Source organism: Maribacter stanieri (assembly GCF_900112245.1).
Lineage (GTDB): Bacteria > Bacteroidota > Bacteroidia > Flavobacteriales > Flavobacteriaceae > Maribacter > Maribacter stanieri.
Genome location: NZ_FOYX01000001.1, coordinates 359,856 through 417,526 on the forward strand (window position 1 = coordinate 359,856; position 57,671 = coordinate 417,526).

General features: G+C 35.0%; 44 protein-coding genes (1 of these 44 only partly in view). 13 read left to right on the forward strand and 31 right to left on the reverse strand.

Annotated features, from left to right (window positions below; genetic code table 11):
* Positions 1 to 206: 206 nt before the first annotated feature.
* From BM296_RS01550 to BM296_RS01565, 4 genes are all read right to left on the reverse strand, one after another.
* Positions 207 to 539, reverse strand: a complete 333-nt coding sequence (locus BM296_RS01550; RefSeq protein ID WP_027065921.1) for a 2Fe-2S iron-sulfur cluster-binding family protein — start codon at positions 537 to 539, stop codon at positions 207 to 209.
* Between the two features lie 260 nt (positions 540 to 799).
* Positions 800 to 1,858, reverse strand: coding sequence for an NAD(P)/FAD-dependent oxidoreductase (locus BM296_RS01555; RefSeq protein ID WP_027065919.1), 1,059 nt, complete (start codon positions 1,856 to 1,858; stop codon positions 800 to 802).
* A gap of 72 nt (positions 1,859 to 1,930) precedes the next feature.
* A complete protein-coding gene (locus BM296_RS01560) occupies positions 1,931 to 2,173 on the reverse strand; it encodes a NifU family protein (protein WP_027065918.1) in 243 nt (80 codons plus the stop codon).
* Positions 2,174 to 2,175: 2 nt separating this feature from the next.
* The gene (locus BM296_RS01565; protein WP_091900957.1) at positions 2,176 to 3,318 is read right to left on the reverse strand and encodes an Mrp/NBP35 family ATP-binding protein; all 1,143 of its coding nucleotides are present in this window, start codon (positions 3,316 to 3,318) and stop codon (positions 2,176 to 2,178) included.
* A gap of 193 nt (positions 3,319 to 3,511) precedes the next feature.
* Here BM296_RS01565 and BM296_RS01570 point away from each other — a divergent pair, with 193 nt between their 5' ends.
* On the forward strand, positions 3,512 to 5,185 hold the full coding sequence (locus BM296_RS01570) for an amidase (protein ID WP_091900962.1): 1,674 nt from the start codon (positions 3,512 to 3,514) through the stop codon (positions 5,183 to 5,185).
* 211 nt (positions 5,186 to 5,396) lie between these two features.
* On the opposite strand, the gene BM296_RS01575 is transcribed toward BM296_RS01570, so the two are convergent.
* The 14 genes from BM296_RS01575 to BM296_RS01640 all read right to left on the reverse strand — a co-directional run bounded on the left by BM296_RS01575 (position 5,397) and on the right by BM296_RS01640 (position 34,186).
* On the reverse strand, positions 5,397 to 6,062 hold the full coding sequence (locus BM296_RS01575) for an ABC transporter ATP-binding protein (RefSeq protein ID WP_027065915.1): 666 nt from the start codon (positions 6,060 to 6,062) through the stop codon (positions 5,397 to 5,399).
* A 69-nt stretch (positions 6,063 to 6,131) separates the two neighbouring features.
* Positions 6,132 to 8,585, reverse strand: coding sequence for an ABC transporter permease (locus BM296_RS01580; protein WP_091900965.1), 2,454 nt, complete (start codon positions 8,583 to 8,585; stop codon positions 6,132 to 6,134).
* A gap of 12 nt (positions 8,586 to 8,597) precedes the next feature.
* The gene (locus BM296_RS01585; RefSeq protein WP_091900967.1) at positions 8,598 to 10,982 is read right to left on the reverse strand and encodes an ABC transporter permease; all 2,385 of its coding nucleotides are present in this window, start codon (positions 10,980 to 10,982) and stop codon (positions 8,598 to 8,600) included.
* Positions 10,983 to 10,992: 10 nt separating this feature from the next.
* Positions 10,993 to 13,401, reverse strand: a complete 2,409-nt coding sequence (locus BM296_RS01590; protein WP_091900969.1) for an ABC transporter permease — start codon at positions 13,399 to 13,401, stop codon at positions 10,993 to 10,995.
* 33 nt (positions 13,402 to 13,434) lie between these two features.
* Entirely contained in the window at positions 13,435 to 15,816 is a 2,382-nt protein-coding gene (locus BM296_RS01595; protein WP_091900971.1) for an ABC transporter permease, read from the reverse strand.
* A gap of 26 nt (positions 15,817 to 15,842) precedes the next feature.
* Complete coding sequence (locus BM296_RS01600) at positions 15,843 to 18,242, reverse strand: ABC transporter permease (protein WP_091900973.1); 2,400 nt, start codon at positions 18,240 to 18,242, stop codon at positions 15,843 to 15,845.
* Between the two features lie 70 nt (positions 18,243 to 18,312).
* Complete coding sequence (locus BM296_RS01605) at positions 18,313 to 20,745, reverse strand: ABC transporter permease (protein WP_091900975.1); 2,433 nt, start codon at positions 20,743 to 20,745, stop codon at positions 18,313 to 18,315.
* A gap of 193 nt (positions 20,746 to 20,938) precedes the next feature.
* A complete protein-coding gene (locus tag BM296_RS01610) occupies positions 20,939 to 23,368 on the reverse strand; it encodes an ABC transporter permease (RefSeq protein ID WP_091900977.1) in 2,430 nt (809 codons plus the stop codon).
* A gap of 37 nt (positions 23,369 to 23,405) precedes the next feature.
* Entirely contained in the window at positions 23,406 to 25,805 is a 2,400-nt protein-coding gene (locus BM296_RS01615; RefSeq protein WP_091900979.1) for an ABC transporter permease, read from the reverse strand.
* 80 nt (positions 25,806 to 25,885) lie between these two features.
* Positions 25,886 to 28,303: an ABC transporter permease gene (locus BM296_RS01620; RefSeq protein WP_091900981.1), complete on the reverse strand. Its 2,418-nt coding sequence runs from the start codon at positions 28,301 to 28,303 to the stop codon at positions 25,886 to 25,888.
* 56 nt (positions 28,304 to 28,359) lie between these two features.
* Entirely contained in the window at positions 28,360 to 30,708 is a 2,349-nt protein-coding gene (locus tag BM296_RS01625) for an ABC transporter permease (RefSeq protein ID WP_091900983.1), read from the reverse strand.
* 103 nt (positions 30,709 to 30,811) lie between these two features.
* Positions 30,812 to 31,507 carry an ABC transporter ATP-binding protein gene (locus tag BM296_RS01630; protein WP_027065904.1) on the reverse strand — a complete coding sequence of 232 codons (696 nt, stop codon included), beginning with the start codon at positions 31,505 to 31,507 and terminating at the stop codon, positions 30,812 to 30,814.
* A gap of 64 nt (positions 31,508 to 31,571) precedes the next feature.
* Complete coding sequence (locus BM296_RS01635; RefSeq protein WP_027065903.1) at positions 31,572 to 32,822, reverse strand: efflux RND transporter periplasmic adaptor subunit; 1,251 nt, start codon at positions 32,820 to 32,822, stop codon at positions 31,572 to 31,574.
* Between the two features lie 17 nt (positions 32,823 to 32,839).
* Complete coding sequence (locus BM296_RS01640) at positions 32,840 to 34,186, reverse strand: TolC family protein (RefSeq protein WP_091900985.1); 1,347 nt, start codon at positions 34,184 to 34,186, stop codon at positions 32,840 to 32,842.
* A 201-nt stretch (positions 34,187 to 34,387) separates the two neighbouring features.
* On the opposite strand from BM296_RS01640, the gene BM296_RS01645 reads away from it, so the two are divergent.
* Positions 34,388 to 35,752: a sigma-54-dependent transcriptional regulator gene (locus tag BM296_RS01645; RefSeq protein WP_073240719.1), complete on the forward strand. Its 1,365-nt coding sequence runs from the start codon at positions 34,388 to 34,390 to the stop codon at positions 35,750 to 35,752.
* Positions 35,749 to 37,098, forward strand: a complete 1,350-nt coding sequence (locus tag BM296_RS01650) for a sensor histidine kinase (protein WP_245786953.1) — start codon at positions 35,749 to 35,751, stop codon at positions 37,096 to 37,098. The genes BM296_RS01645 and BM296_RS01650 overlap by 4 nt, the downstream gene beginning before the upstream one ends.
* A 2-nt stretch (positions 37,099 to 37,100) precedes the next feature.
* Here BM296_RS01650 and BM296_RS01655 read toward each other — a convergent pair whose 3' ends face one another.
* From BM296_RS01655 to BM296_RS01675, 5 genes are read right to left on the reverse strand one after another with little or no spacing between them, the layout of a single operon-like run.
* Positions 37,101 to 37,445, reverse strand: a complete 345-nt coding sequence (locus BM296_RS01655; protein ID WP_091900987.1) for an MGMT family protein — start codon at positions 37,443 to 37,445, stop codon at positions 37,101 to 37,103.
* Positions 37,446 to 37,457: 12 nt separating this feature from the next.
* Complete coding sequence (locus BM296_RS01660) at positions 37,458 to 38,084, reverse strand: LysE family transporter (protein WP_091900990.1); 627 nt, start codon at positions 38,082 to 38,084, stop codon at positions 37,458 to 37,460.
* A gap of 4 nt (positions 38,085 to 38,088) precedes the next feature.
* Entirely contained in the window at positions 38,089 to 38,757 is a 669-nt protein-coding gene (gene trmB / locus BM296_RS01665; protein WP_091900992.1) for a tRNA (guanosine(46)-N7)-methyltransferase TrmB, read from the reverse strand.
* Positions 38,758 to 38,809: 52 nt separating this feature from the next.
* A complete protein-coding gene (locus BM296_RS01670) occupies positions 38,810 to 39,880 on the reverse strand; it encodes a sensor histidine kinase (RefSeq protein WP_027065896.1) in 1,071 nt (356 codons plus the stop codon).
* Entirely contained in the window at positions 39,881 to 40,567 is a 687-nt protein-coding gene (locus BM296_RS01675) for a response regulator transcription factor (protein ID WP_027065895.1), read from the reverse strand.
* 230 nt (positions 40,568 to 40,797) lie between these two features.
* On the opposite strand from BM296_RS01675, the gene BM296_RS01680 reads away from it, so the two are divergent.
* The 6 genes from BM296_RS01680 to BM296_RS01705 all read left to right on the forward strand — a co-directional run bounded on the left by BM296_RS01680 (position 40,798) and on the right by BM296_RS01705 (position 47,787).
* A complete protein-coding gene (locus BM296_RS01680; RefSeq protein WP_091900994.1) occupies positions 40,798 to 42,090 on the forward strand; it encodes a beta-helix domain-containing protein in 1,293 nt (430 codons plus the stop codon).
* 99 nt (positions 42,091 to 42,189) lie between these two features.
* The gene (locus BM296_RS01685; RefSeq protein WP_091900996.1) at positions 42,190 to 45,027 is read left to right on the forward strand and encodes a TonB-dependent receptor; all 2,838 of its coding nucleotides are present in this window, start codon (positions 42,190 to 42,192) and stop codon (positions 45,025 to 45,027) included.
* A gap of 172 nt (positions 45,028 to 45,199) precedes the next feature.
* Complete coding sequence (locus BM296_RS01690) at positions 45,200 to 45,682, forward strand: hypothetical protein (RefSeq protein ID WP_143099032.1); 483 nt, start codon at positions 45,200 to 45,202, stop codon at positions 45,680 to 45,682.
* Between the two features lie 243 nt (positions 45,683 to 45,925).
* The gene (locus BM296_RS01695) at positions 45,926 to 46,234 is read left to right on the forward strand and encodes a T9SS type A sorting domain-containing protein (RefSeq protein ID WP_091901000.1); all 309 of its coding nucleotides are present in this window, start codon (positions 45,926 to 45,928) and stop codon (positions 46,232 to 46,234) included.
* A 176-nt stretch (positions 46,235 to 46,410) separates the two neighbouring features.
* Entirely contained in the window at positions 46,411 to 46,734 is a 324-nt protein-coding gene (locus tag BM296_RS01700; RefSeq protein WP_091901002.1) for a T9SS type A sorting domain-containing protein, read from the forward strand.
* Between the two features lie 75 nt (positions 46,735 to 46,809).
* The gene (locus tag BM296_RS01705) at positions 46,810 to 47,787 is read left to right on the forward strand and encodes a LuxE/PaaK family acyltransferase (RefSeq protein WP_091901004.1); all 978 of its coding nucleotides are present in this window, start codon (positions 46,810 to 46,812) and stop codon (positions 47,785 to 47,787) included.
* On the opposite strand, the gene BM296_RS01710 is transcribed toward BM296_RS01705, so the two are convergent.
* The 4 genes from BM296_RS01710 to tyrS form a co-directional block, all read right to left on the reverse strand.
* The gene (locus BM296_RS01710; RefSeq protein ID WP_091901006.1) at positions 47,784 to 48,233 is read right to left on the reverse strand and encodes a hypothetical protein; all 450 of its coding nucleotides are present in this window, start codon (positions 48,231 to 48,233) and stop codon (positions 47,784 to 47,786) included. The two genes, BM296_RS01705 and BM296_RS01710, sit on opposite strands and share 4 nt — an antisense overlap.
* A 68-nt stretch (positions 48,234 to 48,301) precedes the next feature.
* Complete coding sequence (locus BM296_RS01715) at positions 48,302 to 48,835, reverse strand: hypothetical protein (RefSeq protein WP_091901009.1); 534 nt, start codon at positions 48,833 to 48,835, stop codon at positions 48,302 to 48,304.
* A gap of 80 nt (positions 48,836 to 48,915) precedes the next feature.
* Complete coding sequence (locus BM296_RS01720; RefSeq protein ID WP_091901011.1) at positions 48,916 to 49,302, reverse strand: hypothetical protein; 387 nt, start codon at positions 49,300 to 49,302, stop codon at positions 48,916 to 48,918.
* Between the two features lie 48 nt (positions 49,303 to 49,350).
* A complete protein-coding gene (gene tyrS / locus BM296_RS01725) occupies positions 49,351 to 50,643 on the reverse strand; it encodes a tyrosine--tRNA ligase (RefSeq protein ID WP_027065885.1) in 1,293 nt (430 codons plus the stop codon).
* Positions 50,644 to 50,744: 101 nt separating this feature from the next.
* Here tyrS and BM296_RS01730 point away from each other — a divergent pair, with 101 nt between their 5' ends.
* The gene (locus tag BM296_RS01730) at positions 50,745 to 51,752 is read left to right on the forward strand and encodes an NAD-dependent epimerase/dehydratase family protein (protein WP_091901013.1); all 1,008 of its coding nucleotides are present in this window, start codon (positions 50,745 to 50,747) and stop codon (positions 51,750 to 51,752) included.
* Here BM296_RS01730 and BM296_RS01735 read toward each other — a convergent pair.
* The 3 genes from BM296_RS01735 to BM296_RS01745 are packed head-to-tail and all read right to left on the reverse strand — an operon-like array spanning position 51,733 to position 54,232.
* Positions 51,733 to 52,167 (reverse strand): DUF4296 domain-containing protein, encoded by a 435-nt coding sequence (locus BM296_RS01735; protein ID WP_091901015.1) that lies wholly within the window; start codon positions 52,165 to 52,167, stop codon positions 51,733 to 51,735. The two genes, BM296_RS01730 and BM296_RS01735, sit on opposite strands and share 20 nt — an antisense overlap.
* Positions 52,164 to 53,501 (reverse strand): dihydroorotase, encoded by a 1,338-nt coding sequence (locus tag BM296_RS01740; RefSeq protein WP_091901017.1) that lies wholly within the window; start codon positions 53,499 to 53,501, stop codon positions 52,164 to 52,166. Before BM296_RS01740 ends, BM296_RS01735 begins: the two co-directional genes overlap by 4 nt.
* Positions 53,502 to 53,503: 2 nt before the next feature.
* Positions 53,504 to 54,232, reverse strand: coding sequence for a polyprenol monophosphomannose synthase (locus tag BM296_RS01745; protein ID WP_027065881.1), 729 nt, complete (start codon positions 54,230 to 54,232; stop codon positions 53,504 to 53,506).
* A gap of 135 nt (positions 54,233 to 54,367) precedes the next feature.
* Here BM296_RS01745 and BM296_RS01750 point away from each other — a divergent pair, with 135 nt between their 5' ends.
* The 3 genes from BM296_RS01750 to BM296_RS01760 are packed head-to-tail and all read left to right on the forward strand — an operon-like array spanning position 54,368 to position 57,446.
* The gene (locus BM296_RS01750; RefSeq protein ID WP_091902925.1) at positions 54,368 to 56,041 is read left to right on the forward strand and encodes an ArnT family glycosyltransferase; all 1,674 of its coding nucleotides are present in this window, start codon (positions 54,368 to 54,370) and stop codon (positions 56,039 to 56,041) included.
* A gap of 53 nt (positions 56,042 to 56,094) precedes the next feature.
* Positions 56,095 to 56,694: a DUF4271 domain-containing protein gene (locus BM296_RS01755; protein WP_231500534.1), complete on the forward strand. Its 600-nt coding sequence runs from the start codon at positions 56,095 to 56,097 to the stop codon at positions 56,692 to 56,694.
* 8 nt (positions 56,695 to 56,702) lie between these two features.
* Positions 56,703 to 57,446 (forward strand): uroporphyrinogen-III synthase, encoded by a 744-nt coding sequence (locus tag BM296_RS01760; protein WP_027065878.1) that lies wholly within the window; start codon positions 56,703 to 56,705, stop codon positions 57,444 to 57,446.
* A gap of 57 nt (positions 57,447 to 57,503) precedes the next feature.
* Here the strand turns inward: BM296_RS01760 and pckA are convergent, their stop codons facing one another.
* A protein-coding gene (gene pckA, locus BM296_RS01765; RefSeq protein ID WP_091901020.1) for a phosphoenolpyruvate carboxykinase (ATP) crosses the window boundary here: on the reverse strand, positions 57,504 to 57,671 show its 3' portion. The gene runs 1,449 nt beyond the window's last position; only the last 168 of its 1,617 coding nucleotides appear in the window; its start codon lies beyond the right edge, outside the window; the stop codon is at positions 57,504 to 57,506.

A 57,671-nucleotide genomic window follows, 5' to 3' on the forward strand; every position in this document is an offset into this window, starting at 1 on the left:
TTGGCTGTTGGCTGTTGGCTGTTGGCTGTTGGCTGTTGGCTGTTGGCTGTTGGCTGTTGGCTGTTGGCTGTTGGCTGTTGGCTGTTGGCTGTTGGAAAATAAAAATTTATTTTCCAACTACAAGGCTATCAAGAGCTCTAAAAACAATCAAACAGATTGCTTCATCAATTTCGATTATATCTCGTTTCCTCGTAATGACAAGACACTTATAATTCTTCGGGAGCAAGTTCTACTTCTAGTCCGTCCATATCTTCAGTGATATGTAATTGACAGCCTAAACGTGAATTATCTTTTACGTTGAAAGCTTCAGATAACATAGCTTCTTCATCATCACCCATTTCAGGAAGTTCAGTATCTGACAATACATAACATTGACATGAAGCACACATAGCCATACCTCCACAAATACCAATTGTACCTTCTGGCGCTAATTCGTATGAACGAACTACTTCCATTAAATTCATGTTCATATCCGTTGGGGCATCTATCTCGTGCAACACTCCATCGCGGTCAGTTATTTTTATTTTGATATCAGTCATTTATAGAATTTAGTAGTTAGGGTTTAGTGAACTAGTTTATATCATGGATTGAATTAGTCCGTAAAGCATTCTAGAAATTTCATTTGACTTATCAATTAATTCAACTGTTTTTCTTATAAATAATTCACGCTTCAAGTTTAAAGATTTTTTAAAAACTAAAACTCCTAAATCTTGTGATTTTTACCACACCTTTAAATCTTCTAAAAGCTGATTCGTCATCACACTAAATAACAATTTTACTAAAAAACTTATTCACTAAACTATTCAATCGCTTTCACTACGGCTTTTGGCGCTTCTTTTTTAGTTCCGTCAAAACCGCTTACACCACCTACGGTTGTGTATTTCATCACATATTTTTTATCTGGATGAATTTTTTGAAAAGCACTTTGGCACATTAGCGTTGCTTCGTGGAAACCACAAAGAATCAACTTTAATTTACCGGGATAGGTATTTACATCGCCAATGGCATAAATTCCAGGAATGTTTGTTTGATAATCGAATGTATCTACTTTGATTGCATTTTTTTCAATTTCTAATCCCCAATCTCCAATCGGTCCAAGTTTTGGTGAGAGTCCGAATAAAGGAATAAAATCATCTACCTCTAAAACAAGTTCTTCGTTATCATCAGAAATCTTTCTGATTAGAACAGATTCCAATTGCGTATCACCATTAAGACCAATAATCTCTGCAGGTGTAATTAAATTTAATTTTCCTTTATCCTTTAGTTCTTGAACTTTTTCAACAGAGTCCAAGGCTCCTCTAAATTCATTTCTTCTATGTACCAAAGTCACTTGCGATGCTACATCTGCCAAGAAAATACTCCAATCTAAAGCAGAATCACCACCACCTGCAATAATCACTTTTTTATCGCGATATACCTCAGGATCTTTAATCATATAGGCAACACCGTTGTCTTCAAATTTTGACAAATTTTCTAACAATGGTTTTCTAGGCTCAAAACTTCCCAAACCTCCAGCAATAGCAACTACTGGCGCATGGTGTTCCGTTCCTTTATTAGTGGTCACCACAAATGTACCGTCTTCTAATTTTTTGATGGTCTCAGCGCGTTCACCCAGAGTAAAGCCTGGTTGAAAAGATTTAATCTGTTCCATTAAATTATCTACCAAATCACCCGCCAATACCTCTGGAAAACCAGGAATATCATAAATAGGTTTTTTAGGATAGATTTCTGAACATTGACCACCTGCCTGTGGCAAGGCATCAATTAAATGGCATTTTAGTTTTAGGAGTCCTGCTTCAAAAACGGCAAAAAGACCCGTAGGTCCTGCGCCAATTATCAATATATCGGTCTTAATCATTACTTCAATTCTTTGTAATACCTTTCAAAATTATCAATCTATAGTTTTATAAATCATGACAATTATCAGAATTTAAGCTTCTATATTAATTACTTCTTGTATCTGGGGAGCATATTTTTTTATAGTCATTTCAACACCACTTTTCAGTGTCATTTGATTTACACTACAACCAACACAAGCCCCTTCTAATCTAACTTTAACAGAAGATTCATCATCAATAGATATCAACGTAATGTCACCACCATCGCTTTGTAAAAAAGGTCTGATTTCTTCTAGTGCTTTTTCAACATTCAATTTTAGTTCAGCTGATGTCATATCTATTTTTTATTAACTGGCGAGCAACCCGCCATTGTTGTAATCTTTATAGCTTCTGTAGGTGGCATTGTCTTATTTCTAGCAACAACCTCACTAACAACCTTTTTAGTCAATTCTTCAAAAGCTTTCTCTATTGGAGTTCCTTCTTGTAAGGCTGCCGGTCTACCAACATCACCAGCTTCTCGTATACTTTGTACCAATGGCATTTCACCAAGGAAAGGTACCTGCAAATCTTCTGCAAGATGCTTGGCTCCTTCTTTACCGAAAATATAGTATTTATTCTCTGGTAACTCTGCTGGTGTAAAGTAGGCCATATTCTCTACAATTCCCAATACTGGTACGTTTATAGAGTCTTGCTGAAACATCGCTACCCCTTTTCTAGCATCTGCCAAAGCAACTTCTTGAGGTGTACTTACTACAACCGCTCCCGTAATTGGTAAAGATTGCATAATACTTAAATGAATATCTCCAGTGCCCGGTGGTAAATCAATTAGCATAAAATCTAAATCTCCCCAGTGTGCATCAAAAATCATTTGGTTCAATGCTTTAGATGCCATAGGTCCTCTCCATATTACCGCTTGGTCTCTTTGTGTAAAAAAACCAATTGATAATAATTTAACGCCATAACTTTCTACCGGCTTCATTTTAGATTTTCCATCTATGTTCACCGCAAGTGGTTTGTCATTTGCCACATCGAACATTATTGGCATTGACGGTCCATAAATATCAGCATCTAAAAGTCCAACTTTAAAGCCCATTTTAGCCAAAGTCACAGCAAGGTTTGCGGTAACGGTAGATTTGCCTACCCCTCCTTTACCAGAAGCAACGGCAATAATATTGGTAATACCAGGAATTGGTTTCCCCTTTATCTCGTTCGTCTTTGGTTTTGCAGCTGGTGCATCAACCTTAACGTTTATTTTAATTTTTGCCTTTTCGTAAACCTCTTTGTGTATGATTTTTAAAATCTCCACTTCGGTCTTTTTACGTGCCTGTAAACTTGGATTTGTAATGGTAATATCAACTTCAACCTCATCACCAAAAATCTGAATATTGGTAACAGCTCCGCTTTCTACCATGTTCTGACCTTCCCCAGGAACCGTAATGTGTTCCAAAGCTTTTAAGATGTCCTTTTTATCTATCTTCATTATATAAATTCATTCTAAACAACAAAGATAATCCTTAGTTATTAGATTAGGAAGCTAGCGTATTGAAAATGAATATGCCATTATAAATAGAACCTCTTATTAGTAAATATTCATTTATTGATTATTTATGATTTTGAGGTCAAAAGAAACTATCTAAAAACTGTAAATTAGAATCTTCTTTAAAATTCAACCAATGTACCAGCCTGTAAAAAGAACTCCGCTTCTATTAACTTTCGTATTTATTATTCTAATAGCTACTGCTTGCTCTAGCTCAAAAAATGAATTTTCTAAAAAGGATGTAAAACGATCTCAAAAACTAGCGGGATTAGATTTTGATAAGAAATATATAGATACACTTTATCCATATTTAAAAAGAAATAAAGAAGGATATGATACTTTAAGAAAATACACTTTAGATAACAATGTAATACCTGCTGTTCGGTTTAACCCATTACCTTTAAACTTCACCCCGAAAGAACAAGCTGGGTTTCCTGAATGGGAGATTCCGAATGATGTGCAATTACCTGCTAAAGAGGCAGACCTTGCATTTTACTCCATACCTCAGCTCGCCTCCCTCATCAAAAACAAAAAAATTAGCTCTTATGAACTGACGCAGTTTTTTATTGAGCGATTAAAAAAATATAATCCCCTACTCCAATGCACTATAACTATTACCGAAGAAATGGCGCTGGAACAAGCCAAAGTATTGGATGCCGAACTTGCTGCCGGAAACTATCGCGGAATTTTGCATGGCATACCTTACGGTGTAAAAGATTTAATGGCCGTAGAAGGGTACAAAACCACATGGGGAGCAGAACCTTACCGTAATCAACAAATTGAAATGACAGCAACTGTAGTAGAGAAATTACAGGCTGCCGGTGGCGTTTTAGTCGCTAAACTTGTTTCTGGCTCTTTAGCTCGTGGTGATGTGTGGTTTGATGGAAAAACCAAAAATCCGTGGGATACCGAGCAAGGTGCTACAGGATCTTCTGCAGGATCGGGCTCGGCAACCTCCGCAGGATTAGTTCCTTTTGCCTTGGGTACAGAAACACTTGGCTCTATTACATCACCAAGTAACCGAAATGGAATAACAGGTTTACGACCAACATATGGTAGAGTAAGTAGACACGGAGTGATGAGTTTAAGCTGGTCTATGGACAAAGTTGGTCCTATGGCAAGAAGTGCCAAAGACTGCGCTATTGTATATAGTGTAATTACCGGTAAAGATTCAAAGGATGGTATGACTACCGATTTCCCAGACGGATTTGAACCCAAAAAAAATTACAAAACACTTCGCGTTGCATATCTAAAAAAGGATATTGACAAAGACACCTCGCTTAGTAAAGACAACTTAGAAAAGGCATTGAAGACTTTTAAAGAAATGGGAATTACGCTAGACGAAGTAGAATTACCAAAGGATATTCCCTACAATAGTTTTGATGTGATATTACGAGCTGAGGCAGGAGCTTTTTTCGACGATTTGGTACGTTCTGAAAATGTTGATAAAATGGTGGAGCAAGATCAACGCTCTAGAGCAAATTCTTTGCGTCAAGCGCGTTTTATTCCTGCAGTGGAATATTTACAAGCTAACCGTCACCGACAAGTGCTTATTGAAAAAATGCAGGCTATCATGAAAGATTATGATGTGCTGATCTCTCCTACATTTGGCAACAAACAATTAATTATCACCAATCTTACCGGACACCCGGTTATTGCAATTCCAACAGGATTGGATAAAGAAAAACACCCTACCAGTATCACCTTAGTTGGTAATTTATATGACGAAGCCAGTATACTTTTATTAGCCAAGGCTTTTCAAGACCAAACTGAGTTTGACGAAATGCATCCTGAAGGGTATGCGGATTAGTGGTTGTTGGTTGTTGGTTGTTAGAATACCGCATTTTTTTTCAGGTGGGAACTATTTGTTTTCAAAAGGTTCGCGACAGTTCTCCTGAGCTTAGCCGAAGTACACCCATTATTCAATAAAAAATTGAATAATGGGAACACGAACTGACATTCGGAAATAAATTCTAACCTATAAGTTTTCAACTACGCTCGAAATAACATTCCGTAGAAATTTAAATCTTTCTACCATCTAAAAGGTTGATAATTCTTGAACCGTACTCCGCATTTTTCTCCGAATGCGTTACTTGAATAATCGTAACTCCGTCCTCTTCATTTAGCTTCTTAAAAAGCTCCATAATTTCTTCGCTTTGCTGTGAGTTAAGATTTCCGGTCGGCTCATCTGCCAATATCAATTTTGGCTTACCAATCAATGCACGGGCTACGCCCACTAATTGCTGTTGACCACCACTTAACTGTGTTGGGAATAAATCTTTTTTACCGACAATATTGAATCTATCTAGCATATCAGCTACCAAAGCCTTGCGTTCAGAGCTTTTTATCTTTTTGTACAACAATGGCATTTCTAGATTTTCTTCCACCGTTAAATCATCTAACAAATGATATGATTGAAATACAAAGCCGATATACTCTTTATACAAATTAGAGCGATATTTTTCTTTTAGGGTATGAACAGATTCGCTCAAGAAACCATATTCTCCTTCATCAAAAGTATCTAACATTCCTATAACATTTAGCAATGTAGACTTCCCTGAACCAGACGGTCCCATAATGGATATAAATTCCCCTTCTTCTACTTCTAGATTAATATCTTTCAACAAAAATACGCGCTGACCGCCTTGTTGTACCCACTTGAAAATATTTTTTAATTGTAATAACATGTTTTATATAGTGTATTAGTTTGTTAGTGAAATAGTGTGTTAGTTGGTTGTTGATTAATGTCTTGATTATTACTCTGTTCGTAAACTTTTTACAGGGTTGGCCATCGCCGATTTTATAGTTTTAATAGTCATAATTAATAATGAGACGACTACCATTGCTATACCGCTCAGAGCAAAAATCCACCAGCTTAAATCTGTTTTAGTTGCAAATTCTTCTAACCAATTATGTAGTCCGTACCATGCAATCGGTGCTGCAATTACAAAAGCGATGAAAACCAGTTTTAAAAAATCTTTTGACAATAAATAATTTAATTGGAATAGATTGGCCCCGAGTATTTTTCGGATTCCTATTTCTTTTCTTCTGCGTTCGGTTGTGTGTATAACCAAACCTAATAAACCTAAACAACTAATAAGAATTGCCAACCCAGTTGCCCATTGTAAGAGTATCGATGTTTTTTGCTCACTTTCATAAAACTGCTTAACAGTATCATCCATAAAAGCATATTCAAAATCAGATTCTGGATATATATCCTTCCAAATATTTTCTATTCCATAGATAGTTTTAGACCAATCAGCTGTTTCATTACTATTTAATTTAAAATGAATGGTTTTGTATTGTGTCCATTTACCACTGTAAGAACTGCCTGTTAATGCCATCGGTGCTACACCGTATTTTAAAGAGTGTTGATTAAAATCTTCCATGACTCCAACTATAGGCAAATTATCACCATCAACTATTAAATTTTTTCCGACTATATCTACAGCATTTTCTAAACCTACAGCTTTCAAATATGATTTATTCACCACGTACTCACTTATAGAATCATTCAAAGGCATTCTACCGGCTAGTAGCTTTAAATTATATAAATCAAAATAGTTGGCAGTACCATACATTAGGTGTAGATATGAATTTACTTCTGTACTATCTTTTATGTATTTCACATCCATGGTCATAGTAGAAAATGAAGCGGGAGGATTACCTGCGAGTACCACATTTGATATGCCTGCCAAATCCTGTATTCTATTTACAAATCTTGTTCGTTTTACAGCCGATGTATCTTGCCATGGAGTTTTAAAATATGCAATTGCCTCTGTCTTAAAGCCCATGTCCTTTTTCATAATATAGTTCAACTGCTTACCTACCATCAGCGTAGCTATAATAAACACTTGCGCAATTACAAATTGAAATACCGTCAAATACTTTCTTAAAGAGCCTTTATCAGAATTAGGTATGATTTGCTGTTTAAATACTGAAACAGGTTTGTATTTAGACATAACTAAAGCAGGATAAAAACCAGATAAAACCGTTACTAAAAAAAGTAACAGAAAAACACCTGACAATAACCATGGGTTTAAAAAAATATCGAAACTTAATCCGGCAGGAATAAAATCTAAAAATAAAATTAATAGCCATTTTGAGATAAATATTGAAAGTACTGCTGCCGATAATGTCAATAAAAATGTTTCCCCTAAATATTGATAAACCAATTGCAATCTAGAACTCCCTAAGGTTTTCCTAATCCCAATTTCTTTCGCTCTTTTTATTGCTTGAGCCGTATTTAAATTAATGAAGTTAATACATCCTAATATCAATAAAATAAATGCTAATAATAGAAGACTTTTTAACGCCGCCTTTGTTCTTCTACTATCATTAAAATCGAAGGTTCCATAATTAGGGTTTAGATGAATATCGCTTAAAGGCTGTAACATGAACCTTCTTTTACTAGCACCCGAATGCGAATTTTCTGGTTCATCATGTTCTTTTGCAATTCGTGTTAGTGTTTTTTGAACATTATTTGTAATAGCATTTTCTGAAAGTTTAAGAAATAATTGAGATGCTGAATTTGTATTGTCCCATCCTGATTCATTTATCGCATTGGTCATATCTTGTCTAGCCGCTGTTTTCAAAGAAATAAATTCTTCAAAAACTATGTCTGTACGACCATCAAAACCATCAACAATACCTGAAACAGTAGCATGGATACTATCATTATAAACAAGCGACTTCCCTACAACGTTACTTGGTTCTTGATTTGGAAAATATTTTATGGCTCGTTCTTTAGTCAACACCACCATATTTGGCTCTTCCAAAGCACTATTTGAATCGCCCGCCAACCAATCATAGTCAAATGTTTTAAAATATGAAGGTTCTGTATAAATCACAAAATCGGGGTCTTTGAATTTATTCCCAGTTTCTTGATTTGCAACATGTAAGGGATACGTAGTAAAGAATGGAGCGACCGTTTCAATCTCATCAGTTCTCAAATCTTTTAGCTCTTGTGCCAAAGGAACCGTTACTCCCGCATTATAAAACACACCCAACGCACCTTCAAACGAAGATGTGACCCTATAAATTCTATCACCATCAGTATGAAATTTATCAAAAGTAAGGTCGTAAAAAACCATAGCACCAATTACGAATGAAGCACTTAAACCAATAGAAAGACCCAATATATTAATCAGGGAAAATGTCTTATTTTTCCAAATATTACGAAAAGCTATTTTTAAATAATTACGTAGCATATTAGTTTAGTTTTACTCTGTTCGTAAACTTTTTACAGGGTTGGCCATCGCTGATTTTATCGCCTGTATGCCTAATGTAAATGCCGTTATGAAGAAGGCAATACTTCCTGCCAAAGCAAACATCCACCATTGAATGGAAATACTATAGGCAAAGCTACCCAGCCAAGCACTCATCATATACCACGCAATTGGAAAAGCAATTAAAGCTCCAATACCTACCAAAATTATATAATCCTTTGAAAGCAACACGACTATTTTTAGTACCCCAGCACCTAAGACTTTACGTATACCAATCTCTTTAATTCGTCTTTTTGCCATAAATGAAATAAGACCGAACATACCTAAACAAGATATAAATATGGTTAGCAATGCAACCACGTTTACTGTTTTTAGCATTCCATCAATTAATCGATATTGTCCACTTACTTTATCACTTAAATCACCTTGGGCATAATTTTTTCTGGAATCTATTTTAGCAAAAGCAGCCGCTATTATGTTCTTTATTTCTTTTTCCTTTCCATCAACAACCCGGACTGTTAGGTAGCGATGTTTGGCTAAATTCTCTTCATCTCTATAATAATGTACCAGAGGTTCTACCGCATTTTGTAAATCTTGATAGTGAAAATCTTTCATTACCCCAACAATAGGGTTACCTATGAAATCGCTGTTTTTATATTTCAATCGTTTTCCCTCTATTGTTGTCCAACCAAAAGCTTCCATGGCACTACGATTAATAATAACCGGCGTTTCTTCTCCATTGTCAATATCACTGTCAAAATCTCTTCCTTCTATCAGCGGAATCTGTAGTGTTTTCAAGTAACCATCATCTGTATATGACCTTCTAAAACGAACATCTGCCTCTGTATTTGGGTCATAAAATGTGGTATAATTGAAATAATAATCTGAAGGAACTGACTGGCTCGTACTAACATAGGTTACATACGGATTGGCTTCTAAATCATTTAACAGCCCTTTAAAACTAGAGTTGGCGGCATCCATATTCTTATAATCAAGGTCTATATTACCTACAATTACATGATCACGCTCGAAACCCAAGTCTGCCTTTTTCATGAACCCGATCTGACTGTTTAAAATAATTGCAATACAGATAAAAAGTATGGCTATAGAAAATTGAAGGATGATAAATGAATTACGTAAAATAAAACTTCCCTTAGCGCTATCTATTTTTCCTTTGATACCTTGTGAAACCGGTAAAGAAACAAACCTTAATGTAGGTAATATGCCCACCACCAATGTCACCAAAATACCTAAGACAATCGCACCTAAAATCACCGGATAATCATTTTTAAGGCTAAAATTAATCTCCCCAAAATCTGCCCCAAAGACATCATTCATTTTCGGTAATAAGAATCCGAAGAAAAGTACACTAGAAATAAGTATGGAAAACAATACCAAAATTCCATTTTCAAGGCAAAACTGGGTAATTACCCCTTTACTATTACCTCCCAATATTTTGCGAACTGCAATGTCTTTTGTTCTCCGAAACATAGTAGAGGTATTTAAGTTCAGAAGATTTACTAGCACTAAAAGCAATACAAAAAAAGAAGTGGCGATGTTACCTGCAATAATTATTTCAACCACAGGTATAGAATCCATTCTAACTTCTGAGTGCGGCATAACCTCCATTCTTGAAATTACAGAAGGATCCGCATAATTCTCCTGAACCAATTTGTCTACCTTCTTTTCAAATAACGCAATATCTGTTTCTGGATTTAGCTTTAAGAATATTGGTGAAAAACTATTGTTCCAATTGGTCTGTTGTTTAAATATAGGATTATCCTTTAAAAGTGTATTTGGCAATAAGACACCTAATCTAAAAGAAGAATACGGACTTATAGGTTCTAACACCGCCGTAATAGTAAGGTTTAATGTATCTGCCGCTTTTAGGCTTTTACCAACTGGGTTTTCTTCTCCGAAAAACTGCTTGCTTACCTTATCGGTCAAGACAATAGAATACTTTTCTTTAAATGCAGTGTTATGGTTTCCATATTTTAGAGGTAGTCCAAAAACCTTAAAGAATTCTGGGTCGGCATAAGTTGTTGTATTTTGAAATTCCTTATCCCCTGCTTCTAACCATACATCTCCCCAACCATGCAAGTGCGTACCTGCTTTTACTTCTGGCGAGGTATTTTTTATTTTATCCAACAAAGGGTATACTACTTCATTGTAATCATTACCATCATTTAAATGTGTCTTTAAGTAATAGATATGTTCTTGCTCTGGAATCATGGAATCTGCTACATAATAGGCATACACAGAAAACATGAGCGTTAATACACTACCAATACCTATACTTAAGCCCAAAAGGTTAAGAAAGGAAAGCGTTCTGTTTTTCCACAGATTACGAAAAGATAATTTTAGATGGTTTAATAACATGGTTCGTTTTTTACTCTGTTCTTAAACTTTTTACCGGGTTTGCCCTAGCTGCTCTAACGGTTCTTGTACCAATTGTTAGAAAGGCAATTATTAATGCCAGCGCACCCGCTGCCACAAAATACCAAATACTCAATTCAATTTTGTATGCATAATTTTGGAGCCATTCGCGCATTGCCCACCATGCAATTGGTGAAGCGATTACAAAGGCAATCAAAACTAATTTCAAAAAGTCTTTGGTCAGAATATAGGTAATTGAGGTAACACTGGCCCCAACTACTTTTCTTATGCCTATTTCTTTAGTTCGTTGCGATACTATTAGCAAAGACATTGCGAAGAGCCCCATACAACTTAGCAAAATTGCTATTATAGAACCACTGGCAATCATTTTAGCCGTTGTTTTTTCTTGCTTAAATGTTCTATCTATATTCTCGTCTACAAAAGATCCTAAGAATTCTGCATTAGGTTCTAGTTTTTTCCATGCAGATTCAATTGCAGCATATGAATTGGCCATGTTAGCTGGCGAAACTTTTACAAAACCATAGGTAAGATTTTGTTGCCTACTCATAAAAAAAGTCATTGGCGCAATTTCCCGATCTAAATCTGTGAAATTGTAATCTTTAACAACCCCATAAACAGGATAAAATACACCGTCATCAATCTCTAATTGTGAAATTAGCGGATCTTGTTCTCCTAATTCTTTGGCCATTGCTTCATTGATTACAACCCCTAAGCTATCGCCGGCACTCTCAAAACTTCGTCCGGCAACCACGTTCAATCCTAATGTTTGGATGTATTCATGATTAACCACTAAAAAATTAGTCATTACAATACGACCTTTATATTCAAAACCAATGCCGCTAGAAGACCTACCACCATCTTTTCCTAGGCCCAAATTACTATCAGAACCGCTGACTGAAATTATATCTGGATTACCGCTTAGCTCGTCACGCAACAACTCTACCATATCGTGACTATTACGTTTGCCGTTTAAAGGAAAGGAAACCACCTGTTCTTTATCAAAACCTAAATCCTTATTCCGCATATAATCAATTTGCCCCCATAAGACCAAAGTGCCAACAATCATAAGAATTGCTATGCCAAATTGAAACACCATAAGTACGTTCCTCACCTTATTGCTGCCCGAAGATTCCAATTTTCCTTTTAAAGACTGAATTGTGCCTAAACGGCTCATCAATAGTGCAGGGTAACCACCAACAAGCATGGTAATAACAAGGACTGTTAGTAAAAGTCCTACTAAAAATACAGGTGATAAAAGTAGTTCTGAAGAAATCTGTGTATTGAACATTGACTTAAAATCATTCAAAAAAACTGCACTCAACACCACACCAATAGTTATAGATAATAGAAAAACAAACAAACTTTCGCTCCAAAATTGAAAAAACAGTTGCTGCTTTTGTGCCCCTAAGGTTTTACGCATACCTATTTCCTTTAGGCGTTTTGCCGTCTTTGCAATACTCATGTTTATATAGTTGACACAAGCAATGAACAATATTAATAAAGCTATACCGAAAATGAGGTACGGTCTACTCCTACTCACCTCAACAAATCCGTTTTTAAATTTTGCAAAATGTACATCTTTAAGCGGAACCAGTTTAAGATTTATAAAACGACCATTTTCATCTGCCGTTGCTCCATCTCTTTTTAAACGATTTATACCTTCCTCGTAGTGAAGGTCTATAAAGGGCTCACTACTTTTTTCAAACACCGAGGCCGTCATACCTTCGTCAAGTTCTACATATACCGCGTGATATTGTCTATCCCACGCTTCTTTACTTTCATTATACTCGTTATGACTTTCAAATCTAGCGGCAATTTGAAAATCTAAATTGCTTTGCGGAAGTATATTGTCTGCAATAGCACTTACCGTAAATGGCGTTTCCTGCCCATTTACCAAAAGGTTAAACGTTTTTCCAATAACATCGGTTGACCCAAATAATTTATTTGCCCCATCTTTTGTAACCACAACAGAATTTAAATTCTCTAAGGGGTTCTTATCATTCCCGTTAAGAATAGGAAAGCTGAACATGGAAAAGAATTCTTGGTCTACCCAAATAATATCCATACTTACCTCTTTGTCATTATAGAGCGCAAGCGTTCCATCTTCTACACATCTGGCTATTCGTTTCACTCCAGGTACCTCAGCATATAATGCGGGGGCTAAAGGTGCTGGTTGAACTGTACCTGCTTTTGGCCCTTTAGGAGTTTGTTCTGTACGCACAACCTTATAAATTGAATCGACATTTGCGTGAAAATCATCATACGAAAGTTGAAACATGGCTGCCATTCCCAGCAATATTACCACGGCAAAAGCTATGGATAATCCCACTACATTTAAACCGGTATTCGTTTTATCTTTTATTAAGTTTCGCCAAGCAATTTTTAAATAGTTTTTAAACATGATGAGTGTTTTTTTTAATGATTGATTGATGGTTTATTCTGATCTCAAACTTTTTACAGGGTTACTTAACGCAGACCTGACCGATTGAAAACTGACCGTAACAAGAGCTATAACCAAAGCCGAAATTCCTGCGATGACAAATACCGAATAACTCATATCTATATGAAATGCGAAATTTGACAACCAACGGTCCATAAGCCAATATGCTATAGGGAAAGCAATGAGCATTGCAATAAAAACCAGTTTCACAAAATCTTTGGACAGCATTTGTGTAATACCCACAATACTATCTCCTAAAACCTTACGAATACCAATTTCCTTTTTGCGCTGCTCGCCCACAAATGCTGCCAAACCAAATAGCCCCAAACAGGCAATAAAAATAGCTAGTACAGAAAAAATGATTCCCACTTTAGCTGTGCGTCTTTCTCGCACATATAAATTTTGCAGATTATTATCCAAAAAACTATAATTGAAAGCGGCATTGGGTGCTACAGCTTTAAATATTGTTTCTAACTGATTGATTGTACTACTGTTTCCTGCTGCATTATAACGAACCAGTGCAAAGGATTTGCCTTCCCCTGTATTATTATGAAAAGCATAAGCTCCTATAGGCTCATGTAAGGATGCAAAGTTGAAATCATCGACCACGCCAACAATAGTATTAGGCACTGAAATATGTACCTTTTTTCCAATAGCTTCCTCAGGAGAATATCCAAGATATTCTATCGCTTTTCTGTTTAAGACCACTTCTACAAGAGTATCTTTTTCTTGTTTAAAACTCGGTAATGTTCGCCCAGCAAGTAGTTTTAATTGTAAGACATCAATAACCGAGGCATCGGTTACGTTGGTCTGAATATTAAGTTTTTCTTTATCATCTTCATTTCTACTTAAAGATCTACCGCTCACCTCCATTCCCGGAAACCCCTGCGCTAAGGAGACCGAAGAAACATTACTTAGACCTTTGAGTTCTGACACCAAGGCATCTTTTTTTTCTGAACCTTTTAGTCCATTGATTGAAATAGCTACAACATTCTCGGCATTAAAACCTAACTTTTGATTTCTGATGAACTCCATTTGTTTTGAAATCATCAACACCCCAACAATCAATACTACGGATGCAGCAAATTGAAATACGACCAAGCCTTTTCGTATAAAAACATTGCCCTTACTCTGAACAATGGAGGACTTTAAGACAATACTTGGTTTAAATTGAGACAAGTATAATGCCGGGTAAGATCCGGAGATTAATGTTACCACTAACCAAAGCACAAACAAGCTTATAAAGAATTCAACATTTAACAGTGAATCTGTGCTTAACTCTTGCCCTGTAACAGAATTAAAAATAGGTAAAGCAGTAAAGGTTAATAATACACCGATTATAAGTGAAATAAGCGTCACCAAACCTGTTTCCATATAAAACCGAAATAACAAACTACCTGAAGATGAACCTAAAGTTTTGCTAATGCCTACTTCCTTAGAACGTTTCTGAGAACGAGCTGTTGTCAAATTCATATAGTTAATACTGGCAATCAATAGAATTAAAAGTGCCAAATAAGAGAGGTTACGGACTTCCTTTATATCACCGATTCTATTTGCATACGCATTATCATAACCAGCAGAATATAAATGAACCTTTTTCATGGGTTGTAGGGAAAATGTGTACCACTGATTTTCCTTTTCCATATTCTTATTTAGCATTTCCTGTAACTGTAATTCTGTGGATGCCAAATCTGTATTAGGTTTTAATAAGCAATAGGTTTCAAAGCTGGCATTATACCAAGAAGGATTCTTAAAAAACCATGTGGTTATTCCCGAAGCCATTATATTACAATCTAGTGTGCTGTTATTGGGAAAGTCTTTATAAACCCCAGTTACCTCCAATTCATACTTGCCATCTACAGTAAAGGTTTTGCCTATTGGGTCTATTGCACCAAAATATTGTTTAGCACTTGTTTCAGAAAGTACCGCCGTATTAGGGCGATCCAATGCCCCTTTTGCTTGACCTTTTATAAATGTAACATCGAAAATATTTAAAAGCTCTGCATCTACCCAAAAGAGGTCCTTTTCAGTAAAATTCTGCTCCAACACCCTTAATGACGCAGTACCTCCAAAATCATTCTTTAAAATTCTTGCAGCATATTCGACATTAGCAACATCGGTCATCATAGTTGGTCCAAGTGATGGAGGTACCGTTGCCCAAATTTCTTGACCATTATCACCGTCTGTATGTAACAACACCCGTTGAATATTATCCGCATTGGTATACATGGTATCAAAACTCTGCTCATGCCTTATAAAGATGAACAATATCAAAGTCACTGCTAGTCCGATAGAAAGACCCAAAACATTGATTGCGGAAAACAAGCGGTTCACTTTTAAATTACGCCAAGCGATTTTTAAATAGTTTTTAAACATGATGGTGTTTTTAGCTAATAAATGATTTACTCCGTTCGTAAGCTCTTTACCGGGTTTGCCCTTGCTGCCTTGATCGCCTGAAAACTTACGGTAGCTATGGTTACCAACATAGCACCGGCAATGGCCAAGGCGAAAATCCACCATTTGAGAATTACCCGATACGGATATTCTTGCAACCAACCGTTCATAATAAAATAGGCTATGGGAATAGCAATGAAACAAGAGATGACAACCAACTTTAAAAAGTCTTTTGAAAGCATATTCCATACATTGAATATGGATGCACCCAGCACTTTTCGAACTCCAATTTCCTTTTTTCGTTGTTCTGCTACAAAAGAGGTTAACCCGAAGAGCCCCAAACAGCTTATTAAAATTGCCAACGCTGTAAAAATACCTGAAAGTGTACCTACACGTTCTTCCGATGAAAATTTTTCACCATACTCACTATTAATAAATTCATACTCAAAAGGTATATCTGGAAAATGCTCTTTAAAAACCCTTTCAATGGTAGCAAGGTTTTTACTGGCGCTCTCATTTGGGTTCAATCTTAAATTGTAATAACTAGCATTATCAAAACGATCATACACATATACACCTTGTTTAACCGGCTCGTAAGGCGATTGAGTTATCATATCTTGTACTACACCAATAATCTTTAAAGGTGGTCCTGGATCTTCTTCGCTATCCTCTTTTAGTAACATACCGATAGGGTTTTCCAATCCTAAATATTTCTTTGCAGTTTCATTAATTAATATACCTAATGAATCTGTTGTAAATTCTCTAGAAAAATCTCTTCCTTCCAGAATTTTAAGGTTTAACGATTTTGCATACTCTGGTGAAACTTCTGTCCAAGCTAAATCTTCTTGAAACCCTTCTGGTTTACCATCCCAAGTAAAACCATTTCTGTTTGAATAGATTTTGGTGGTCGGACTACTGGAGGTAGACATTTCACTAACCGCACCCGATTCTATAAATTCTGAACGCATTAAATCATATTTTCCTATGAAATCTTGACTGAATGTGGGAATCTGAATCAATCCTTCTACATCATACCCAACCGGTCGATTCTTAGCATGATTTATTTGCTGCATTACGATGACTGTACCAATTATAAATGCTACAGATACCGTAAACTGTACAACAACTAATATTTTACGTGGCAACCCTGCATACTTACCAACTTTAAAAGTACCTTTTAAAACATCTACCGGTATAAAAGAAGATAAATACAGTGCAGGATAACTACCTGCCAATAAAGAAGTGAATAAAACAAAACCTAAAGAAATCAACCAAAACATTCCATTATCCCAAGGAAAAGTAATTTCCTTTTTTGACAATTCATTAAACCCATTTAAGGATAAAACTACAACTAGCATTGCTAAGAAAAAGGCAAAAAGAACTACTAAAAAAGATTCACTTAAAAACTGATAAATCAATTGACCTCTTTGTGATCCTATTGATTTTCGAATACCTACTTCCTTACCACGCTTCTCTGACCTAGCCGTACTTAAATTCATAAAATTAATACATGCCAAAAGCAATACGAACGCACCAATTATACCAAATAACCACACGTATTTTATGCGACCACCACTTTGCTTACCATTTTCAAAACTGCTACGTAGATACCAGTCCTGCATCGGAAAAAGAAAAAGTTGCGGATTGAATTCAATTAAATCTGGATTAAGATTTTTCTTTGCATCTTTTATGGTTTTTGTAACATTTTCAAATGATGTTTGGTCGGCAATCTGAACGAACATTTGAAAAGAATTGTTACCCCATTGGTCTTCTGCATTACGTATCCATTCATTGTTTGCCAAATACTTTTCCCATGGAATAATAAAATCGGTATCATTGAACGAATTGTTTACAGGTATATCTTTATAAACCGCACTAACATTTAACTTATGTTCATTACTTACCGTAACCGTTTTACCAATTGGGTCTTCGGCACCAAACAAAGCATTGGCAGTAGATTCAGCCAACATGATGGAGTTAATCTCTCGAAGTCCGTCTTTCTCTCCTTTTAAAATTTCTAGACCAAAAAGTTCCGGCCCCACTTGTTGCATATAATTACCTGGTCTTGATATGCTTATATCTCCATATTTTAAATAGTGATCATTGGTCCATGAACACATAATTAAATGCTTAAAATTATCACCGTACCCATCACGCAAGGTTTTTTCTAACGGTCTTGGAATCGCCGGCCCGGTTCCTATTTCGCCATTGAATGTCTGAGATTGAAAGACTTGTGCAATTTTATCTTTATTCTTAAAGTAGCTGTTATAAGAAAGTTCGTCTAAAATCCAAAGGCCGATAATTAACGTTACCGCCATTCCTAAAGCAAGACCGCCCACATTAATGAATGTATAGCCTTTGTTCTTCCAAAGGTTTCGCCAAGCGATTTTTAAATAGTTCTTAAACATGATGAGTGTTTTTGATGATTGATGTTTTTAACTTATGCTACCTTAAAGAGTGTTTTTAATTTGAAATGTTTCATTCTGACCGCAAACTTTTTACAGGGTTTACTATAGCCGCTTTTATACTTTGATAACTTACCGTTACAATAGCCACTACAATTGCTAAAACCGCTGCGAGTACAAAAACTCCAAGTCCTATTTCTATTCTATAAGAGAAATCTTCTAACCACTTATTCATGGCAAACCAACCCAATGGCAAAGAAATGAGAATTGCTACACCTACTAATTTTAGAAAATCTACTGTAAGTCTATAGGAAATCTGACTTACAGTAGCCCCTAATACTTTTCTAACGCCAATTTCTTTTGTACGCTTTTCAGCATTAAAGGCAGCTAATCCAAATAATCCTAAACAAGCAATGAAAATGGATAGAATAGTAAAAATGAAAAATATTTGACTCAGCTTTTGTTCCGAGTTATACGTGGAATAAAATGCTTCGTCCATAAATTGATAATCAAATGGTTGACCAGGTGCCATGCTATTCCAAATATTCTCAATCTCCGCAATTGACTTTGAATAGTCACCACCACTTAACCTTACTGCCATATTCTCTGCGTTATTTTCGATGTGCAATCCTAATGCACCAATATTCTCGCGAAGCGATTTAAAATGAAAATCTTTAACCACCCCAATTATTGTATAGTAGGTAGGGTTTTCCATATCTATTTCTTCGGAAATCCTCATTCCCAAAGCTTCTTGAGCTGTAACGTTCAAAATTGGTAAAGTAGCTTCGTTGATAATAATTGCTGTCGAATCTGATGCATACTGTTTGTTGAAATCGCGCCCAGCTACAACATCCATTTCTAACGTCTTCAAATAATCCATGTCTACATCCCAAGTCTGCATTTGAATTGCATTTTCCTGACTTTTGGTTCCTTCTTGGAAGAAAGAAGTATCTGACCGCCATGATGGTGTAGGGTAAAAATTACTTAGCGTAACATTTTCTACGTTGCCCATTTTAAGAATCTCTTCTTTAAATGCATTTGTTTTAGATCCTAACGGACTAATTTCATTAATCAACAACACCTGGTCTTTTGTAAAACCCAAATCTTTACTCTGTATAAAATTCAATTGCTGAAAAACTACCAACGTACTTACTATAAGAAATACGGAAATTGAAAATTGAAATATTACCAAAGCATTTCTTACCCTACCATTACCTACACTTTCAGATGCTCCACCTTTAAGTGTTTTAACTGGGGTAAACCTAGACATGAAAAAGGCAGGATAACATCCTGAGAAAAGCCCTAATAATATTGTTGCGGCCAATAACAAAAACCAAAACAAGGGTTGTGAAAATGGTATTGCAATAGACTTACCGGTAAATCCGTTAAAAAACGGCAGCGTAATCATGGTAATCAACAAGGCAGCTATTAATGAAATAAAAGCTATTAAACCAGATTCTGTCAAAAATTGAAAAATCAAATTCATTTTATTAGAACCCAATGTTTTTCTTACCCCAACTTCTTTGGCTCTTTTTAATGAGTGAGCCGTAGACAAATTCATGAAATTTACACTTGCCAGAATAATTAAGAATAGCCCAATAAAAGAAAGTATATAAATGTTTTGCATGCTGCTGGTAGCATTCATTTCTGAGCTTCTATCTGAATGCAAATGAATATCTGTCAGCGCTATAGTATGGTAGCGTATATAATTACCAGATGCCGCAAATGATTCTGCAGTCATACCCGGAAAATACTTTTGCGCCCATGGTAACATATACCTTTCTAGCATGCCTTGTAACGGTGCTTGAAAATCTTCAACTTTAGCTTCCGGTATTAATTTTACAAACGTAAAATAGTTGTTGCTACCCCAAAGTTCCTCTCTAGACGCAACATTACCTGCCATAGCCAAAAAGACACTATACTCATTAAAATAAGAGTTTTTAGGCATGTCATCTATTACCCCTGTTACCGTATACGTATCGGAATTATCTAAAAGCATATTTTGCCCTAAAACATCTGTTGACCCAAAGTATTTTTCTGCGGCAGTTTTTGTAAGCACTAATGAATTTGTGCCCGTTAAAGCAGTTTTTGAGTTTCCTGCCAATAAATCAATACCAAAGAATTGAAAGAAAGTTGAATCGGCGTAGGTTACTTTGTTCTCTTTAGAACTTGTTTCACCACCTACCTTTTTTACATACATACTACCCAAAGTTCTAAAACGAACCGTAGACTCTACTTGCGAGTAATCTCTTTTTAAAGCACCAGCCATTGGTGGGGCAGATTCCGCTGCTTTAATTTCTGCACCTCCAAATTTTATATCAGCATCTATTCGATAAATACGATCCGCATCGGCAAACATTTTATCATAGCTCAACTCATCATAGATGTATAATGAAATCATTAGAGCACCGGCCATACCAATAGCAAGTCCAAATGTATTTAAGAAAGTAAAAAAGGCTTGCTTCTTTAAACTTCTCCAAGCAATTTTGATATAGTTTTTAAACATGATTCTCGTTTTTTGATTGGTGTTGACTATTGTTACTTAACTATCAAGGTCTAATTTCATGCCACATCTTTAAATTATTAATTATCAGTTAGTTAAGTATTGAACTAATCTAATAAGTGTAAAATATTTGGACAAAACATGTCTAATATATATACAGTTGAATGTTTAGTTTATAAATACCAATCTGTTACTTTCATTCGGTTCGCAAACTTTTAACCGGGTTTGCAACTGCCGATTTTAAAGATTGAAATCCTACGGTTAAAAAGGTAATAAGCACTGCAAAACTACCTGCCAACGCAAATACCCACCACTGTATATCTATGCGATAAGTGAAATCTTCTAACCAGCGTTGCATAAAGTAATACGCAATTGGTGTTGCTATAACAAGAGCTATAATTACTAGCTTAATAAAGTCTTTCGTCAATAATTGAACTACAGACCCAATACTTGCTCCTAATACCTTACGAATACCAATCTCTTTTTTCTTCTGTTCGGCAACAAATGATACAAGTCCGAAAAGACCTAAGCAACTTATGAGAATGGCTAGAATAGTAAAAACAATAGAAATTTCTCCTAAACGTTTTTCTTCATCATACAATTTCTCTACTTCCTTGTCTACAAAACGATAATCAAAAGGAACATTATTTACCGTTGCTTTCCATTGTTGCTCTAAACTTGTCAATAACTGTTGGTAGTCTGTAGTTTGGGTCTTTATAAATAACCAGTTTGGTTGATTTACCTTCTGTAGAAATAATGGTGCTATCTCATTTTTTAAGGATGCAAAATGATAATCTTTTACAACTCCTATAATCCGCATTTCATCAGTCTCATTTCCAAAACTTTGAATAAGTCTTGCACTTAGTGCATCTTCTTCTTTTATATTAAATGTGCGTAATGTTGCCTGATTAACAATGATTTGATCCGTGGTATCGGCAGGTGTAAAATCTCTACCTACTACTAAAGGAATATTCATAGTTTCAAAATAACCTTCACTAACACCTTGTCTTTTTACAATGGTATTATTCTCTCGATTTCCACCAGGTAAATACAGACCATTATCATTTAATACTACTTCAGACGGTGCATAATTACCACTAGAAATATTTAATACTCCCGGTATATTTAGAAACGATTTTTTCAGAGATTCAAACTTACTAGAAGCTTCGGCTGTACCTATTCTTAATGCCAATAGGTTCTCTTGCTCAAAGCCAAGGTCTTTACTTTGTGTAAACCGAAATTGCTGTGTTACAATAATTACCGTAGCCACTAAACTAATGGATACTACAAATTGAAAAACTACCAATGCTTTTCTAAACGTGCCATTACCCGATTGTAAGATAGTTGCACTTTTTAGGGCATTTATAGGTTTTATGTTTGATAAAATTATTGCAGGATAAATACCCGATACAAACCCTGTAATGAGCCCTAATATTATTAATATAGTACCAATTCGCCAGTTCAATAAATCTTCATAGCCTAAACTAGCGTTGGTCAATTCATTTACCATTGGCAGGAGCAAGATTGTAATAGGAATACTTATGAGCACTGCAAAAAGTGACAGTAACATAGATTCTCCTAAAAACTGTCGCATTAAACTATTGGCACCTGCACCTACCACTTTACGAACCCCAATTTCTTTTGCTCTTTTACTTGCTCTAGCCGTGCTTAGGTTTATAAAATTTATACAAGCAACCAATTGAATAAAGAAGGCTAATGTGAGTAAGAAATACAGATATTTTATATTAGATACTTCATGAATCTGATTTTTTCGACCTTCGGAGTACAGATGAATTTTTGTGATATTTTGTAGGGATAAAATTTTTCTATCCATGCCTGCATCTTTAAGGTCGTCAGCTCCTCTTTCTTGTAAAAAACCTGGAAGCTTACTTTGTAAACCTTCGGCACTACTATTGGGCTTTAATTTCACATAACTATAGACAAAATTATTAGTAGCGAAACTTTTAAACCTCTGAACAAAAGTACCTATCCCCGGGGTACTCATGCTCACTATATAATTGGGGTTTAAGTGCGATTTGCCAAACGATTCATCAAAAACACCTTTTACCGTTAAGGTCTGGGCATCTTCGCCACTACCCCACGTTACCGCCTTGCCCAATGCTTCTTGATTACCGAATAATTTCTTCGCCAACGTAGAAGATAATACCAACGAGAATGGCTCGTCTAAAGCTGTATTCTGGGTACCCTCTACAAATTTATAGGTGAATACCTTGAAAAACGTAGAATCTGCCATATAGACTCTAGGTTCGTAATAAGCATCTTTACTATCGGCAGCGCTAATCAAATTACTAAAAAACACATCTGTTAAGAATGCACGTGTAGCTTCCTCTACTTCAGGAAAATCTTCTTTTATTGCAAAAGCTATTGGCGGCGAAGCGGCTGCCGTATCAAAACCTTCTTTACCATCTCTTTCTATTACCGTTTCTACCCTAAAAATGTTTTCCGCATTTTCATGGTGTTCATCATATCCAAATTGAGAAAAAACATATAACAATATTGCAAGACAACTCACCGTACCTACGGTAAGTCCCAATAAATTGATACTTGTTTGCTGTTTGCTCTTTAACAGGTTTCGCCATGCGATTTTTAGATATTGTTTGAACATGATTTTCGTTTTTTTGATTTGATTGATGATGAATGATTTACTCTGTACGTAAGCTTTTTATGGGGTTAGCTCTTGCAGATCTTATTGCATGATAACTTACGGTAAGTATGGCTACCGAGACAGCCATTAAACCTGCCAGCGCAAAAACCCACCAACTAATATCAATTTTGTAGGCGTATACATTTAGCCATTTGTTCATGGCATACCATGCAAAAGGTGTTGCTATGAGTATCGATATTAATACTAACTTGATAAAATCTTTTGATAATAAAGCTACAATGCTTGTAACCTCAGCACCCAATACTTTTCGTATTCCAATCTCTTTGGTTCGTAACATGGCACTATATGTTGCCAATCCAAATAGCCCTAAACAAGCTATTAAAATTGCTAAAAATGAAAAAAGTGTAAATAATTTTTTAAACCTGAAATCCGCCTGATATTGTTCGTTAAAACTATCATTCAAGAAACTATACAAAAACGGTCTATGCGGGGCTAATTCAGCCCATTTTCCCTCTATACTGGAGATTGCTTGTTGCATATCTGATGTTTTGACTTTTAGAGAAATATACCTACCGTATTGTGAATAGCGCATAGATAAAGGAGCTACTTTTTCATGAAGAGACATATAATTGAAGTCTTTAACAACCCCTACAATAGTACCCTCACGCCCCCATTGTTGAAATTTCTTGCCTATAATTTCCGCTGGGTCTGAATAGCCAAATGATTTAACCGCAGCTTCGTTTACTATCATAGCACTAAGCGAATCTGATACGAACTCTCTTGAATATGGTCTACCGGCAACTACCTCAATCTCATAATGTGGAATAAAATCAAAATCTATTTCGTACAAGAAAGGTTCAAAATGCTCCATACTCCCTTCAAAAGATTCTATTTCTGTTCCTGCCGCAGGAAAATGACTTCCTGGAACGGTACGTGAACTAGCAACTGAAGTTACTTCTGGTAAACTTTTAAGTTCATTTTTTACAGTCTCAATATTATCTAAAACCTGTCCGTCCCAATTAAAATCGATAACCAGTTGTTGTTCATTATCAAAACCTAAATTTTTGTTGAGCATGAAACCTAATTGATAATACACAATTACGGTACTTGCTATTAATGCTATAGAAAGACTAAATTGAAAAATTACCAGTCCCTTTCTAAGATTTACACCTTGTGGAGAAGAACTTACAAGACCTTTAAGTACACTTATAGGTTTAAAGTTAGATAGGACGAACGCAGGATAGCTACCGGATAATAATCCGGTTATTAAAGCAGTACCAAAATAAAGTAGTAATGTTTTTGTGTTGATAATATTATCTAGCGAAAACTCTTTTCCAGTTATGTTCCCCATCCAAGGAAGGCAAATAGCCACAATCAAAAGTCCTATTCCTGCAGATAGAAACACCATGATCAAAGACTCTCCCATAAACTGATACACAAGTCCTTTTTTATCTGCTCCAATCACTTTTCTAACACCAACTTCCTTAGCTCGTTCCATAGATCGGGCAGTAGCCAGATTCATGAAATTGATGCTAGCAATAATTAAAATAAAGAGTCCTATTATGGCGAAAATATAAATGTTGTTCAAGCTTCCTGTGATACCTGGTTGACGAGCTGCTTTCGATTTTAGATAGGTATCTTTTAAAGGCTCGAACGAAATATTATAGTAATAATCCTTTGATTCTTCTGGAAGTCTACTCTTTAAAAAGCTGGGCATCTTGGCTTGAAAATCCGCAACATTAAAATTATCATCCACTAAAAAATAGGTGTAAAAATCTACATAGCCCCATGAATCGAATATACTTGGTCGAGTTTGGTAAAAAGAACTCATAGACAGTAATACATCGAAACTAAAATGTGAATTAGATGGTACGTCTTTCATTACACCTGTTACCGTATACAAGCCATCATCTGCTCTTCCGCCAACACCATCAACGGTTTTACCCATTGGGTCTTCATTCCCAAAATATTTTTTTGCAGTGCTTTCCGTTAGTACGATAGAGTAAGGTGCTTCTAACGCAGTGTCCGGGTTTCCAGATATTAATGGCCAACTAAAAACATCAAAAACAGTAGCATCTACATAAAAACAATTGCTCTCTTGAAAGGAGTTTTTATTATATTCAAGCAATACATCTGACCTACCTGAGAATTGAACTTTTTCTATCACTTCAGAAAAATCAGCTTTTAATGCTGGTCCAACAGGAGCGTTCCCCCAAATCCATCGGTCATTCAAATCTTCCGACCCGCCATGATGAACAACCCTATAGATATTATCGCCTTTTTCGTGATAGGTATCATAAGAGAGCTCATTGTTTATGAACAAAGCAATCATTAGAAAGCAAGCCATACCAATTGCCAAACCCCCAATATTTATAATGGAGTATCCCTTATTCTTTATTAAATTTCGCCATGCGATTTTCAGATAGTTTTTAAACATGATTCTCGTTTTTTTGATGCTTCCACTACGCTCAGCACAAATTGATGATTAGGCGCTACGCACCTTAAATTGATAAAATCCTATTCGGACCTCAACCCTTTTAAAGGTTGTAAAAGTGCTGCGCCTATAGATTGGTAGCTTATCGTAATAATGGCTATAGTCAACGCAATACCTGAAGCAACCAAAAATATGCCCCACCCAATGGTAATATGATATGCAAAATCTTGAAGCCAACGGTTCATTAAATACCAACCTATAGGAATTGCTATACAGATGGATATTAATATCAGCTTCATAAAATCTAGCGTAAGTAATTGATAGATGCTTTTAAAAGGAGCACCTAGTACCAACCGTATACTGATTTCTTTTTTGCGTTGCTCTACCATAAAAGCAGATAATGCGAAGAGCCCTAAACATGCTACTAAAATGGCGAAGAGGGCAAAACTGTTGAAAATTTTTCCCATGCGTTGCACATCATCATGCATACGTGTAAACTCTTGGTCTAAAAAGTTATAATTGATAGCTTGGTTTGGCACATTTTTATTCCAAACTCCTGTTATACTTGCCAATGCTTCATTAATATTTCCTTTATTCAACTTTATAGAAACGGCTCCGTTATCTTTTCCTATTACAAGCGATAATGAAGAAATATCTTCTTTTAAAGACTTAAAATGAAAATCATCTACAACACCTATAATGGTAAATGCTTGTCCATTATTATCAAGCTCTTTTCCTATTGGATCGGCTAAGCCAAGCTCTTGCACCATTTTTGAATTTATTACGATGGAGTTAATGGAGTCTAAGGCAAATTTCTTTGAAAAGTCCCTTCCTGCATTTAGATTTAATCCTAAGGTTTTTATATAATCATAATCTACCCTCCAAATTTGAGCAGGTATACCTCTACCTTCATTACCCTCATTTGCTTTCCTAAACGTATTACCATTTCTACTTGCACCATCTACCGGTAAATAATTGGTTACCGTAGCACTTTTTACTTGAGGTAATGCTAACAGTTGCTCCTTAAAGGAATCCATGCGATTGCGTAAAACTCCTGCCCCTTCAAGTACAACAACTTGCTCTTTATCATATCCTAATTCTTTTTTAAGGATATAGTCCATCTGCTGGTAAATAATCAACGTACCAATAATTAAAATGACCGATGTAGTAAATTGAAAAACAACTAATCCACTTCTAAGTTTGGCACTTTTGCCTCCTATGCTAAGACTGCCTTTTAATACATTAACCGGTTTGAAAGCCGATAAATAAAACGCAGGATATAACCCGGCAATAGCCCCAACCAATAATGATGTAATTAAAAGTACTGGTAAAAACCACCATGCAGACCACGGCATTGCTATTGTCTTAGCAGCAATAGTATTGAACGATGGTAGTAATGCCCATGCCAGCAATACACCCAACACAAATGAAATGATACTGAACAAAACAGATTCTGTTAGAAATTGAGCAACAAGATTATGTTTAAAAGCACCTATAGTTTTTCTTAATCCTACTTCTTTAGCTCTATTGGCTGACTTTGCTGTTGATAGATTAATGAAGTTAATAACCGCCAACAATAACACAAACCCAGCAATTGCAGCAAATAACCATACAAAACGAATATCACCATGCTTCAACCCATCTGCCATCTTAATATCAGAATACAGATGAATATCGGTTATGGGTTGTAATTTGTATTCTATAGTTCTAAGTACCTCTATAAAATCTGGCGCACGACCTCTATCTATTTGCGCAGGAATCACATAATCTTCAATAATAGAAAGCATTTTTTTCTCTAGTTCTTGAATATTTGTATGCTCATCGACCAATACATATGTAAAATAGTTCTGATTGGTCCAACTCATACGCGTATCTTCTATTGGAAGCAGAAAATCGAAATTAAGGTGCGCGTTTTTTGGAACATCTTTCATGATACCCGTTACGGTATATGGCTTAGCCGAATCATCATCTAAAATAATGGTTTCGCCGATTGCTTTTCCATTTTTAAAATATTTGTCAGCCTTGGTTCTGGAGATGACTATGCTCTTAGGATTCGTTAGCGCTGTTGCCGTATTACCCTGCTCTAGTTGAATTTCTAAAATATCGAATGCCTCTTGATCGGCGAGTACAAAACCTTCTTCAAAATTATTCTGCACTTCGCCTTCTAAATGCATGGCGTGTTTACCTGCGCCAAATATTTCAATGGTATTTACCTTGCCCGCTTTTAATATTTCTGGAAAATCGGCTTCTAATGCATCTGCCAAAGGCAATTGAAAATGGGTGCTTTTTACCTGCTCCCCATTAAACATGCCTTGCATGACTACCCTATAGATTTGATGTTTTTTCTCGTAATGTTGGTCATAGCTAACCTCATTTCTAATAAATAATGCAATTAATAAACAGGCAGCTATACCAACGGCAAAACCACCAATTTTAATGGTGGTAAAAAGCTTATCTTTTTTAATACTTCGCCATGCTATTTTAATGTGATTTTTAAACATGATTCTCGTTTTTTGATGATTGATGATGCGGTGAAATTCACCTAATATTTTTTACTTCATTCTGTACGTAAACTTTTTACAGGGTTTGCTCTAGCTGCTTTTAAAGCTTGAAAACTTATGGTTAATAATGCAATTGCAATTGCAATTGTACCTGCTATAATAAAAGCCCAAGCGTTTATAGAAATTCTATATGCATAACCTTCTAGCCAATTTTGCATAAGTAACCATGCAATTGGACAGGCAATTACTATTGCGATAATGACCAACTTCATAAAATCTTTTGACAATAAGCCTACGATACCAGCAATACTTGACCCCAAAACTTTTCGGACTCCAATTTCTTTTCTACGTTGATCTGCAGTAAACGCAGATAACCCAAACAACCCTAAACAGGAAATAATAATTGCAAGTAATGCAAAGATTTGAGAAAGGCTTCCTATTAGTTTTTCGCTTTTAAATTTGGCGTTGTACGTATCGTCCACAAATTCATATTCAAAAGGAAATGCCGGATTGTGTTTTTTCAACACTGTTTCCATAGTTGACAATGCTGTTGCGGTTGCTATACCTTCCTTCGCTTTTACATATAAAAAACGTGCTTCATCATGATAGTTGAAAAATATCACCGGATCACTAGAGCCATACATATCGTCATATAAATAGTCTTTAACGACACCGATTACGGCATAATCGTTCTCAATTGTTTTACCAACTGCGCTACCTGCACCCATTAGTTTTGCAAAAGACTCACTTACTATTAAACTAGTACTGTCTTTTAATGGATTATCACTAAACCCTCTACCTTCTAGAATTGTCATCCCAGTAGTTTTAAAAAAATCAGCACTTATATATCGTGTAGAAACTAACACATCTTCTGTATCAACTCCACCCTGCCATTCTAAACCAGATGTATTATTCCCGCCAGATAGAATATCTGAATTATTAAGCCCAATGCTCTCTAGCATACCAGATGCCTTCATATCTTGTGCTATAGGATTGAAGTTCTTTATGATATCTCCCCTTACAGGTATCTTAACCAAGTTTTCTTTGTCGTACCCTAAATCTCTTCCTTTAACATGTTGAACTTGTTGATACACAATAATGGTACTAATAATAAAGACAATGGAAACCACAAACTGGGTAGCCACCAATCCTTTTCTGATAAATGGGGCACTACCTTTTGATATTCGCGAACCCTTTAATACATCTACCGGTTTAAAAGAAGACAGATAGAACGCCGGATACCACCCTGCAACTAATCCACAAACTAAAGTTATGCCTACTAAAGTCAAGATATGCACCGGACTTCCTAAACTTAAATCTAACTGTTTATCAATTAAGGTATTAAACTGCGGAATAAGAAGTTTTAGCAATACTATGCTCAATGCTGCCGATAATGTTGCAGTAATCACTGCTTCTGCCATAAACTGAGATATGAGTCCTTTTCTACCTGAACCCAATACCTTTCGCACCCCAACTTCATTAGCTCTCTTTTCGCTTCGTGCAGTAGCTAAATTCATGAAATTGACACAGGCTATCAATAGTATAATAATTGCTATAAGACTGAAAAGACGTACATATATAATTTGTCCTCCAACATTTTTTCCTCCTTCAAAATTTGATTTTAGATGCCAATCTTTCATTGGATGAAGAAAGGCGTACGCGTCATCCTCTTCGGTTTTTATAGGTAGTATTGCCTTTACCTTTTGGTTGACTATATCGAAATTTGCTTCGGGAGCAAGTTCAACAAACGTATCGGAAAAATTAGCACCATACTCTAGCATCCAATTTTTACCAACAGCGAATCTTTCAAAAGGTGCAACCCAGTCAAAACTATAGGTTACATTGCTTGGCAAATCTTCAAAAACTCCAGAGATAGTATAATTAGTATCATTATTAACCCTAAGAACTTTACCAACAACCGAGCTATTTTCACCATATAGTTGCGTAGCTGTTTGTTTTGATATTATAATTGCATCAACCTCATTAAAAGCAGTTTCTAAATTACCTTCCACAAAAGAAAGACTGAACATGCTCAAAAAATCAGGGTCTGCATACTTACCTTTTTTATTGATAGATTTATCATCTACCTGCAACAGTAAATCATCTCTTTTGGTTCTAGCTGCACCAACAATACCTGGTACTTCCGTTTTTAAAGCTTCTGCTAAAGGACCGGGAGTTGCTTGAAAAAAAGTTCGCCATTCACCATCATACTGCTGATTAGTTGGTACATAATAAATTACATCTTGCTTTGCGAAATTTTCGTCATAACCTACCTCATCTTCTACCCAAAGTAAAATCATAGCGGCACAAGTTATACCTATTGCCAGACCAAAAATATTGAGCATACTATACCCTTTATTTTTCCAGAGGTTTCGCCAAGCGATTTTGATGTAGTTCTTAAACATGATACTCGTTTTTTGACTGATTAATTATGTATCCTTGATTAAGGGATAAGTTGGTTGGTTTGGTTTGTTGGCTGACTAATTGTTGATTGATGAATAAACTCCCTTACATCATGGCTCCAATTGCCCTGTTTTGACTTTCGGTAACAATTTGACCATCGAATAGATTTACAACTCTGTGTGCGTAGTGCGAATCTCTATCTGAGTGTGTAACCATTACTATAGTGGTTCCTTCTTGGTTCAACTCCGTTAATAAATTCATTACTTCAATTCCGTTTTTAGAATCTAGGTTACCCGTTGGCTCATCGGCTAAAATTAACTTCGGATTTGTTACAACCGCTCTAGAAATGGCAACACGTTGCTGCTGACCACCTGATAACTGTTGTGGAAAATGCTTTTCTCTATGTGCTATTTTCATACGCTCTAGCACCTTCATAACTTTTTCTTTGCGTTCTGCCTTACCCATTTTTAAATAAATTAAAGGCAATTCAACATTTTCATATACCGTTAGTTCATCTATAAGATTAAAGCTTTGAAAAACGAAACCTAAATTACCCTTACGTAACTGGGTACGTTGGCTTTCTTTTAAACCACCCACTTCATTACCGGCAAAATTGTAGCTGCCATCTGTAGGATTATCTAGCATGCCTATGATATTCAGTAAGGTAGATTTACCACAACCTGAAGGTCCCATAATTGCTACAAACTCACCATCTTCCACTTTTAGGTTGACATTGTTCAACGCCAAGGTTTCTACTTCTTCTGTTCTAAAACTTTTTTTAAGATTCGTAATGGTTATCATTTTCGATTGATTTTAATTGTTATGTAAAAGACAGCGCTACACCGCCCTATGTGACAGTTTATTTCTATTTTAATACGATTCTTTCAGCTTCCCCGAAATTATCATAGTTACTTGTTATTACCTTTTCACCAGATTCCAAACCTTCTAAAACTTCATAGTATCTGGAATTCTGCTTTCCTATTCTTATATTTCTTTTAATAGCTTCTCCACCATCCGTGTTCACCACGAAAATCCATTGTCCGCCAGTACTTTGAAAGAAGCTTCCTTTTGGTAATAAAAGTGCATCGTTAGATTCTCCTAATTGTAATTTAATGTTGTAGCTCTGACCTGATCTAATAGTTTCTGGTTTGTTATCGGTAAAAACTAAGTCCACCTTAAATCTCCCGTTTCTAACTTCAGGATAAACCTTTCTTAATCTTAATGGAAACTCAGCTCCGTTACGTTCTAAAACAGCTACTAAATCTCTTTTTACACGATCAATATAATGCTCGTCAATATCCGCTTCAATTTTATAATCGGTCAAAACATTTATTTGACCTATACGCTGACCTTGTGCAATACTTTGCCCGATTTCAGCATCTAAAAATCCTAATTGACCATCTGCAGGAGCACGTACATTTAAGTGATCTAGTCTTTGGTATACCATACCTAAGGTCTTTTGCATACGGTCTAAATCTGTATCCAAACCTTTTAATGAGGTTGAACGCAACTCATCATCTTGTACGGTTTGCACTTTTATAATCTCATATTGCTTTTGAGACAATTCATAGTTTTCCTTTGATAATTGAAAAGCTTCCCTAGAAATTAATTCTTCATCAAACAACGCTTTATTTTGCTCATAATTTCTCTTCAATCGTTGCAAATCTGTACTTGCGGTTGCCAATGATTTTCTACCTTCAACTTGTCTTGAATCGAAATTTAATTTTGTTGATCGCAAATCATTTTGCTTCAATGCCAAATTACTTTCGCTTGCTAAAATCTGCTCGTACAAATTCATGTTTTCCAGCTTAAGGATGATATCTCCCTTTTTTACCATGGCACCTTCTTCAATAAGTTTTTCACTTACCCTACCTCCTTCATAAGCATCCATATATATTGTGGCTATTGGTGCTACATTACCATTTATAGTAATGTAATCGTCAAATTTCCCAGCGGAAACCTCAGCTATTGACAGCTTGTCTTTTTCTGTTCTAAAGGTTGAAACAGAACTAGCAAACAACAATTGATACCCCACAAATAGTAGTAAAACCCCCAATGCGATGTAACCGTAATGTTTCGGTTTAAGACCTTTTTTCTTTTCTAATTTTATATCCATCTTTCGTGTAAATCTTTCTAGTTTATATTAAATACTGGCAATCCTCTGTAAAAATCTAATGTACTTTTATTTATTTCTGCACGAAGTTTTACCTGTAAATTTTCATTTTGTGCACTGGCGTATAAATTCTTGGCTGTAAAAAGTTCTAAGGCATTTATCAATCCTTTTTCATATCGTTTTTGAGCAATAGTAAAAGCTAGATTTTGAGCTTCCATTTTCTGGTTACTCTGTACCAACTCTACCTCAAGTGAGTTATAGTCTTGTACCAATTGCTGTATTGCTTGAAACAATTCTTGCTCTTGTGTCTTTAGGTTATTCTCTGCACGAAGCTTTTCTATTTTAGATTGTTTTACCCTAGATCTTGCAGACCACCCGTTACTAATAGGTACATTTAAATTTACACCTATATATTGTGAAGTATTGTCTCTAAACTGCTCTCTAAATGGTAACGTATTACCTAAGGTATCTCTTGTGGTTTCAAAATAACCTGTACCTATACCAGCAAAAAATGATAAAGAAGGATATAGCCTACCTCTTGATACTGCCACTTGTTTTTTAGCCGCTTTTGCTCTAAACTCCTGTGCTTTTATCATTGGCAAAAACGCTCTTGCTTCTGTATAAATAGAATCAGATTTCATTTCTTCACTTTCAAAATTAGATACTTCTTCTTGCAGGTCTTTTTGAATTGCTATTTCTGATGTATTCTCTAAATTCATTTCTTGAATTAAGGTCAGCTTTGCAGAAGCCAATTGATTATTGCTTTGCGTTACGTTCAATTTATCTGTCAATAACAAAGATTCTGCCTCATATAAATCTGCTCCCGCTTTTAAACCCAATTCTACTTGCTTCTCTACCAAGTTATAGTTGGATTGCGATACAATTAATTGCTCTTTAGATATTTCTACTAATCCTTCAAAAAATTGGATATCATAAAAAGCTTGCATTACCCTAAATGCCAAAAGATATTTTTGTTGCAACACTTCCTCTTGGGTTGCTTTAAATAAAAATTTTGATGCTTTTATCGAATTGATTTTTTGAAATCCCTGAAACAGATCAATCGAAGATTCTAAAGAATAGTTATTAGAATAAAAGTCTTGATTTACAAACGTTCCCGTATTAGGATCTTCTGCTCTACCGTAGCTAATTAAATAACTAGAAGATGCATTTACAGATGGCAACAGGTTACGAACAGATTGTCTATATGTCTCTCTATTACCCTTATTAGTATATTCGAAGTCGTTTAACTGTAAATTATGTTCTAAAGCATAAGTGACGCACTCATCTAATGTCCAAGTTTCTTGTGCAATAATAGATCCCCAAATGGAGCATATTAAAAATGTCGCTATTTTAAATTTTTGATTCATTTCTTAATTGGTATGCCATTCTCTATACTATATGCGTGCCACAACTTTAATTTATTGATTTACAGTATTTTATATATTATAAAAATTATTTTTAATAGCATCAGTGTAAAAATGTTGTACAGATAATGTCAAATATTTTTACACTGACATGAAAATACGAACTTCTCTATGTAGATTTAGAAGAGTTAATAGAATGTTGCCATGATCGATGCTAAAATACTTGTTGTAGATGATACCAAAAGTGTATTAAGCGCTTTAGAGATATTATTACAGTTTGAATACAAAAGTGTTCAAACCATTTCTAACCCCAATTTACTCACCTCATTCCCTAATCTAAAAGAGATTGATATCATACTATTGGATATGAATTTTTCTGCGGGAGTAAATACCGGTAATGAGGGATTGTATTGGCTACGTGAGATAAAAAAGAAAGCTTCGCACATATCGGTAATAATGATGACCGCTTATGGCGCAGTTGAACTTGCGGTAGAAGCTATTAAAGAAGGGGCTACCGATTTTGTATTAAAACCTTGGAACAACGAACGACTGCTAACTACCGTAAAATCTGCTTACGAGCTTAGGAAATCTCAGAAAGAAGTTCAGCATCTGAAACAAAAAGAAAGTAACCTTAAACAGGTAATTAACCAGAATACAAATTACATTATAGGTAATTCTAAAGCACTAAACGGTGTATTGAGTCTTGTGCAAAAAGTTGCCAAAACAGATGTAAACATTTTAGTTACCGGCGAAAATGGAACCGGAAAAGAATTAATTGCTAGAGAGCTTCATAAATCATCGGTCAGAAACAACGAGGTCTTCATCTCGGTAGATATGGGCTCTATCTCAGAAAACCTGTTTGAAAGTGAATTATTCGGTCATGTTAAGGGTTCATTTACCGATGCCAAAGAGGACAGAGCAGGAAAATTTGAAGCTGCTAACGGCGGAACGTTATTCTTAGACGAGATTGGAAACCTTTCGTTGCAAATGCAAGCTAAACTCCTCTCTGTGATACAAAACAGAGTTGTGGTTCGTGTTGGCTCAAATAAACCTATTGCTGTTGACATACGTTTAATATGTGCCACCAATTGTAATTTAGACCAAATGGTAGCAGAGGGACTCTTTCGTGAGGATCTTTTATATAGAATAAACACCATACAAGTACAAGTACCGGCATTAAGGGAACGTGATAATGATGTTCTGGTGCTATCCGATTTCTTTTTAAAGAAATTCGCTAATAAATATGGAAAGCCCAGTTTAAAAATAAACCAAACAGCACAAGAAAAATTAATGAGCTATGCCTGGCCTGGCAATGTAAGGGAGCTTTTGCATACTATGGAACGTGCCGTTATACTTTCTGAAGGGAATGTACTAAAACCAACAGATTTCCTATTGGAATCCAAAACAACCATGACCATGGAAAACGGTCCGAAAACCCTTGAAGAAATGGAACTAGTTATGATTACAAAAGCCCTTAACGATAATGATGGTAATTACAGTGCCGCTGCTGATCAATTAGGTATTTCAAGACAGACGCTTTACAATAAACTTAAAAAATCGGGTAAATGATGGTTAGCAAAAGTATATACTACCAACTTGTTTTTAGAATTATTCTAATAGCTGTTTGTGCCCTTTTAACCGCATTCCTATTTGCAAAAGAGCATTATCTACTCGCCATCATATTAACCCTTGTTTTTATTGGACAAACTTACGGACTCATACATTACGTTAACCAGACTAACAGGAAAATAGCTTACTTTTTTGATGCTATAAAGAATGAAGATTTTACCTTACGTTTTCCTGAAAAACTAAGTATAAAATCTATTGAAGAGCTGAATCATAGCTTAAACATGTTGAATAACATGATTCAAGATATTCACGTAAAAAAACAAGCTCAAGAACAGTATTATCAAGAAATATTAAGACAGGCAGATATTGGTATTTTTACTATCAATGAAAAAGGACATATTCTTTATGCTAACCCAACTGTTCAAAACCTACTTAATTACAGACCGCTCAACCACATAAAACAATTGAAACAAATAGACCCAAATCTTTATGGTCTGTTCGAATCTTTAGAGCCATTTGAAAGTACCTTATATTCCTTAGGCAATGAGCGTGGCAAAAAAGAACTGACCCTAAAATGCACCCCTATTTCTATTGAAGGAAAGCAATTATTATTAGTGATTGTTCACGATATTCAAAAAGAACTGGATGACAAAGAAACAGATTCTTGGGTAAAACTAATACGTGTTTTAACCCATGAAATCATGAATACCATTACACCTATTACTTCAATATCCGAATCCATATTAAAATATTTCAAAAAAGGAAACCAGCTTTCTACTCCCGAGGAATTTGGTGAACTACAGATAAAAAATTCCGCAAAGGGTCTTGAGGTAATTAAAGAGCAGGGTAATGATTTAATGAGCTTTGTACAGTCCTACAGAACTTTTTTAAGTGTGCCAGATCCAGATCGTGAATTGATACCTGCGAGCAAAATTTTAGAAAAGGTTCGTCTTTTACTTCAAGAATATACCAATGGTCATAACATCATTTTAGAGGTCTCTTCTGATCCAGAAGATTTAGAGCTATTTATAGATGAAAAGCAGCTTACACAAATACTCCTAAACCTAGGTAAAAATGCTCAACAAGCTTTAGAAGGGCAAGATGAGGGTAAAATCATCATTAAAGCAGGAGAAGGTTCAGACGGAAAAAAATACATTACAGTAACAGATAATGGACCCGGAATTTCACCTGAACTTATAGATGAAATTTTTGTACCATTTTTCACCACAAAAAATACTGGAACAGGAATAGGACTAAGCTTAAGCAAGCAGATAATGCGTTTACACGGTGGTTCGATTCGAGTAGTGTCTAATGAAATAACAACGTTTACATTGACCTTTGAATAATATTAAATTTCAGTTTTAAGTTCTGTATAAGGATTCCAGAAGTATTTTTCAAGATCAACAATTTGTAAATCCTTTATCTCTACTCCTTCACCTTCTAACAGTTGTTGCATGAGGTTGGTACCATCAAAATGATGTTTACCAGTAAGGAGTCCGGCTTTGTTTACCACTCTATGCGCAGGAATATCATCCATATTATGTGATGCATTCATAGCCCAACCTACCATTCTTGCACTGCGGGCCGCACCTAAATATTTAGCGATAGCACCATAGGAAGTCACTCGACCTTCCGGTATTAACCTTGCCACTTGATATACTCTTTCAAAGAAATTCTCGTTTTCAGGTTTCATCGTATTCTTTCGTTAATTAAACAACCTAAAAGCAGTGATTACAAAAAGAAGCACCATTAATCCACTTAAAATATAGTTACTGTTCTTAGTGAAGGATTTTGTTTTATGCTCCCACTTATTAAAGTAAATAACATAAATATACATTGCCAAAAATGTACCACTACCTGCAGCCAGAATAAATAAAACTTCATCAACTATTCTGTAGGTCATGATACCTTGCGAATGAAAAACGGTATTTAAGCCACTGTAATACGGAATTGCCAAAAGATTAATTAGCGCTAAAAATACCCCTTTAGAAAAGCTATTTCGCTTCTTCGTCTCTACTATTATAAAAGGCTTTTTAACTTGTTTTCTACCCTTAATAAAAAAGAATATAGCCAACACAAAAAACACCAATAATGCTGTTTGTAATAGCAACTCTACAATATGCTGGTTTCTAGATATTAGTTTAGCTATACGTACTGCAACATAAGTTTGCAACATTACAGCAAGTGCCACGCCTAACGCAAATATTAATCCGTTAGCCTTCCCTTTTTCTACACTTGTTTTAGCAGCATTTAAATTAAGTAGGCCTGGTGGCAACGATGCAAAAAAAGCAGCCCCAAACGTAAAAACAAATAAGATTGGCAATTGTTGCATTAAATCAATTTACCTTGAACCTAATAAAAGTAATAGGCTTTCCTTTTTCAAGATACTGATTTTCATAGAAAGTCTGTATTTCTAAGACCTCTTTAGGGCTACCTTCATTCTTATACACATCATGGTTGGCATAAAGTACCTCTAAACCTAGACCGTGTAGCAACCCTAAGGTATACCCATGCATAAACTCGCTATCCGTTTTAAGATTAACCGTTCCTTCAGGTTTTAAAACTTGTTTGTACCGTTCTAAAAATGTAGCATTGGTCATACGGTGTTTGGTACGCTTATATTTTATTTGTGGGTCTGGGAAGGTGATCCAAATTTCAGACACTTCCTCTTTTCCAAAAAGATGATCAACCAATTCTATCTGAGTTCGAATAAAACATACATTTGGTAAATCTCCTTCAACAGCTTCTTTAGCTCCTTTCCAGAAACGGGCGCCCTTTATATCAATACCAATAAAATTCTTATTCGGAAATTTCTTTGCCAATCCAACAGTATACTCGCCTTTACCACAACCCAATTCCAATACAATAGGGTTGTCGTTTTTGAAATGGGTATTCCATTTTCCTTTCAAAGGGAAACCGTTTACCACTTCATCCCTAGTTGGTTGAATTACGTTTGAAAACGTTTCGTTTTCCTGAAATCTTTTTAACTTATTCTTACTTCCCACAATTATCACTTATAAACTGCGGCAAATCTAAGAAAAAAGAGAGGGTTAGCGTTTATAGTACTTCTTCTATTTGAACGATACTTTTCTCTAAAGTAAAAGAAAACTCCGAACCTACCTCTACAGCGCTTTCCACATATATTTTTTCTCCGTGGGCTTCAATGACATGTTTTACAATGGCAAGACCTAATCCAGAACCGCCTTCACGGCGACTACCACTTTGATCTACCCTATAAAAACGTTCAAAAAGCCTTGGTATATGAACCGCTGGTATGCCTTCACCATTATCCGTCACCCTTACAATAACCTTATTCTTTACTAAATTTTCAACACTTACCTCTGTAGTACCATTCTCATTTCCATACTTTATAGAGTTCACTAATAAGTTGGTAAGCACTTGTTGTATTTTCTCTTTATCGGCAAAAACCAAAATCGGTTTCGGATAAGCAATATCGAATGTTAACGTAATATTTTTTTTATCGGCTTTCATCTCCAACAAATCAAATACACTTTGAATTAGCTCTACAATATTAAAAGTTTGTTTTTCTAACCTAAGATCCCCCACCTCTAATTTAGTAATGAGGTCAAGGTCTTTAACAATGTATATTAAACGATCTACCGCTTTATTTGCGCGAAATATGTATTTCTTTCTTACGTTTTTATCATCGATTGCACCATCTAATAAAGTCTCTAAATACCCTTGAACAGTGAACAACGGAGTCTTTAATTCATGAGAAACGTTCCCTAAAAAATCTTTACGGTACTCTTCTCTAATCTTTAAAGTATCTATTTCTATTTTCTTATCCTTGGCAAATTTTTCAATTTCAGCTGTCAACGTTCGCATATCTGTCATAACAGGATACGATGGTATCGTTGAAGATTCCAACAGCTCTACCTCATCATAGATTTTTTTAATACGCATGTAGATAAACTTCTCTATCCTTACTTGTAAAGTGACAAAAGAAATAATGAAAAAGGTTATTGCAGCCAATATTAAAACCCACCAATTTATGGTGCTAAATTGCCATTGCAATACTGACAATATAAGTGTGCCAATAATTACTATATAGAGTGATGAGCGAAATGCAAAACGATATGATTTTCTAGAACGAACTGGAGCTGCCATTTAAAGAACAAACTTATATCCTACTCCCTTTACAGTTTTAAAATGGTCCTCTCCTATTTTTTCACGAAGTTTTCTAATGTGTACATCTATTGTACGACCACCAACAACAACTTCATTACCCCAAACTTTGTCAAGAATTACTTCTCTCTTAAATACTTTACTTGGCTTAGAAGTCAATAAGGCAAGAAGTTCAAACTCTTTTCTAGGTAAAATGATTTCTACACCTTTCTTAATAATTTTATACTCCTCTCTATTAATGACAATATCACCCACCTTGGTAATATCTTCTTGAGTATTTTCGTCATTTTTAACACGTCTAAGAAGTGCGTTTACTTTACTCACCAATACTTTTGGCTTTATAGGCTTAGTAATGTAATCATCTGCACCTGCATCAAAACCGGCTACTTGAGAATAATCTTCCCCTCTAGCTGTCAGAAAGGTAATAATAGAACTTTCCATACCAGGGGTTCTTCTTAGAATCTCGCAGGCTTCTATACCATCCATTTCTGGCATCATTACATCTAGTATAATAAGGTGCGGTAATTTCTTTTTTGCTTTTGCAACACCATCGGCACCATTCTTAGCTGTATAAACATCATACCCTTCCGCAGATAAATTATAGGCTACAATCTCTAGGATGTCTGGTTCATCATCAACTAAAAGTATCCTAATGTCCTTCTTTTTCATGGTTTTCAAATTAGATTGATTCGCTCAAAAGTAAAGATAATACTCTTACAGCAACGTCACTTAACATTGATTTAATGTAGTAACGTTTAGGTAACATTAACAAAATAAATGTTTAACACCTAGCTAACTCGAACATTACAACCCTTCTCTTTCTTTGCCGTGCAATAAAATTGTACGTGTCAAGAACACAATTACCAACCTAGTTAAATTAATAAATTTAAAAAGAAAAGATGAAAAAAATTATTTGGTCACTTGCTACAGTAACTGCTATAATCGCTGCAGCATCTTGTGAAAAAGAAACAGTTGTAGAAATTGAAAAAGAAGTTATCGTTGTAGATACAGTTACAACTGAAACTGAAGTTCAAACAACAATTACAGTTAGTGATGACATTACAACCGATGTTACTTGGACAGCTGACAAAATAGTTACTTTAGATGGTAGAGTTTTTGTAACTGAAGGAGCTACATTAACTATTGAGCCAGGTACAATTATTAAGGCTAACGCAGGGTCAGGTGTTAATGCTTCTGTATTAATAGTAACAAGAGGTAGTAAAATTGAAGCCGTAGGAACTGCTACAGCACCAATTATCTTTACATCTTCTGCTGATAACATTGAATTAGGTGAAACTGCCGGTACTAACCTTGATCAAAACGATCGTGGTCTTTGGGGTGGTTTAATTATATTAGGTAATGCACCTGCTTCTTTTGATGGTGATGCTGAATCTGCTCAAATCGAAGGAGTTCCTACAGATACTGACGGTGATAAAGGATTATACGGTGGATCTGATTCTGCTGATGATTCAGGTACTTTACAGTACATCTCTATTCGCCATGGTGGTGCTTTGATTGGTGAAGGAAACGAAATAAACGGTCTTACTTTAGGTGCCGTTGGTACTGGAACAACTGTTGACAACATTGAAGTTGTTGGTAATGTTGATGATGGTGTTGAATTCTTTGGTGGAAGCGTAAACGCTACAAACTTATTTGTATGGGCACAAGGTGATGACGGTCTTGATATTGACCAAGCTTACTCTGGTACTATTGATAATGCAGTCGTTATACAAGGGGGTATTTCTGATCACGCTTTAGAAATTGATGGTCCAGAAGGTTCTTTACAAGGTGGCTTTACTTTAACAAACGCTACTTTAATTGGTTTAACCGACAACGTTGAGAATGGAGAAATCGCAGATTACCGTTCAAACGCACAAGGTACTACCAACAATATATTAGTAACTAATTTCACAGGAGTAGGTACTGATTTACAACTTTCTGATATTGAATTAGACAACGAAGGTGTTGCTGCTAATTATACTGCAGGTTCACTAGTATTTACCAACTGGGAAATTGTATTACCAGAAGGTGTTACTGCTTCTTCTGAAGTTTTTAATGACACTACAGACAGTACAACTTTTGAAGCTGATGCAACAACTTTCTCATCTGCTGCAACAGAAGGAACTGTTGGTGCTGATACATCTGCTTTTTCTTGGACTTACGCTAACACAAAAGCTAGCTTAGGTTTCTAATTATAAATACAAATAATAGTTACACATAATAATTGCTCGTCCTAATATAATTTTTAGGCGAGCAATTTATTTCTTTTTAACATTTTCAACTCATTACTTATGAAACTCAAGTTATTATTAATTTTACTCATCACTTTTTCCGCTCAAATAATATCTGCGCAAGAGGGTATTATATCAGGAACTGTGAACGACGGTGAATTTAATGACGTTCTGCCTTTTGCTAACATTCTTATTAAAGGAACTACAAAAGGTACCACATCAGATTTTGATGGAAAATATGTTCTAGACGTAGAGCCAGGCACATACACCGTTACTTTTTCGTATTTAGGATACGAAACAAAAGAAGTAGCAGAAGTAATCGTTGCACCTGGTGCAGAGCAAATAATAGATATTACATTAAACCCGCTTGCCAATGCGCTAGACGAAGTTGTGGTTACTACCACAGTTAGTAAAAACACAGAAGCTTCCGTGTTAAACCTACAAAAGAATTCGGTAGCATTATTAGATGGTTTATCCATACAAAGCATTAAAAAATCTGGTGCTAGCGATATTGCAAGTGCTATTAAATCGGTACCTGGTGTATCTGTACAAGGAGGTAAATTCGTTTACGTTCGTGGTTTAGGTGACCGTTACACTAAATCCATTTTAAATGGTGTAGATGTACCTGGTCTTGATCCAGATAGAAACACACTTCAATTAGATATTTTCCCTACCAATATATTAGATAATATAATTGTTGTTAAATCTGCAACCGCAGATCAACCTGCAGATTTTACAGGTGGTGTGGTTGATATTGTTACTAAAGATTTCCCATCAAGAGCAGAGTACAGTTTCTCTGCTGGTTTAGGTTATAACTCTAGCATGCACTTTAAGGACAATTACCTTAGCTATGATGGTAGTCCAACAGATGCATTAGGTTTTGATAATGGTCAAAGAGATTTAGCAATACCACAAAATATAGAAACTCCTTTACCTGTTGTAGACGGTAATAGATCTGCTGCCTTAACAAGATTATTGGAACCAAATCTAAAAGCACTAGAAAATCAAAGTGGTGCAGATTTCAATATTGGTTTTACAGCTGGCAACCAATACGACCTTAATGAAGATGGAACTAAAAAAATAGGTTACTTAGCCTCTCTTACGTATAAAAACAGTACTGATTTCTACGAAGATGCTGTTAGCGGACAAGTATTTAGAAAACAAGATCAAGACAAATCTGTTCTTGAGCTAACCGATGATAGAACACAATCTGGTAATATTGGTGTTAACAACGTACTTATTAGTGGGCTTGCAGGTATTTCATTAAAAAGCCTTCAGTCTAAATACAAGTTGAATGTATTACATATACAAAATGGAGAATCTGGTGCTTCATATATTAGACAAGATAATTTTAATGTAAACTCTAATACTATTTTCAAAGATGTATTAACGTATACACAACGTTCTATTACCAACATTCTATTAAATGGTGAACACACGAACGAAGATGCTTCTTGGAAAGTTTCTTGGAAAGTTTCGCCAACATTCTCTAAAATCTATGATAAGGATTTGAGAACGACTCCATTTAGATTTGAGCCAGAAACTGGAAACTTTACTATTTCTCCTAGTGAATCTGGAGACCCTAGTAGAATTTGGAGGGACTTAGAAGAATACAATGTAGCTAGTAAATTAGATCTTACAAGAAAGCATCAATTATTTGGTAGAGATGCAAAACTTAAATTTGGTGGTGCGTTTACTATTAAAGAAAGAGACTTTGTTGTTAATCAATTCTCGACACCTATACAATCACAAGCAGGAAACTATAGTTTAAATTTTGAAGGTAATGCAGATTTAGTTTTAGCTCCTGAAAATATTTATGATCCTGAAACAAGAGAAGGTACTTATGTAAGACGTGATTCTAATATATCCGATTCTTTCAACTCTCAAATTACAGTTGGTGCAGGTTATGTTGGCGATGAATTTAAACTATCTGATAGGTTTAACGCAATTGTTGGTGTAAGATTTGAAAAGTTTGACCTACGTTACTCAGGTGAAAACCAAGATGGTGAAGTTTTTGACAATCAAACAATTTTAGATAAAGCAGATTTCTTCCCTTCTGCCAACTTTATATACGAACTAAACGAAGAAGCAAATAAGAAAATAAGAGCTTCGTTTTCTAGTACTACAGCAAGACCTTCTTTTAAAGAGGCTTCTAACGCACAGATTTTTGACCCTGTATCAAGTACTTTCTTTATCGGTAATATTGATATTCAGCCAACCTATATCAATAACTATGATATAAGATTTGAAGCTTATGGCGAAGGAACAAATTTCTTCGCGATCAGTGGTTTTGCTAAAACTTTTGATGATCCTATAGAACTTACTTTTATTAGAGAAGCTAGAGGGCAATTTATTCCTTTAAACCTAGGTGATGCCAAAGTATTTGGTGCTGAATTGGAATACAGAAGAAATATGGGCTTTATACCAGGATGGGAAAATTTCAATTTCAATGCTAACATTTCTGTTATTGAATCTCAGCAAACATACAGTGAAGATGAAGAAGCAGCAAGAATCGATAACTTAAGAACAGGTGAAACATTAGATGATACGAGACAATTACAAGGGCAGTCTCCTTTACTTTTAAATGTTGGGTTTAGCTACGATAATAATGACAATGGATGGCAAGGTGGTATCGTTTACAATGTTCAAGGTAAAACTTTAGAGATTGTAGGTAACGGCGATATTCCAGATGTTTACACGCTACCTTTCCACAACTTAAAAATGAACTTAAGTAAAGAGTTTGGAAAAGAGAACAGCAGTAAAATATCTTTAAAATTCGAAAATATCTTGAACGATGACATTGAAAGTGTTTACCAATCTTTTGGAGCTCAAGACCAAGTTTATTCTTCTAGATATCCAGGACAAGCTATTTCTTTAGGATATAGCTACCAGTTCTAAAATCTTTAAAATTCAGTAGCCAAAAGCCCGCAATTTGCGGGCTTTTTTTATTCTTAATAACCTATAACCATTTGATAACATTTAGCTCATAATAGATGTGGGATTATATCTTAATTTTAGTAAGAATCTTAATATGATGAAAAAAATTACCTTTTTTTTAGCTAGCTTTATTATGGTCATTTTAGCTTCTTGCTCAAAAGAAGAAAATATAGACGAGTCAACATCTGATGAAATATTAAAACCGATTTCTAATGATGATGCATTTCTAATTCCTTCAGGAACACAAATCGTAAAAGACTCATTGCAATTTACAATGAGACTAAAAGACTTTGATTTGGAAATCGATTTTAATGAAATTCACTCAATATCTTTGTTTTTTAAAGACCCCATTTTAAATGAAATGAAACCTTTATCTTATATCGATTTAGAGAGGGACTATCGCATATCCTACGAAGGAGGAAGCGACCTTGAGGAATTAGACTATACCATTTATATTGAAAATGCTGACGGAACCGATTATTTTAGTTCAAGTTTCGAACTTAAAAACCTGACGATTATAGGCTTAAATATTTCCAAAATTAGAGATATCCCTACAGGAACTTTAGATTATAGAGATTTTGATCAGTTAGTTGATTATTTTAATCTTCACGATTAATTCTACTCTTAATTTTTTTAATAAAAGTGCGCAAATTTCGGGCTTTTTTGTTTAGAATAATTCTTACAAGCATAGACTACACGCTACTAAAATCAATAGAAAAAGCGTAGTTAAAGTCATAAAAAGTGCATTTCATCGATCTTTTTGCATTTCATCGATCTTTTCACAATATCCACTCTTACAAAAACTAAAAGGAGTGTTAAATTCATATATTTGTGGCATAGCATTTGTAACCAGCTATATATGAAGCAACTTTACCTAATCATCTTCTTTTTTGTTATTTCCTTCAGCTATGGGCAAAGTTCTCAAAGCAATGGAGATATTGATGGTTTTAGTATGTACCCAAATCCGGTTACCACAGGTAAAGTCTATATTTCTACAAACCTTAATGCTCCGAAAGAAATTTTCATTTATGATGTTTTCGGTACATTATTACTAAAAACTACCATCTTAGGTAAAGAATTGAGCTTGTCAAATTTAGATGCTGGTGTTTACGTATTACGTGTTCTTGAAAAAAACAAAATGTGTACACGTAAATTAATTATCAAGTAATAGAATTACCAATTTTCATCTTACTTCTTATAATCCTTATCGGTTAAATACACATTTTCCCGACGAATAACTTCGCCTATCTCATTGACCTACATAATCTTAGGTTTCACAACATTTTCGGTATCCTAGTAACACTTATATATACCTTTGAAGTGTTGATCCCAAATCAATAAAAAATGAAGAAAATCTACTTTATGCTATTTATGGTAGTATCTGTTGGGCTATATGCCCAAGACACCATAGATATCAACAACCTACGTAACGATGAAATTGCCGGTTTTAAATTATATCCAAATCCAGCAATTGCAGATGTTGTTTATGTAACAACACAGTTAAACAACCTAAAAGAAGTTAAGGTATACGATGTTTTCGGTGAATTAGTGCTGACCGAAAAATTGTCTACAAAGGCAATGAATATTTCCCGCCTATCCCCTGGTGTGTATGTTGTGCAAGTAACCGAAAACGGTAAATCAATTACCCGCAAGCTTGTTATTAAATAAATATCCTACTTAATTTCTATCCAAAACCATTAAAATAATTTGGTTCAGTACCTTTGTCATAATCGGCAAGAACCAATGGAAAATAATGCAATTTTTGATATTCGCACAAAGAGGGATTTTTTAACTCAAGCACTGCGTATTTTCAAGTTTCAATACACCAATAATTCCGTCTACCAAGCATTTTGCAAACTTTTAAATGTTGACCCAGATGCGGTTCTTACTTTAGAGCAAATTCCATTTTTACCTATAGAATTTTTTAAGTCTAAAGAAGTTCTAAGTACTACCACCTTACCAGAAATAACTTTTACCAGTAGTGGAACAACCGGGAGTGAAACAAGTAAACACTTCGTTACCGACCTAAGTATATACGAACAAAGCTATTTAAAAGCTTTTAATCACTTTTATGGAGATATTAGCGACTATTGTGTTCTTGCGCTATTACCTTCATACCTAGAGCGCACAGGTTCTTCCCTAATTTACATGGTTGAAGATTTAATTAAAAAATCTAATCACCCAAAGAGTGGTTTCTTTTTAAATGAATATGGACAACTTCAGGAATTGATACTTGAACTCCAAGAAACCAATACTAAAATATTGATTATCGGAGTTTCTTTTGCCTTACTTGAATTTACCGAACAGTATCAACTATCCTTAAAAGATGCTGTTATTATGGAAACGGGCGGTATGAAAGGGCGCCGAAAGGAAATTGTACGACAAGAGTTACATCAATTATTATCACAGGGTTTCGGAGTGCAACAAATACATTCAGAATACGGAATGACAGAGCTTTTGTCACAAGCCTATTCTAAGGGAAAAGGCGCATTCGACTGTCCTAATTGGATGAAAATTCTAGTACGAGATACCGAAGACCCACTTACCTATTTAAACACTGGAAAATCTGGCGGAATAAATGTTATAGACTTGGCGAATATTAATTCTTGCTCATTTATAGCAACTCAAGATTTAGGTAAAATGAACCAAGATGGCACTTTTGAAATTATTGGAAGATTTGATAATTCTGATATTAGAGGATGTAATTTAATGGTGCTTTAGTTTTTACTTAAAGAGTAATCTAATCCAGGACCATCACAAGCCATCCATAAGCTTGAAATCATTGTAGATGTTCTGTACATTAAAAGTTCTTTAGCATCGCCTGTACAATTGCCTGCTAGCTCTTTTCCCGTTTCAAAAGTAAGTTCTAAGTAATGATTAGCATCATCGTCATATTCAATTACTTCAAAACTACCTGTAGCTTCAAAAATTAACCCATCTATAGTTCTTGACTTTAAGAAAGTGCCCTCAGGCGAAAAGATATAATACCCTTGCCATTCCATTTCTTCTCCTGTTGTTTCAGAATTTTGAAAGCTCCCTGACATTTGCACCAATTCCCATTTCTGTTCAGAAAAAACGAACTGAGTAGACGCTAAACCGAAGTCATCATCACTAGAACAGGATGCAAGAAATACCAGATATAGAAATAAAACGGCATATTTTTTCATAACACAAAGCCTTTTATGTATTTACAAGATACCTAACCGTTAAATAGTTGCGTTAAGCCGATCTTAAATTAAAGCCCTAAAATTTTAGCATCTACAAAGAATGTAGAATTAACCTCTAATTCATGATCTGTACTCATTAATTCATCAGTAACGGTATTCAATCGCAAGCTGAATTCATCTTTCTTTATGTACTCTTTCAAATCTGTATCTGAGGTATCTAAAGTAATGACATTACCTGCATCTTCTGGCACTTCATCCAAATTTGCAATTAGAATTTCTTCTAAACCATCTGCCGATATATACATTTCTATAGAATTTAGAAAGCTGAAATCTGCTTCTTCTGGCGAAATTATAACCAACTCTAAATCTGTTAATTTAATTTCTTCGATTAAGTCTTTTCTGGTGTCATTTACAGCAAAAGTAGATTCTGAATTAGTTTCCATTTCTGGGGTAAAAACGTCAAACGGTAAATTAATTCCTGTAGATGATGGTATGGTAGCGCGTTGGCTATACTCCATATCAAACTTTGTTAATTCATCTATTTTATCGCAAGCAGTAAACAATACAAGTAAACAGATAAAGGAAATATACTTTTTAAACATAATTTGGGGGTTTATGCTAGAAAACGTAATATGAACAAATTTATTCTAAGGGAATAGAAATATTCCCCCTTAAAACTGTCTTATCGTACAAAAATAAAGGTTACCTCATCATCAGAAATCTCTGGACTATCTTCATAAGTAAGTGTGAGTTGCGAACCTTTAACTTCAAAACGAAACACATTACCATCTGAAAAATTTATACGATTTGCTTGCCCTCCGTAAAAATGCTCTCCATTTTCCCTAAAAAAAGCATACTCGCTTTCATGGGTAACAGTTACCATACTTCTTTCAGTATTAAAGTCGATTTTGGTTAACGAAAAATCTATATCAGGTTCAAAACCACAATAGCAAACTACATTAGAGAGTACCCATTCACCCTCTACAGCTTCATCTTCAATTACGCGATCATCATCTGAATTACAACTTAAAAACAGTAATGAAAAAACAATTAACAATCTCAATTTCATTCTACTACATTTTTAAATAAGAGTGCACAACAAGCTCAAAGTTGTTTTTTAGTTAAATACCAATACAAAATAATTTTTCTTACCTCTTTGTAATAGCACAAATTTATCGTTAATTAAATCATTAGCTGTAATTAAAAAGTCTTCTTTTACTTTCTCTTTATTTACCGAAATCGAGTTCTGCTTCAACTCTCTTCTTGCCTCACCATTAGAACCTAAGAAGTTCGTTTTTGCCGCTAATGCCCCAATCATATCAAGACCATCTGTTAATTCTTCTTTTGAAAGTTCTGCTTGTGGCACACCTTCAAAAATGTCTAAAAATGTCTTCTCGTTCAACCCTTTTAAATCTGACGCTGTTGATTTACCAAACAAGATTTCACTAGCTTTTACCGCATTGTCCAAATCATCTTGTGAATGAACCATAACCGTAATCTCGTCTGCCAATCTCTTTTGTAAAAGTCTTAAATGTGGTGCTTCTTTATGTTGTTTTATTAAGTCTTCAATTTCTTGTTGACCTAAAAATGTAAAAATCTTAATGTATTTATCGGCATCTTCATCTGATGTGTTCAACCAATATTGGTAGAATTTATAAGGTGATGTTCTTTCTGCATCTAACCAAACATTACCTCCTTCAGTCTTACCGAATTTTGTTCCATCGGCTTTTGTAATTAACGGACATGTAAGGGCATACCCTTTACCACCGGCAATTCTTCTTATTAATTCTGTACCAGTAGTAATATTACCCCATTGATCGCTACCCCCCATTTGAAGGCTACAGTTATGTTGTCTGTATAAGTGAAGAAAATCATACCCTTGCACTAATTGATAGGTAAACTCGGTAAATGACATACCTTCTTTGGCTTCTGAAGAAAGTCGTTTTTTTACAGAGTCTTTAGACATCATGTAATTAACCGTAATGTGCTTACCTACATCTCTAATAAATTCTAGAAATGAGAAATCTTTCATCCAATCATAATTGTTGACCAAAACCGCAGCATTATCATCACTACCACTAAAATCTAAGAAACGAGATAATTGTTCTTTCAATGCATTTTGATTGTGACGCAGTGTTTTTTCGTCAAGTAAATTACGTTCTGCAGATTTACCTGAAGGATCACCGATCATACCTGTAGCACCACCAATTAAAGCATATGGCTTGTGACCAGCTAATTGAAAATGGCGAAGCATCATTACCCCTACCAAATGACCTATATGTAAAGAATCTGCTGTTGGATCTATACCTACATAAGCAGACTGCATACCTTCTAATAAATGCTCTTCTGTTCCTGGCATTGCATCATGCAACATTCCACGCCACTGTAACTCCTTGACAAAATTTGTCATCTCTTCCTGAATTTTAATTGAAATGCAAATATAAATGGAATTCCTACCAGTACATAGTAGATTTAGGCATGAATTTCACTCCTATTCGCTAAATTTGAACTATGGTATTAGTTACAGGAGGCACAGGGTTGGTGGGGTCGCATTTGCTGCTGAAATTAACAATGGATGACAATATTGTTCGAGCACTTTATAGAACTGCGGATAAATTAACCCACGTAAAAAAAGTTTTCTCTTATTATTCAGACAACTACGAAGCATTGTTTGAAAAAATTGATTGGGTACAAGGGGATATTTTAGATATTCCTTCTTTAGAAACTGCATTTGAAAATATAGCCCAAGTATACCATTGTGCCGCATTTATCTCTTTTAATCCATCTGATTTCAAAAAACTAGAACGTATTAATAGGGAAGGAACTGCGAATATTGTTAATATGTGCATTACCGCAGGTGTCGATAAATTATGTCATGTAAGTACCATTGGCACAATAGGAAGAACTATTACTAAAGAAAAAGCAGATGAAGAAACCGAATGGACGCGCCAAAATGCCAACCCATATGCCATAACTAAACAACTTGCCGAAATGGAAGTTTGGCGTGGTGCTCAAGAACAACTAAAAATGGTAATTGTAAACCCTGGCGTTATTCTTGGACCTGGATTTTGGAATAGCGGTAGTGGTTCTTTTTTTAAAACCGCCTCTAAAGGCTATAGTTATTACCCCCCTGGTGGTTCAGGTTTTGTAACCGTTACCGACGTGGTGAACATTATGATTCAGCTTATGAATTCTACAATTCACAGTGAACGCTTTATTCTGGTTGCAGAAAATTTATCGTACCAAGAGATTTTGCAGAAAATTACGTCTTCTATGGGGAAAAAACCACCCTCTAAACCATTGAAATTTTGGCAACTGAATATTGGCAGAATTGCAGATAAGTTTAGAAATCTACTAAATGGAAGTCCTAGAACAATTACAAAAAATACTATTTACGGCCTAAAAAACCCAACTACGTTCAACAATTCAAAAATTAAACAAGCATTGCAAATTGAATTTGAACCTTTAGAAGAACAAGTAGCATTTTGTTCTAAGCAATTTATTTCTGACCAGTCTTAGCCGCAATAGAGTCCTTTTCTTTTAGCTCTATTTTCTTTTTTGTTTTCTTGGCAAGGCTAATACTATCCCTAAGTTTTTTCTCCATATCCAATTGTACACGTTGCGCTTCTAGCTCAGACTCAACCTTTTTATACATATTCTCATACCTCAGAGGTTTTGAAGCATAGTATCTATCGCTATCTACAAATTGTGCACTATCAATTTCAAATTTTTCAAAAACGAATGTTGTAGGCTCTATTCCGTTCTCCCTTAACTTTCCAAGATTGGTTGTTTTTGCAGCATTGACAATGGCCATTTCTTTTATAATGGACACCATTTTATCTTCCGGAATTAAATTATCTGGCTTTTCAATCAATTCTTCTGCACAAGAAGAAAATAATAACATTCCTAAAACTAATAATAGTACTTGTCTCATGGTCTATTAAATGTTAGTCTTTTTGCATTTCGTTTTTCTGAAAACTGACCATTACTATAACCTAAATGTCCATTAACGAATGTGTGTATTACCTTAGATGAGAATGTAGTATCCTCAAAAGGAGACCATTTACACTTATAAGCAATATTCTCTTTTGTAACCGTCCATGGGTTATTTAAATCTGCTACAACTAAATCTGCATAATACCCTTCACGTATATATCCACGCTTCTCTATCTGAAATAGAATTGCCGGGTTATGACACATTTTCTGTACCATCTTTTCTAATGAGATAACACCGTCCTTTACTTTTTCTAACATAGCATTTAATGCATGCTGAACTAATGGACCACCAGATGGTGCTTTTGTATAAACATTATTTTTTTCCTCTAATAGGTGTGGTGCATGATCGGTAGCAATAACATCTATTCTGTCATCTAACAAAGCATCCCAAAGCATGTCTCTGTCATTTGCTGTTTTTACTGCAGGATTCCATTTTATTAAAGTTCCCTTTTTAGCATAGTCGGCATCTGAAAACCAAAGGTGATGAATACATACCTCTGCAGTTATCTTCTTTTGCTCTAAAGGAATATCATTCTGGAACAAATCGGTTTCCTTACCCGTAGATAAATGAAACACGTGTAATCTAGCACCTGTTTTCTTCGCCAATGCTATTGCTCTTGAAGAGGAAAGGTAACATGCTTCTTCACTACGAATAATAGGATGCAATTCTAACGGAATATCATCTCCGTACTCTGCTTTATATTTTGCTAAATTTTCTCGAATGGTAGTTTCATCTTCGCAATGTGCTGAAATTACCATCTCTGTATTTCTGAAAATATTTTCTATTACTTTTTCGTCATCTACCAGCATATTCCCCGTAGAAGAGCCCAAAAATAATTTTATACCAGAACAAGCATTCTTATCTAATTTCTTTAGCTCCTCCAAGTTATCGTTAGTACCACCAAAAAGAAAAGAATAATTGGCAAATGCCGAGTTAGCAGCTGTTGCAAACTTTTCTTCAAGCTTTTCAATAGTCGTCGTTTGTGGTGTTGTATTAGGCTGCTCCATAAATGTTGTTATACCACCGGCAAGAGCTGCCCTACTTTCTGTTGCAATAGTACCTTTGTGCGTAAGACCAGGTTCTCTAAAATGCACTTGATCATCTATAACGCCTGGCATAATATGTTTACCTGAACAATCTATTACCTCAGCATCTGCATCAGATATGTCTTTTGCTATTTTTACGATTATTTCATCAACAATAAGAATATCACTTTCCTCAATAATCCCTTCGTTAATAATAATTCCGTTTTTTAATAAAATCTTACCCATAACTAAAACTTATTTTTCAAAAATAAACTTCTCATCTTCATTATAAATACACCCCAAATAGCCTCACTTATAATTGATGAACTCATTTTAGATTTTCCCAAAACACGGTCTCTAAAAATTATAGATACCTCTTCTATTTTAAAGTGTTTTAAGTGCGCCCTAAACTTCATTTCTATTTGAAAAGCATAACCTACAAAACGAACGGAGTCTAAATCTATAGCCTCTAATACATGTCTTTTGTAACACACAAAACCTGCCGTTGGATCATGCACGCGCATACCCGTAATTAACTTTACATAAATAGAAGCCCCATAAGATAATAACACCCTATACATTGGCCAGTTTACGACGTTCACCCCATTTTTATATCTAGAACCCACAGCAAGATCTGCTCCGTTTTCACATGCCTTTAATAACCTCAACAAATCTGAAGGGGTATGAGAAAAATCGGCATCCATCTCAAATATATAATCGTAACCCTCGGCTATCGCCCATTTAAAACCATGTATATATGCGGTTCCTAATCCAGATTTTTCCATTCTAGTTTCTAAAAAAAGTTTTCCATCAAACTCTTTTTGAAGACTACGAACACAATCACCTGTTTTATCTGGCGAATTATCATCTACGATTAGCACATGAAATTCTTTCTGCAAATCGAATACCGCCCTAATTATGGCCTCTACATTCTCAATTTCATTATACGTAGGTATGATTACAATACTACTGGACATAAGTTATTTATAGGTGTTTCGACAAAAGTAAGGTTTTAATAGTCTTCTTAAAATGGCCAACAATACCTTTATGAAATTTTTAAACTAGATAGCTAACCTTAAATTTGTAATTTTGTCACTTAGTAACCTATGCAAATGTTGACTAAAATTCCAAAGCAGTTTTACTTTTTTTTAGCTGCAATATTCATTTTAAATCTTATTCAATCCAATTTTACGCAACTCATTTTTGATGAAGCTTATTATTGGTATTACAGTCAGAATATGGCTTGGGGCTATTTTGACCATCCACCAATGGTAGCACTTTTGGTTAAAACAAGCAGCTTTTTCTTTAACGGAGAACTTGGTGTCAGGTTTATGAGCTGTGTATTATCCGCAGTCAATATCTTACTACTTTGGTTGATGATAGACAATCCAAAAAAGAATGATTACGTAAAACACTTTTTTGTTCTTGTCTTTTCCATGACATTATTAAATGCGTATGGATTTTTCACTTTACCAGACACTCCACTTTTATTTTTCACAAGTTGTTTTTTATTGACCTACAAGCACTTTATAAAAAAGCCTACAGCTGTCATAGCCATATTGCTTGGTGTTTTTATGGCTGCTTTAATGTATAGTAAATACCATGCTGTATTGGTCATCTTCTTTGTCTTATTATCTAATCTAAAATTAGTAACCAATAAATACGCATGGCTATCTGTAACTGTTGCTCTGTGCTGTTACGCACCACATTTTTATTGGCTATATGACAATGATCTTGTTTCTATAAAATATCATTTATATGAACGACCCAATGGTGCTTATAGTTTTGAGAAATATACCCTAGGCTTTTTTGTTAATCTGGTTGCCGTATTTGGACTAACATTCCCTTTAATCTATAAAGCTCTTTTTAAGACTAAAGGAAATGACTTATTCAACAAAGCACTTATATACTTAACATACGGTGTTCTTATCTTCTTTTTTATATCTAGTTTTAATAGAAGAGTGCAAACACAATGGATTATTATTATTTGTATTCCTCTAGTCGTTATCGCTTTCAATTATATGCTACAAAACAAGCAAGCCTTAACTTGGATTTTTAGACTTGGTCTTATCAATACAGTTTTAATTATTTATCTACGAATGGGACTCGCCTATCAACCGCTCCTTTTTAATTTCTTTTACGAAAGTCATGGTAATAAAGAATGGGCACAGGCTATTGAAAAAGAAGTAGGAAATATTCCTGTAGTATTTGAGAACTCATACAGAAATGCACCCATGTATTCTTTCTATACTAACGGCACGCCAACATTTTCCTTAAATAATTTTATGTACCGTAAGAATCAATATTCCATAAACGATTCTGAAGAAAAAGTACGTGGTAAGGATGTCGCCTATATCTCAAAATATTCTAACAACCCTACTTTTACTTATACAAGAGAAGATGGCGGACTCTATAAAGGTAAGTACATATCTAATTTTCAATCGTATCGTAAATTAGAGTGTATTATTGAGGACACTCCTGTTTCATTGAATTCTGATGAGGACATTTTACTAGAAGTCTACAATCCTTACAAAGAAAGCATTGAGCTTAAAAAAGTGAAATTCGCAGTTACCTACATGGACGACTACAAAAGTCCTGTTGAAACTCTTAAAATAATACCAGAACTCGTAGAACCAAATACAACACTCTTAAAACAAAAAGACACCACAAATTTTAAATTTCAATTACCTAAAACCAAATTGAAAAACATTGGTTACTTTAGAGTAGTTATTTCTGAAAATGACCTTCTTTATGGGCTAAACGGAAAACCAATTCCCATAAATTAATGGAACCTATTGCAAGAACATTTGGGCAAACCGATTGGATTACCATAACACTTATGGCCAGCTTGCTATTTCCATTAATTGCAAAAAGCATCTATTATCCACGATTTTTAAACTTCATTATTCTTCCTTTCAACAACAAGTACATTAGCATGTACACTAAGAAAGAAAAACTGTTTAATTGGTTTCATTTTCTAATGAGCATCTTTCAAATCATAAATACTACATTATTTATATTTTTTATTTGGCGAGCTTACTTGAATCCTACAGAGTCAAAAAATCCTTACATATTTCCATTATTACTTGCAGGTGTTTTCTTATTTATTACTGCGAAAACAATGTCCCAGCTTTTTAACGGGTTCATATTTAATTCCTACAATACCTTTAATGAGTTGATTTTTAAGAAACTAACCTACCTTAATTATTCCAGCATTATTCTTTTCATTGCTAATGTGTTCTTGGCATATGTTTTTATAGATTCAACAATTGTAATTATTATTGGGTTAATTCTGTTTCTCGTTATTAATATAATTGGTTGGGTTACAGTATTAAGGAATTATCAAAAATTGATTAGCACCTATTTTTTCTATTTTATTTTGTACCTTTGCGCACTCGAAATTGCACCCTTAGTTATTATGGGAAGCTTTCTAAAATAGTGCAGCGTATGAAAGTAAAAACGATTTTGGTCTCTCAACCCGAACCAAAAATGGAAAACTCCCCCTATTCCAAACTTATCGACAAAGAGAAAGTAAAGGTTGATTTTAGACCATTCATTCATGTAGAAGGAGTTGACGCAAAAACAGTGCGCCAGCAAAAGATAGATTTGAATGATTTTACTGCGATTATCTTAACCAGTAGAAACGCAGTAGACCATTTCTTTAGAATAGCAGAGGAGATGCGCTTTAAAGTGCCAGATTCCATGAAATATTTCTGCCAATCTGAAGCTGTTGCCTATTATCTTCAAAAATATGTGGTCTACAGAAAACGTAAGATTTACGTAGGAAAAAGATTATTCACAGATTTGGTACCGTTGATCAAGAAATATAAGGATGAAAAATTCTTACTTCCTTCATCAGATGTACTTAAAAGTGATGTTCCAGATACTTTAGAAACTTTAGGAATTAATTGGAAAAGAGCTATCTTTTACAAAACTGTAATTAGTGATTTATCTGATTTAAGAAATGTATACTATGATATCTTAGTATTCTTTAGTCCGTCTGGTATTGAGTCTTTATTACAAAACTTTCCAGATTTCGATCAAAAAGAAACTAGAATAGCAGTTTTTGGAAACAGCACAGTAGATGCAGCTACAGATGCTGGCTTAAGAATAGACATTAAAGCCCCAACACCTGAAACACCATCTATGACGATGGCACTACAGAAATATATTATGAGTGTAAATAAATAATACACTCAATAACATTATAATAAAAAAGCCTTGCAATGCAAGGCTTTTTTTTATGACTTAAAATGCGTACCGTTGCGGTCCACCTCTTCTTATTTCTTCACTGGCATAACTTTCAAATTTCTTAAAGTTCTCCCTAAAAGCATTTGTTAACTTAAATGCAGTTGTGTAATATTTATCATCATTGTTCCAAGTTGATCTTGGACTTAATACTTCACTTGGCACACC

What these genes read in the sequence shown, in the direction of transcription:
- tyrS (WP_027065885.1), bottom strand. Translation starts at nt 50,643, where the DNA reads ATGACAAATTTTGTCAAGGAGTTACAGTGGCGTGGAATGTTGCATGAT.
- BM296_RS01575 (WP_027065915.1), bottom strand. Translation starts at nt 6,062, where the DNA reads ATGTTATTACAATTAAAAAATATTTTCAAGTGGGTACAACAAGGCGGT.
- BM296_RS01750 (WP_091902925.1), top strand. Translation starts at nt 54,368, where the DNA reads ATGTTGACTAAAATTCCAAAGCAGTTTTACTTTTTTTTAGCTGCAATA.
- BM296_RS01755 (WP_231500534.1), top strand. Translation starts at nt 56,095, where the DNA reads ATGGCCAGCTTGCTATTTCCATTAATTGCAAAAAGCATCTATTATCCA.
- BM296_RS01705 (WP_091901004.1), top strand. Translation starts at nt 46,810, where the DNA reads ATGGAAAATAATGCAATTTTTGATATTCGCACAAAGAGGGATTTTTTA.
- BM296_RS01630 (WP_027065904.1), bottom strand. Translation starts at nt 31,507, where the DNA reads ATGATAACCATTACGAATCTTAAAAAAAGTTTTAGAACAGAAGAAGTA.
- BM296_RS01700 (WP_091901002.1), top strand. Translation starts at nt 46,411, where the DNA reads ATGAAGAAAATCTACTTTATGCTATTTATGGTAGTATCTGTTGGGCTA.
- BM296_RS01580 (WP_091900965.1), bottom strand. Translation starts at nt 8,585, where the DNA reads ATGCTACGTAATTATTTAAAAATAGCTTTTCGTAATATTTGGAAAAAT.
- BM296_RS01660 (WP_091900990.1), bottom strand. Translation starts at nt 38,084, where the DNA reads ATGCAACAATTGCCAATCTTATTTGTTTTTACGTTTGGGGCTGCTTTT.
- BM296_RS01635 (WP_027065903.1), bottom strand. Translation starts at nt 32,822, where the DNA reads ATGGATATAAAATTAGAAAAGAAAAAAGGTCTTAAACCGAAACATTAC.
- BM296_RS01620 (WP_091900981.1), bottom strand. Translation starts at nt 28,303, where the DNA reads ATGTTTAAAAATCACATTAAAATAGCATGGCGAAGTATTAAAAAAGAT.
- BM296_RS01730 (WP_091901013.1), top strand. Translation starts at nt 50,745, where the DNA reads ATGGTATTAGTTACAGGAGGCACAGGGTTGGTGGGGTCGCATTTGCTG.
- BM296_RS01745 (WP_027065881.1), bottom strand. Translation starts at nt 54,232, where the DNA reads ATGTCCAGTAGTATTGTAATCATACCTACGTATAATGAAATTGAGAAT.
- BM296_RS01720 (WP_091901011.1), bottom strand. Translation starts at nt 49,302, where the DNA reads ATGAAATTGAGATTGTTAATTGTTTTTTCATTACTGTTTTTAAGTTGT.
- BM296_RS01715 (WP_091901009.1), bottom strand. Translation starts at nt 48,835, where the DNA reads ATGTTTAAAAAGTATATTTCCTTTATCTGTTTACTTGTATTGTTTACT.
- BM296_RS01585 (WP_091900967.1), bottom strand. Translation starts at nt 10,982, where the DNA reads ATGTTATTAAACCATCTAAAATTATCTTTTCGTAATCTGTGGAAAAAC.
- BM296_RS01680 (WP_091900994.1), top strand. Translation starts at nt 40,798, where the DNA reads ATGAAAAAAATTATTTGGTCACTTGCTACAGTAACTGCTATAATCGCT.
- BM296_RS01555 (WP_027065919.1), bottom strand. Translation starts at nt 1,858, where the DNA reads ATGATTAAGACCGATATATTGATAATTGGCGCAGGACCTACGGGTCTT.
- BM296_RS01645 (WP_073240719.1), top strand. Translation starts at nt 34,388, where the DNA reads ATGATCGATGCTAAAATACTTGTTGTAGATGATACCAAAAGTGTATTA.
- BM296_RS01640 (WP_091900985.1), bottom strand. Translation starts at nt 34,186, where the DNA reads ATGAATCAAAAATTTAAAATAGCGACATTTTTAATATGCTCCATTTGG.
- BM296_RS01685 (WP_091900996.1), top strand. Translation starts at nt 42,190, where the DNA reads ATGAAACTCAAGTTATTATTAATTTTACTCATCACTTTTTCCGCTCAA.
- BM296_RS01605 (WP_091900975.1), bottom strand. Translation starts at nt 20,745, where the DNA reads ATGTTTAAAAACTATATCAAAATTGCTTGGAGAAGTTTAAAGAAGCAA.
- BM296_RS01550 (WP_027065921.1), bottom strand. Translation starts at nt 539, where the DNA reads ATGACTGATATCAAAATAAAAATAACTGACCGCGATGGAGTGTTGCAC.
- BM296_RS01675 (WP_027065895.1), bottom strand. Translation starts at nt 40,567, where the DNA reads ATGAAAAAGAAGGACATTAGGATACTTTTAGTTGATGATGAACCAGAC.
- BM296_RS01695 (WP_091901000.1), top strand. Translation starts at nt 45,926, where the DNA reads ATGAAGCAACTTTACCTAATCATCTTCTTTTTTGTTATTTCCTTCAGC.
- BM296_RS01710 (WP_091901006.1), bottom strand. Translation starts at nt 48,233, where the DNA reads ATGAAAAAATATGCCGTTTTATTTCTATATCTGGTATTTCTTGCATCC.
- BM296_RS01590 (WP_091900969.1), bottom strand. Translation starts at nt 13,401, where the DNA reads ATGTTTAAAAACTATTTAAAAATTGCTTGGCGAAACTTAATAAAAGAT.
- BM296_RS01560 (WP_027065918.1), bottom strand. Translation starts at nt 2,173, where the DNA reads ATGACATCAGCTGAACTAAAATTGAATGTTGAAAAAGCACTAGAAGAA.
- BM296_RS01615 (WP_091900979.1), bottom strand. Translation starts at nt 25,805, where the DNA reads ATGTTTAAAAACTATCTGAAAATCGCATGGCGAAATTTAATAAAGAAT.
- BM296_RS01690 (WP_143099032.1), top strand. Translation starts at nt 45,200, where the DNA reads ATGGTCATTTTAGCTTCTTGCTCAAAAGAAGAAAATATAGACGAGTCA.
- BM296_RS01650 (WP_245786953.1), top strand. Translation starts at nt 35,749, where the DNA reads ATGATGGTTAGCAAAAGTATATACTACCAACTTGTTTTTAGAATTATT.
- BM296_RS01655 (WP_091900987.1), bottom strand. Translation starts at nt 37,445, where the DNA reads ATGAAACCTGAAAACGAGAATTTCTTTGAAAGAGTATATCAAGTGGCA.
- BM296_RS01735 (WP_091901015.1), bottom strand. Translation starts at nt 52,167, where the DNA reads ATGAGACAAGTACTATTATTAGTTTTAGGAATGTTATTATTTTCTTCT.
- BM296_RS01600 (WP_091900973.1), bottom strand. Translation starts at nt 18,242, where the DNA reads ATGTTTAAGAACTATTTAAAAATCGCTTGGCGAAACCTTTGGAAGAAC.
- BM296_RS01760 (WP_027065878.1), top strand. Translation starts at nt 56,703, where the DNA reads ATGAAAGTAAAAACGATTTTGGTCTCTCAACCCGAACCAAAAATGGAA.
- BM296_RS01740 (WP_091901017.1), bottom strand. Translation starts at nt 53,501, where the DNA reads ATGGGTAAGATTTTATTAAAAAACGGAATTATTATTAACGAAGGGATT.
- BM296_RS01610 (WP_091900977.1), bottom strand. Translation starts at nt 23,368, where the DNA reads ATGTTCAAACAATATCTAAAAATCGCATGGCGAAACCTGTTAAAGAGC.
- BM296_RS01570 (WP_091900962.1), top strand. Translation starts at nt 3,512, where the DNA reads ATGTACCAGCCTGTAAAAAGAACTCCGCTTCTATTAACTTTCGTATTT.
- BM296_RS01670 (WP_027065896.1), bottom strand. Translation starts at nt 39,880, where the DNA reads ATGGCAGCTCCAGTTCGTTCTAGAAAATCATATCGTTTTGCATTTCGC.
- BM296_RS01625 (WP_091900983.1), bottom strand. Translation starts at nt 30,708, where the DNA reads ATGTTTAAGAACTACATCAAAATCGCTTGGCGAAACCTCTGGAAAAAT.
- BM296_RS01565 (WP_091900957.1), bottom strand. Translation starts at nt 3,318, where the DNA reads ATGAAGATAGATAAAAAGGACATCTTAAAAGCTTTGGAACACATTACG.
- BM296_RS01595 (WP_091900971.1), bottom strand. Translation starts at nt 15,816, where the DNA reads ATGTTTAAAAACTATTTAAAAATCGCTTGGCGTAATTTAAAAGTGAAC.